The sequence below is a fragment of the Bradyrhizobium sp. LMG 9283 genome (assembly GCF_045571415.1).
Taxonomy (GTDB): domain Bacteria; phylum Pseudomonadota; class Alphaproteobacteria; order Rhizobiales; family Xanthobacteraceae; genus Bradyrhizobium.
The window spans coordinates 2,507,341-2,565,011 of record NZ_CP120691.1 but is presented as its reverse complement, the minus strand read 5'-3'; the positions used below and the strand labels follow the sequence as shown (position 1 = coordinate 2,565,011).

45 protein-coding genes and 4 pseudogenes (2 of these 49 only partly in view) are annotated in these 57,671 nt (G+C 64.0%); 33 read left to right on the top strand and 16 right to left on the bottom strand.

The genetic code is table 11. The features are described 5' to 3' along the window. A protein-coding gene (locus P6U29_RS11900; RefSeq protein ID WP_407117769.1) for a hypothetical protein crosses the window boundary here: on the top strand, positions 1-251 show its end. Its footprint begins 823 nt before the window's first position; the window shows 251 of its 1,074 coding nt (coding positions 824-1,074); its start codon lies beyond the left edge, outside the window; it ends in the stop codon at positions 249-251. A gap of 35 nt (positions 252-286) precedes the next feature. Here the strand turns inward: P6U29_RS11900 and P6U29_RS11895 are convergent, their stop codons facing one another. The 3 genes and pseudogenes from P6U29_RS11895 to P6U29_RS11885 all read right to left on the bottom strand — a co-directional run. Then, the gene (locus tag P6U29_RS11895; RefSeq protein ID WP_407117768.1) at positions 287-1,630 is read right to left on the bottom strand and encodes a cytochrome-c peroxidase; all 1,344 of its coding nucleotides are present in this window, start codon (positions 1,628-1,630) and stop codon (positions 287-289) included. 16 nt (positions 1,631-1,646) lie between these two features. Next, the gene (locus P6U29_RS11890) at positions 1,647-3,371 is read right to left on the bottom strand and encodes a phospholipase C (RefSeq protein WP_407117767.1); all 1,725 of its coding nucleotides are present in this window, start codon (positions 3,369-3,371) and stop codon (positions 1,647-1,649) included. 185 nt (positions 3,372-3,556) lie between these two features. Further along, positions 3,557-3,715 (bottom strand): annotated as a pseudogene (locus tag P6U29_RS11885) (amino acid ABC transporter substrate-binding protein); the annotation flags it as partial. Positions 3,716-3,954: 239 nt separating this feature from the next. Here P6U29_RS11885 and P6U29_RS11880 point away from each other — a divergent pair. Continuing rightward, positions 3,955-5,148: an efflux RND transporter periplasmic adaptor subunit gene (locus P6U29_RS11880; protein WP_407117766.1), complete on the top strand. Its 1,194-nt coding sequence runs from the start codon at positions 3,955-3,957 to the stop codon at positions 5,146-5,148. Positions 5,149-5,157: 9 nt separating this feature from the next. Further along, a complete protein-coding gene (locus P6U29_RS11875; protein ID WP_407117765.1) occupies positions 5,158-8,316 on the top strand; it encodes an efflux RND transporter permease subunit in 3,159 nt (1,052 codons plus the stop codon). A 185-nt stretch (positions 8,317-8,501) separates the two neighbouring features. On the opposite strand, the gene P6U29_RS11870 is transcribed toward P6U29_RS11875, so the two are convergent. Both P6U29_RS11870 and P6U29_RS11865 read right to left on the bottom strand, forming a co-directional pair. Beyond that, positions 8,502-10,751 (bottom strand): cation:proton antiporter, encoded by a 2,250-nt coding sequence (locus P6U29_RS11870; protein ID WP_407117764.1) that lies wholly within the window; start codon positions 10,749-10,751, stop codon positions 8,502-8,504. A 532-nt stretch (positions 10,752-11,283) separates the two neighbouring features. Beyond that, complete coding sequence (locus P6U29_RS11865; protein ID WP_407117763.1) at positions 11,284-12,456, bottom strand: MFS transporter; 1,173 nt, start codon at positions 12,454-12,456, stop codon at positions 11,284-11,286. A 62-nt stretch (positions 12,457-12,518) separates the two neighbouring features. Here P6U29_RS11865 and P6U29_RS11860 point away from each other — a divergent pair, with 62 nt between their 5' ends. The 6 genes and pseudogenes from P6U29_RS11860 (at position 12,519) to P6U29_RS11835 (ending at position 19,217) form a co-directional block, all read left to right on the top strand. Then, positions 12,519-13,370: an AraC family transcriptional regulator gene (locus P6U29_RS11860; protein ID WP_407117762.1), complete on the top strand. Its 852-nt coding sequence runs from the start codon at positions 12,519-12,521 to the stop codon at positions 13,368-13,370. Between the two features lie 288 nt (positions 13,371-13,658). Then, complete coding sequence (locus tag P6U29_RS11855) at positions 13,659-15,011, top strand: malonyl-CoA decarboxylase (protein ID WP_407117761.1); 1,353 nt, start codon at positions 13,659-13,661, stop codon at positions 15,009-15,011. Between the two features lie 286 nt (positions 15,012-15,297). Further along, a pseudogene (locus tag P6U29_RS11850) lies at positions 15,298-16,461 on the top strand (IS110 family transposase). A 622-nt stretch (positions 16,462-17,083) separates the two neighbouring features. Next, positions 17,084-18,484, top strand: a complete 1,401-nt coding sequence (locus P6U29_RS11845; RefSeq protein WP_407117760.1) for an amidase family protein — start codon at positions 17,084-17,086, stop codon at positions 18,482-18,484. Between the two features lie 2 nt (positions 18,485-18,486). After that, the gene (locus P6U29_RS11840; protein WP_407117759.1) at positions 18,487-18,963 is read left to right on the top strand and encodes a glutathione peroxidase; all 477 of its coding nucleotides are present in this window, start codon (positions 18,487-18,489) and stop codon (positions 18,961-18,963) included. An 11-nt stretch (positions 18,964-18,974) separates the two neighbouring features. Then, on the top strand, positions 18,975-19,217 hold the full coding sequence (locus tag P6U29_RS11835) for a DUF3297 family protein (RefSeq protein ID WP_197962788.1): 243 nt from the start codon (positions 18,975-18,977) through the stop codon (positions 19,215-19,217). Positions 19,218-19,797: 580 nt separating this feature from the next. Here the strand turns inward: P6U29_RS11835 and P6U29_RS11830 are convergent. Continuing rightward, positions 19,798-20,962 (bottom strand): annotated as a pseudogene (locus P6U29_RS11830) (IS110 family transposase). Between the two features lie 120 nt (positions 20,963-21,082). Between P6U29_RS11830 and tarD the strand changes: the two are divergent. Next, positions 21,083-22,252 carry a D(-)-tartrate dehydratase gene (gene tarD / locus P6U29_RS11825; protein ID WP_407117758.1) on the top strand — a complete coding sequence of 390 codons (1,170 nt, stop codon included), beginning with the start codon at positions 21,083-21,085 and terminating at the stop codon, positions 22,250-22,252. A 334-nt stretch (positions 22,253-22,586) separates the two neighbouring features. Continuing rightward, positions 22,587-22,874 carry a GIY-YIG nuclease family protein gene (locus tag P6U29_RS11820; protein ID WP_407117757.1) on the top strand — a complete coding sequence of 96 codons (288 nt, stop codon included), beginning with the start codon at positions 22,587-22,589 and terminating at the stop codon, positions 22,872-22,874. Between the two features lie 562 nt (positions 22,875-23,436). On the opposite strand, the pseudogene P6U29_RS11815 reads toward P6U29_RS11820, so the two are convergent. Then, positions 23,437-24,601, bottom strand: a pseudogene (locus P6U29_RS11815) (IS110 family transposase). A 118-nt stretch (positions 24,602-24,719) separates the two neighbouring features. Then, positions 24,720-24,977, bottom strand: coding sequence for a DUF6894 family protein (locus P6U29_RS11810; RefSeq protein WP_407117756.1), 258 nt, complete (start codon positions 24,975-24,977; stop codon positions 24,720-24,722). Between the two features lie 273 nt (positions 24,978-25,250). On the opposite strand from P6U29_RS11810, the gene pqqA reads away from it, so the two are divergent. The 10 genes from pqqA to P6U29_RS11760 all read left to right on the top strand — a co-directional run bounded on the left by pqqA (position 25,251) and on the right by P6U29_RS11760 (position 35,239). After that, on the top strand, positions 25,251-25,331 hold the full coding sequence (gene pqqA, locus P6U29_RS11805) for a pyrroloquinoline quinone precursor peptide PqqA (protein WP_045002119.1): 81 nt from the start codon (positions 25,251-25,253) through the stop codon (positions 25,329-25,331). Positions 25,332-25,450: 119 nt separating this feature from the next. Continuing rightward, positions 25,451-26,380, top strand: a complete 930-nt coding sequence (gene pqqB, locus P6U29_RS11800) for a pyrroloquinoline quinone biosynthesis protein PqqB (RefSeq protein ID WP_407117755.1) — start codon at positions 25,451-25,453, stop codon at positions 26,378-26,380. Next, on the top strand, positions 26,377-27,156 hold the full coding sequence (pqqC, locus tag P6U29_RS11795; RefSeq protein ID WP_407117754.1) for a pyrroloquinoline-quinone synthase PqqC: 780 nt from the start codon (positions 26,377-26,379) through the stop codon (positions 27,154-27,156). The genes pqqB and pqqC overlap by 4 nt, the downstream gene beginning before the upstream one ends. A gap of 12 nt (positions 27,157-27,168) precedes the next feature. Next, on the top strand, positions 27,169-27,480 hold the full coding sequence (pqqD, locus tag P6U29_RS11790) for a pyrroloquinoline quinone biosynthesis peptide chaperone PqqD (RefSeq protein ID WP_145635171.1): 312 nt from the start codon (positions 27,169-27,171) through the stop codon (positions 27,478-27,480). Further along, positions 27,477-28,670 carry a pyrroloquinoline quinone biosynthesis protein PqqE gene (gene pqqE, locus P6U29_RS11785; protein WP_407117753.1) on the top strand — a complete coding sequence of 398 codons (1,194 nt, stop codon included), beginning with the start codon at positions 27,477-27,479 and terminating at the stop codon, positions 28,668-28,670. The genes pqqD and pqqE overlap by 4 nt, the downstream gene beginning before the upstream one ends. Next, positions 28,660-29,646, top strand: a complete 987-nt coding sequence (gene pip, locus P6U29_RS11780; RefSeq protein WP_407117752.1) for a prolyl aminopeptidase — start codon at positions 28,660-28,662, stop codon at positions 29,644-29,646. The genes pqqE and pip overlap by 11 nt, the downstream gene beginning before the upstream one ends. A 10-nt stretch (positions 29,647-29,656) precedes the next feature. Beyond that, entirely contained in the window at positions 29,657-30,334 is a 678-nt protein-coding gene (locus tag P6U29_RS11775) for a hypothetical protein (RefSeq protein ID WP_407117751.1), read from the top strand. 236 nt (positions 30,335-30,570) lie between these two features. Then, positions 30,571-32,370 carry an FAD-dependent oxidoreductase gene (locus P6U29_RS11770; RefSeq protein WP_407117750.1) on the top strand — a complete coding sequence of 600 codons (1,800 nt, stop codon included), beginning with the start codon at positions 30,571-30,573 and terminating at the stop codon, positions 32,368-32,370. After that, positions 32,340-34,187, top strand: coding sequence for a 2-oxoacid:acceptor oxidoreductase subunit alpha (locus P6U29_RS11765; RefSeq protein ID WP_407117749.1), 1,848 nt, complete (start codon positions 32,340-32,342; stop codon positions 34,185-34,187). The genes P6U29_RS11770 and P6U29_RS11765 overlap by 31 nt, the downstream gene beginning before the upstream one ends. Then, positions 34,184-35,239 (top strand): 2-oxoacid:ferredoxin oxidoreductase subunit beta, encoded by a 1,056-nt coding sequence (locus tag P6U29_RS11760; RefSeq protein ID WP_407117748.1) that lies wholly within the window; start codon positions 34,184-34,186, stop codon positions 35,237-35,239. Before P6U29_RS11765 ends, P6U29_RS11760 begins: the two co-directional genes overlap by 4 nt. Here P6U29_RS11760 and P6U29_RS11755 read toward each other — a convergent pair whose 3' ends face one another. Both P6U29_RS11755 and P6U29_RS11750 read right to left on the bottom strand, forming a co-directional pair. Further along, positions 35,240-35,704 carry a DUF4399 domain-containing protein gene (locus tag P6U29_RS11755; RefSeq protein ID WP_407119299.1) on the bottom strand — a complete coding sequence of 155 codons (465 nt, stop codon included), beginning with the start codon at positions 35,702-35,704 and terminating at the stop codon, positions 35,240-35,242. A gap of 15 nt (positions 35,705-35,719) precedes the next feature. Continuing rightward, a complete protein-coding gene (locus P6U29_RS11750; RefSeq protein WP_407117747.1) occupies positions 35,720-37,243 on the bottom strand; it encodes an SUMF1/EgtB/PvdO family nonheme iron enzyme in 1,524 nt (507 codons plus the stop codon). A 310-nt stretch (positions 37,244-37,553) separates the two neighbouring features. Here P6U29_RS11750 and P6U29_RS11745 point away from each other — a divergent pair, with 310 nt between their 5' ends. From P6U29_RS11745 to P6U29_RS11720, 6 genes are all read left to right on the top strand, one after another. Continuing rightward, positions 37,554-38,177, top strand: coding sequence for a hypothetical protein (locus P6U29_RS11745; protein WP_407117746.1), 624 nt, complete (start codon positions 37,554-37,556; stop codon positions 38,175-38,177). A gap of 39 nt (positions 38,178-38,216) precedes the next feature. Further along, on the top strand, positions 38,217-38,666 hold the full coding sequence (locus P6U29_RS11740; protein ID WP_407117745.1) for a DsrE family protein: 450 nt from the start codon (positions 38,217-38,219) through the stop codon (positions 38,664-38,666). Positions 38,667-38,928: 262 nt separating this feature from the next. Next, positions 38,929-39,252, top strand: a complete 324-nt coding sequence (locus P6U29_RS11735; RefSeq protein WP_407117744.1) for an ArsR/SmtB family transcription factor — start codon at positions 38,929-38,931, stop codon at positions 39,250-39,252. Next, on the top strand, positions 39,249-39,677 hold the full coding sequence (locus tag P6U29_RS11730) for an SRPBCC domain-containing protein (RefSeq protein WP_407117743.1): 429 nt from the start codon (positions 39,249-39,251) through the stop codon (positions 39,675-39,677). The genes P6U29_RS11735 and P6U29_RS11730 overlap by 4 nt, the downstream gene beginning before the upstream one ends. 42 nt (positions 39,678-39,719) lie before the next feature. Next, positions 39,720-39,935, top strand: a complete 216-nt coding sequence (locus P6U29_RS11725) for a hypothetical protein (RefSeq protein ID WP_407117742.1) — start codon at positions 39,720-39,722, stop codon at positions 39,933-39,935. Continuing rightward, on the top strand, positions 39,935-40,378 hold the full coding sequence (locus P6U29_RS11720; protein ID WP_407119298.1) for a DUF1801 domain-containing protein: 444 nt from the start codon (positions 39,935-39,937) through the stop codon (positions 40,376-40,378). Before P6U29_RS11725 ends, P6U29_RS11720 begins: the two co-directional genes overlap by 1 nt. A gap of 216 nt (positions 40,379-40,594) precedes the next feature. Here P6U29_RS11720 and P6U29_RS11715 read toward each other — a convergent pair whose 3' ends face one another. The 4 genes from P6U29_RS11715 to P6U29_RS11700 all read right to left on the bottom strand — a co-directional run bounded on the left by P6U29_RS11715 (position 40,595) and on the right by P6U29_RS11700 (position 46,302). Then, positions 40,595-42,133 carry a SpoVR family protein gene (locus P6U29_RS11715; RefSeq protein WP_407117741.1) on the bottom strand — a complete coding sequence of 513 codons (1,539 nt, stop codon included), beginning with the start codon at positions 42,131-42,133 and terminating at the stop codon, positions 40,595-40,597. Then, positions 42,130-43,407 (bottom strand): YeaH/YhbH family protein, encoded by a 1,278-nt coding sequence (locus P6U29_RS11710; protein WP_407119297.1) that lies wholly within the window; start codon positions 43,405-43,407, stop codon positions 42,130-42,132. The genes P6U29_RS11715 and P6U29_RS11710 overlap by 4 nt, the downstream gene beginning before the upstream one ends. Before the next feature lie 30 nt (positions 43,408-43,437). After that, entirely contained in the window at positions 43,438-45,381 is a 1,944-nt protein-coding gene (locus P6U29_RS11705) for a PrkA family serine protein kinase (protein ID WP_407117740.1), read from the bottom strand. Between the two features lie 297 nt (positions 45,382-45,678). Beyond that, positions 45,679-46,302 carry an STM3941 family protein gene (locus P6U29_RS11700; RefSeq protein ID WP_407119296.1) on the bottom strand — a complete coding sequence of 208 codons (624 nt, stop codon included), beginning with the start codon at positions 46,300-46,302 and terminating at the stop codon, positions 45,679-45,681. 330 nt (positions 46,303-46,632) lie between these two features. Here P6U29_RS11700 and P6U29_RS11695 point away from each other — a divergent pair, with 330 nt between their 5' ends. Genes P6U29_RS11695 through P6U29_RS11670 form a run of 6 tightly spaced genes read left to right on the top strand, consistent with a single transcriptional unit; the run spans position 46,633 to position 54,143 of the window. Further along, complete coding sequence (locus tag P6U29_RS11695; RefSeq protein ID WP_407117739.1) at positions 46,633-49,482, top strand: bifunctional transaldolase/phosoglucose isomerase; 2,850 nt, start codon at positions 46,633-46,635, stop codon at positions 49,480-49,482. 13 nt (positions 49,483-49,495) lie between these two features. Next, on the top strand, positions 49,496-50,494 hold the full coding sequence (gene gnd, locus P6U29_RS11690) for a phosphogluconate dehydrogenase (NAD(+)-dependent, decarboxylating) (protein ID WP_407119295.1): 999 nt from the start codon (positions 49,496-49,498) through the stop codon (positions 50,492-50,494). A 28-nt stretch (positions 50,495-50,522) separates the two neighbouring features. Next, positions 50,523-52,034 carry a glucose-6-phosphate dehydrogenase gene (zwf, locus tag P6U29_RS11685; protein ID WP_407117738.1) on the top strand — a complete coding sequence of 504 codons (1,512 nt, stop codon included), beginning with the start codon at positions 50,523-50,525 and terminating at the stop codon, positions 52,032-52,034. Then, entirely contained in the window at positions 52,031-52,780 is a 750-nt protein-coding gene (gene pgl, locus P6U29_RS11680) for a 6-phosphogluconolactonase (protein WP_407117737.1), read from the top strand. The genes zwf and pgl overlap by 4 nt, the downstream gene beginning before the upstream one ends. After that, on the top strand, positions 52,767-53,297 hold the full coding sequence (locus P6U29_RS11675) for a gluconokinase (protein ID WP_407117736.1): 531 nt from the start codon (positions 52,767-52,769) through the stop codon (positions 53,295-53,297). Before pgl ends, P6U29_RS11675 begins: the two co-directional genes overlap by 14 nt. A gap of 33 nt (positions 53,298-53,330) precedes the next feature. After that, on the top strand, positions 53,331-54,143 hold the full coding sequence (locus P6U29_RS11670) for an HAD family hydrolase (RefSeq protein WP_407117735.1): 813 nt from the start codon (positions 53,331-53,333) through the stop codon (positions 54,141-54,143). 186 nt (positions 54,144-54,329) lie between these two features. On the opposite strand, the gene P6U29_RS11665 is transcribed toward P6U29_RS11670, so the two are convergent. Then, positions 54,330-56,129 carry a glycoside hydrolase family 15 protein gene (locus P6U29_RS11665; protein ID WP_407117734.1) on the bottom strand — a complete coding sequence of 600 codons (1,800 nt, stop codon included), beginning with the start codon at positions 56,127-56,129 and terminating at the stop codon, positions 54,330-54,332. 28 nt (positions 56,130-56,157) lie between these two features. Beyond that, a protein-coding gene (gene malQ / locus P6U29_RS11660; RefSeq protein WP_407117733.1) for a 4-alpha-glucanotransferase crosses the window boundary here: on the bottom strand, positions 56,158-57,671 show its 3' portion. It continues 448 nt past the right edge of the window; only the last 1,514 of its 1,962 coding nucleotides appear in the window; the start codon falls outside the window, past its right edge; the stop codon is at positions 56,158-56,160.

The window sequence follows — 57,671 nt, the reverse complement described above, 5'->3', positions numbered from 1 at the left end:
AGCTGTTCGAGTTGATTCAGATCGTGCCCACGCCGACGCGGGCTGCGCTCAAGTCCGGCGATCTCCTGAATTACAGGGTGTCCAGTCCCACGATCATGAAGCACCTGCGCAACAACAGCATTTTTGCTTTCGGGCAGGCCGACCGGGCGCGCAAGTCAGCAAGCTACCGCGAGATCCTCGCTGCGATGTGGCTGTTCAACCGGAAGTTCGAGCGCGCGATGGCGAAATACGCGGAGATCAGGGCGCACTAAACAGTCTCAGGTGAGCTCTGGCCCGGCCAGACCAGTCAGTTCTCCGGCTTGTAGCCATCCGTCAGCGTCTTCAGGAACGCGATGATGTCGGCTTCGTCCTGCTCCGTCATCGCCGGCTTATCGCCAGCGTGGCGATCGAACGGCGGATCGGTGACGTCGACATTGGCGTGATATCTCAGCGGCAGGTCGTCGTATTTCCGCACCATGCCGTCGGCCGCGCGCGGAAATACTCTCTCCGGGTTGGTGTCGCGGAAATTGTAGAAATCGAGCACCTGCTCGAGGGTGCTGAAGACGCCATTGTGGAAGAAGGCGTGGCGCGTCGCACTGTTGCGCAGCGTCGGCGTCAGGAACATGCCGCAATACTGCGTCTGCTCCGTGAGGTCGGCGCGATGCGGGCCGCAGACCCCGAGATCGAAATGGTCGGGATCGCGATTATTGGCGAGCGCGGCATTGCGGGGCGCGCCGAGTGCCTCGTATTGGTGATCGGTGAACAGGGGCGGCAGGCCGTCGCGGGTGGGCGCCGAGGTGTGGCACCCTGCGCAATTGGCCTTGTCGGGATCGTTGAACAATTGCAGGCCGCGCAATTCGTTCTCGGACAGCCGGGCCTTGCCCTCGAGCCAATCGTCGTACTTGCTGGTATAGGGATGGAAGCTCGGCTCCTCCACCTGGTAGCGCGCGACGGCGAACATCGCTTCGGCAATCAGCAGCCGCCGATTGTTGAGCACGCCGGCACCGAACAGCTCGACGAAACGCTGAGCGTAAGGCGCGCGGTGTAGCTTGTCCGCGACAATCTCGGCGCTGCCGCCGTCCATCTCGTTGGGATCGAGCAGCGGAAACAGCGCCTGGTCCTGCAACGTGTCGGCGCGGCCGTCCCAGAACAGCCCGCCCTGCGGCACGATGTTCGCCGACGCGCCACTGCCGCCCGCGGTTTTCGTGCTGCGCGCCGCCTGCTGGCCGAGCGCGGCCATCTGCGCGAGATCGATGACGTTGTCGTCATCGCCCTTGTCGGGACCGATGCTGAAATTCGGGTGACGATCGAGATAGGTCAGCGACGGCACCGCGCGAGCGCCTTGCCGCGACAGCGTCGCGCCGCCGAGCATCACCGGCCCGTCATTGGGCGGGCCGTAAGCGTGATCCGGGCTGTGACAGGACGCACAGGACAGCGCGCCGGACGACGACAGCGAGGCGTCGTAGAAGATCTGCTTGCCGAGTTGCGCCATCGCAGACAACGGCGCGATGGGCGGGCGCATGAGACGAACCGGGTTCGGATTCGCCCCCGCCTGTCCCGTCTGGGGAACTCCTGGCGTCTCCGCCGCAAGGACGGCGCCGGCCAGAGCAAGAAGGCCGGCGCCGAGGAACCACATGGTGCGGCTGATCATGAAGCGTCCCGCTGGACTAGGGGTGGTGGTGCTCGTCCGGTGGGCTGGTGATCACCGTGCCGGAGGTCGGATCGAGGAACAGCGCATCCGTCCGGAAATCATGGCTGTGATCCTGATCGAAGTCGAACAGGTCGATGATCGATCCGGCGCTGGCATCGAACGAGCCGCCACCAATGCGCTTGCCCCGCAGCCAGTTGTCCTCGATGAACCGCACCACGGAGGCCTGCGAGATGAAGGTGTGGCTGACGAAGTTGGTCCTGGCGTAGGGCGAAACCACGATAAAGGGAATGCGCGTGCCCGGACCGCAGCGACCGTTCACCGGCTTGCCGCCCAGACCCTTCGGCGCCGGCTGCTTCTGCGCACCCAGGCCGCACAGGCCCGGACCGTTGACCTGATCGGCGGTCGGATCATAGGAGGCACTCTTCGGTGCAACGTATTGATGGTCGTACCAGCCGTCGGAGTCGTCATAGGTGATGATGACGGCAGTCTCGCGCCACTCTGGCTGCTTCTGGAGGAAGTTGATCAGCTCGACATTGCCGACCTGCTCGTCGAGCGGATCGGAGTTGCCGGCATGACCGTCCTGGAAGGCGGGCATCTTGATGTAGGAGACGGCCGGGAAATTGCCGGCCTTCACCGCGGCGTAGAAGTCCTCAAGATCATAGCCGTGGTTGGCCGGATCGACTTTGCCGTCCAGCGCATAGGTGTGGCCGATCGCATGGACCGAGCTCGGCCGCGCATGGGTCGGATTCGCGGTCGACTTGTAGTATTGGAACCAAGCGTGGTGCGGAATGTAGTCCACGATGGTGCCGTTGACGTTGCTGGAGAAGGTGCTGCGCCCGCAGCCCGTGGTGCCGTTGGCATTCTTCAGCGTCAGGTCGAAGCCGCCCATGAAGCTGCCCCAGCTGATGTGCTCTTCGTTGAGCAGATCGCCGATGTTCTTGCCGTCCATCAGGATCGTGCTCGTCGTGCTCGAGCAGGAATCGTTGCCTGGATCGGTATCGCCGATCAGCGTCAGGCCGCCCTGGCCGTCGGCGATCGACGACGACGTGCCGACGATGTTCTGCACGCCGTTGGTCTGGCCGGAGATCACCTCGAGCATGCCCGGCGTCGACGGACCGAAGGTATCGGTCCAGGCATTGTCGCTCATGGAAAAGTGCTGCGCATAATTCCAAAGAGCGGTGACAGTGTTGCCGTCGAAATAGCCCATCACCTGCCCGTTGGTGCCGAACGCGCCAGCGCCGCCCGCGGTGCCGCGGCCCGTGAACTTCGGGAACAGGTCTTCCTTGCCATTGTCGACGGCCTGCTGCTCGGGCGTGTAACTGTGGTTCTGCGAGCGCGTATTGGCCTGGGTGCGGTCGAGGCGGAACGGGTCCGTCGCGCCGCTGCCGTTGGCCGGATTGTCGTTGGGGTTGTCGACCAGCAGGTTGGCCGTGACGAGATTATTGACCTTCGGCGTATGCGGCTTCGGCACGAAGGGAAGCGAACCCGACGGATTGGCCGCATTCGGATAAGTCGCGAAGTAATGATCGAACGAGCGGTTCTCGTTGAAGACGATCACGAGATGCTTGATCGGCGTCTCGGTGTGGATGTCATGCGGATGACGGTGATGATCGCGGCCTTGACCTTGGCCCTGGTCGTGACCGCGGTCCCGACCGAAATCGTCCGCGAGGACTGGAATGCTGCACGCAAGTGCCGTCGCGGCCGCGAAAAACGCAGCCGTCGTCAGAAGTCTGGATGTCATTGTTGTGTTGCCCCGAAAGATTGACGCCGACCCTCGGGACCATAGCGGCGCGCGATGACAGCGCTGTGTCAGTTTGACGCATGGCAATTTGCGCAGTTGCTCGGACGGAATTTGTCATCACGGCAAAGCCGAACGGGACCGCACCGCTCCACCATGAGATGGTGCGAGCCGAGGATTCCATGACGCTACTCCGTCCGGGGCGCGTCCTTCAGGCCGCTATTGTCATAGGCCTTGCGCAACGTGCCGTTCGTCCTCGCGTCCGTCATGAACGCCGCGACGAACGACAGCGCCTAGCTGTGACCGAGCGAGACGGCGACCACCGTGACTGTCTTCTTGAAGGTCTCGGCATGTCATGCCTCCTCACCGTTTCTTCTGTCCACCAACTTCGTTTCGATCGCATCGCCTTGGCACAATTCTTGTCGATCGTGCGCCCGATGAAAAAGCGCTTTGTCGTGATAAATCTCTCAAACGCCACGCCGCCGTTTGCAGCGCAAGGCCGGCGACTGCCATGGCTATGGTGTTCCACGGCCAGTCATTTGTTGCTAGCCTGCCGCACCGACAAACAGCAATCGGGGACCTCCGAATGACCTGCGCGAATCCCGCATCTCCCGCACGACTTAAGCAAGCGTGGAGACATGTCGGACGGGCTTTGGCAACGGCAACCGCCGTGATCGCGCTCGCCGGCTGCGAGGACAAGAACACGTTTGTGGCGCCGCCGCCGCCCAAGGTGGACGTCGCGACGCCGGTGCAGCGCGCAGTGACGCGCTATATCGAGTCCACCGGCAACACCGCGCCGATCAAGAGCGTCGATCTGGTCGCGCGCGTGCAGGGCTTCCTGCAATCGATCGATTACCAGGACGGCACCTTCGTCAAGCAGGGCACCCAGCTGTTCACGATCGAGCCGGAGACCTACAAGCTCAAGCTCGAGCAGGCGCAGGCGGCCGAGGCCGGCGCGCAGGCCTCGCTCCGTCAGGCCGAAGCCGACTATAAGCGGCAGGCCGAGCTGGTGCAGCGCCAGGCCGTCTCGCAGGCTACCCTCGACACCTCGACCTCGAACCGCGACAACGCCCAGGCCAATCTCCAGCAGGCCCAGGCCAACACCAAGCTCGCCGAGGTCAATTACGGCTACACCAAGGTCACGGCGCCGTTCGACGGCATCGTCAGCGCGCATATGGTCTCGATCGGCGAGCTCGTCGGTGTTTCCTCGCCGACCCAGCTCGCCACCATCGTCGCGATGGACCCGATCTACGTGAACTTTACCGTCAATGAGCAGGACGTGCTGCGCATCCGGGCCGAAGCGGCGCGCCGCGGACTGACAGCGGCCGACCTCAAGCAATTCCCGATCGAGATCGGGCTCCAGACCGAGACCGGCTACCCGCATCAGGGGCATCTCGATTATGTGTCGCCGACGCTCAACCAATCGACCGGCACCCTGGCGGTGCGCGGCCTCGTTCCCAACGACAAGCGGGTGCTGCTGCCCGGCTATTTCGTCCGCGTCCGCGTCCCCTTCGATCAGGAGAAGAGCGCCCTGCTCGTCCCCGATACCGCGCTCGGCAGCGACCAGGGCGGCCGCTATCTCCTCGTCGTCAACGGCGACAACGTCATCGAGCAGCGCAACGTGCAGATCGGCCCCGTCGATAATGGCCTTCGCGTGATCGAGAGCGGCCTCAAGCCGGAGGATCGCGTGGTGATCGCTGGGCTCCTGCGGGTGATCCCGGGCCAGAAGATCGACCCGCAGGTGACGAAGATCGAGCAGCCGCAGGCCTCTGCCAAGTAGGAGCCCGCCATGATCTCAAAATTCTTCATCGAGCGGCCGGTCCTCTCGAACGTCATCGCGCTCCTGATGATCCTCATCGGCGGCGTAGCGCTGTTCAACCTCGCCGTTGCGCAATATCCCGACGTGGTGCCGCCGACGGTGCAGGTGACCACGCGCTATCCCGGCGCCAGCGCCAAGACCGTGATCGACACCGTGGCGCTGCCGATCGAGCAGCAGGTCAACGGCGTCGAGGACATGCTCTACATGCAGTCCTACAGCGGCTCGGACGGCACCTACACGCTGACCGTGACCTTCAAGATCGGTACCGATCTCAATTTCGCGCAGGTGCTGGTGCAGAACCGCGTCTCCAGCGCGCTCTCGCAGCTGCCGCAGTCGGTGCAGAACCAGGGCGTGACCGTGCAGAAGCGGTCGACCTCGATCCTCTTGTTCGTGACGCTGACCTCGCCGGAGGCGAGGTACGACAGCCTGTACCTAAGCAACTACGCCACCATCAACATTCGTGACGAGCTCTCCCGCCTACCGGGCGTCGGCAACGTCACCGTGTTCGGCGCCGGCCAGTACTCGATGCGGATCTGGCTCGATCCCAACAAGCTGCAAGTCCGTGGCCTGGTGCCGCAGGACGTGATCCAGGCGATCCAGCAGCAGAGCCAGCAGGTCTCGGCGGGCCAGGTCGGCGCGCCGCCGACGCCGCCGGGGCAGGCGTTCCAGTACACGCTCAACGTCAACGGACGGCTCGACGACGCCAGCCAGTTCGAGAACATCATCGTCAAGTCAGGCACCAGCGGCGATGTCACGCGGGTGCGCGACGTCGGCTGGGTCGAGCTCGGCGCGCAGACCTACAGCCAGATCTTCTCGCTCAACAAGCAGCCGGCGGTCGGCATCGGTGTGTTCCAGTCGCCCGGCGCCAACGCGCTGCAGGTCGAGCAGGCCGTCGAGAAGAAGATGGCGGAGCTCGCCAGGCGCTTCCCCGAAGGCATCAAGTACGACACGCCATTCGACACCACCAAGTTCGTGGAAGCCTCGGTGCACGAGGTCTACATGACCCTGATCGAGGCCGGCCTTCTGGTGCTGGTCGTGATCCTCGTGTTCCTGCAGGACTGGCGCGCGATGCTGGTGCCGGCGACGACGGTGCCTGTCACCATCATCGGCGCGTTCGCCGCGATGGCGGCGCTCGGCTTCACCATCAACATGTCGACGCTGTTCGCGATCGTGCTCGCGATCGGCATCGTCGTCGACGACGCCATCGTGGTGGTCGAAGGTGCCGCCCACAACATCGAGCAGGGCATGAACGGCCACGACGCCGCGATCAGGGCGATGGACCAGCTGTTCGCGCCGATCGTCGGCATTACCCTGGTGCTGATCTCGGTGTTTTTGCCGGCCTCGTTCCTTGCCGGCCTCACCGGGCGCATCTACTCGCAATTCGCGCTGGTGATCGCGGCGACCGCGCTGCTCTCCGCGATCAACGCGGCGACGTTGAAGCCGACGCAGTGTGCGCTTTGGCTGCGGCCGGCGGTGCCGCCGGAGCAGCGCAACTTCTTCTACCGCGGTTTCAACGCCGTCTATGACCGCGTCGAGCGCGGTTACACCAGGCTGATCACGTTCCTGGTGAAGCACGCCACCATCTCGGTCGCATTCGCGCTATTGGTCATCGGCGCCAGCGGCTATGGCCTGTCGCGGGTGCCGACCGGCTTCCTGCCGATCGAGGACCAGGGCTACCTGATCGCCGCCGTGCAGCTGCCCGATGGCGCCGCGCTGGAGCGGACGCAAGCCGTGCTCGACAGAGCGAGCGGGCTGATCAAGGACACCCCGGGCGTGGCGCAAGTCATCACCATCGCCGGCATCTCCGCGCTCGACAACAGCGCCAGCCTTGCCAATGCCGGCGTCGCCTACATCATCCTGAAGGATTGGAACGCGCGCAAAGGACCCGGCGAGGATCTGCGCTCGCTGGTCATTGGGCTGAACGACAAGCTCGCGACCATCATGGAAGCGCGCACCATCGTGCTGCCGCCGCCGCCGATCCAGGGCATCGGCAACGCCGCCGGCTTCTCGATGCAGGTCGAGCTGCGCGACGGCAACAGCGACTTCGCCAAGCTGCAGGCCATCACCGGTGCGATGGTCAGCAACGCGCAGAGCCAGAGCGCGCTGCAGCGCGTGCAGTCCTCGTTCCGCTCGTCGGTGCCGCAATTCAACGTCGAGATCGATCGCGTCAAGACCCAGACCCTGCACGTTACCACCGATCAGGTGTTCTCGGCGCTGTCGACCTATCTCGGCTCGTCCTATGTCAACCAGTTCAACAAGTTCGGCCGCGTGTTCCAGGTCTACACCCAGGCCGATCCGGCCTTCCGCGTCACCGAGCGCGACATCGCCAACATGCAGGTGCGCAACTCCAACGGCGACATGATCCCGATCGGCACCGTCGCCAAAATCACGCCGGCAACCGGACCATCGCTGATCAGCCTCTACAACCTCTATCCCTCCTCGACCGTGATCGGCTTGCCGGCACAGGGCTATTCATCGGGCCAGTCGCTGAAGCTGATGGAGGAGATCGCGGACAAAACGCTGCCGCCGGGCACCGGCTACGAATGGACCGCGATGTCGTATCAGGAGAAAGCCGTCTCGAACCAGATCTACTGGGTGTTCGGCCTTGCCATGCTGCTGGTCTATCTCGTGCTCGCCGGCCAGTATGAGAGCTGGTACGCGCCGATCTCGGTGATCCTCGCAGTGCCGCTGTCGCTGCTCGGGCCGATGCTGATCCTCTCCGGGCTCAAGATCGACAACAACCTCTATTGCCAGATCGGCCTTATCCTGCTGATCGCGCTGTCGGCCAAGAACGCGATCCTGATCGTCGAGGTCGGGCTCGAGCTGCACGGCCGCGACGGCAAGCCGATCCTGGAGTCGGCGATCGAGGCAGCCCGCGCCCGCTTCCGCCCGATCCTGATGACCTCGTTCGCCTTCATCCTCGGGGTGGTGCCGCTGGTGCTCGCGACCGGCGCCGGCGCCAGCGCCCGCAAGTCGATCGGCATCACCGTGTTCTCGGGGATGTTGGCCTCGACCTGCCTTGCGGTGCTGTTCGTGCCGGCCTTCTTCGTGGTGGTGCAGCGCTTCGAGAACTGGCGTGCGTCGAAGAAGGCGGTGAAGAAGTCGACAGTGGCAGAGGTGAAGACTTAAGGTTGGTTTGGATCAGCGACGCCGCGCGCTGACTTCACCTCTCCCGTTTGCGGGAGAGGTCGGCGCGAAGCGCCGGGTGAGGGTTCTCTCCTCTTGGGGAGTCTCTCTGCGGAGACAGCCCTCTCCCCGCCCCTCTCCCCCAAAGCGGGAGAGGGGCGCACCGTCCGCGCAGACACAGCCGAGATCTAAGCCTTCTCCGCCGGCGCCTGCCGCGCCTCGCCGCTCGACACCAGCAGCACCGAGACCTTCGATTGCCTGAGCACCGCGTCGGCGACGCCGCCGAAGGAGAGATGGTCGGCCTGGATGCGGTCGACGCCCATGACGACGAGGTCGACGTCAGTGGTGTCGATCTCGCGGAGGATCGCAGCCTCCGGGGCCCGGTTCACCCGCAGCGTGGTGGTGATCTCGACGTCGTAGCGGGCGGCGAGATCGCTGGTGTCCTTGAGGATGCCCGTCTCCTGGCTCAGTCCGCGCGAAGTGCCGCGCTGCGCGCCCTTGTCGCGCGTCGTCGCCACATAGATCACCCGGAGCGAGCCTGAGCCGGCCAGCGCCACCGCGACCTCCGCACCGCGCTTGGAAACGACGCTGCCGGAAACGGGAACGAGGATGTTGAGCGCGTCGGGCATTGGCTGCTTCAGATGCTTGCCCTTGCCCACGACGATCGCGAGCGGTCCTTCGAACTGCGCAGCGATGTCCTCGATCTCGCGATCGAAACGGTCCTTGGCGGCGGCCACCTTGGCAATGCCGACGACCAGGAGATCGAACCCCTTGCGCGCCTCGTCGGCAATGGTCTCGCCGAGCTCCGCGCGCCTGGTGCGGGTGACGACGTCGACGCTGCCAGCGTCGCCAATGGCGGAGACGGTTTCGGCAGCCTTCTTGACCACGGCTTCGTGACTCTCATGGGGGCCCTTCTCCTGCTCCTCGGCGCGCTTGCCTATATGCAGTACCGTGATCGGCAGACCGCGCATGCCGGCGATCAGGCCGGCAACGTGGGCGGCGAAGGTGGCGTTGGGACTTTCGTCCACCGCCAGCAGGGGACGCTCGAGATTGGCGATGAAGCCGCGCCTCTCGAATTCTTCCCGCTCCAGCCGCTCCTTCTCCTCCTCGTTCATCGGCAGCTTGGCCAGCGCCGCACGCAGCATCGGCGGCATCGCCATCGTCGTCACGATCGCCATGGTCACGATCATCGTGAACAGGTTCTGGCTGAGCACGCCGATGGAGAGGCCGATGGTTGCGATGATCACCTCGGTCGAGCCGCGCGCGTTCATGCCGCTGGCGAGCGCCAGCGACTCGCTGGCATTCAGCCCGCCCGCGGTGCCCCCGACGAAGGCGCCGCCGAACTTGCCGACGCTGGCGATCACGACGAGGAGGCCGGTGAGCATCAGGAGGTTGGGATCGCGCAGCACCGAGAGATCGGCGCTGAGCCCGGCGAGGCCGAAGAACACCGGCATGAAGAAGCTCGAGATCAGCCCGCGCAGGCGCTCGTCGATCTGCCGCGTCAGGATCGGGGACTCGCCGACGAGAATGCCGGCGACGAAGGCACCTAGCACGGTGTGGACGCCGATCAGGTGCGTGATCAGCGCCATGACGCCCATCAACAGCAGGATCACCGTGATGACCGCCGCGGCGCTGACCAGATTGTCGTTGGCCCAGCGGATCAGCCGGAACACCAGGCGGCGGCCAATGGTGAAGCTGACGGCGAGGAAGGCGAGCGTTCCCAGCACGGCTTTCGCCACCGAGGCGACATCGAGCGTGCCGTGCGAGGCCAGACTGAAGATGACGGCGATGATGATCCAGCCGATGGTGTCATCGATGACGGCGGTCGCGACGATGATCTGCCCGACATTGCGTCGCATGAAATTCATCTCGCGCACCACCACGGCGACGATCTTCACCGAGGAGATCGACAGCGCCGTGCCCATGAACAACGACGCCACCAGGCGCTCCTGCGGATTGGGCAGCAGCGCATCCGGCAGGAACTCGCCGAGTGTGAAGCCGCAGGCGAAGGGCACCAGGATGCCGGCAATCGAGATCGCGATCGCGGCCCTGCCGACCTTCCGGACCAGCTTGAGATCGGTCTCCATACCGGTCAGCAAGAGCAGCAGCAGAATGCCCACCTGCGCGATGCCGTCGATCATCGCCTTCTGCTCGGGCGTCTTGGGGAAGATCGCGTGCTGCGCCTCGGGCCAGATCCAGCCGAACAGCGACGGCCCCAGGATGATGCCGGCGAGCAGCTCGCCCATGACCGAGGGTTGGCCGATCCGCTGCATGATCTCGCCGAGGCCGCGGCCGACCGCCAGCAGCAGCGCGATCTGCAGGATCAGGAGGGACTCGGAGGGTCCGGCCGATTTGCCGGCTTCGGCGCCGGCCGCAATGGTGGTGAGGACAAGCGCCGCGGGGACAAGGCCGACCGGTCGGAGCAGGCGCCATGGCATGCAGGTATCTTTCCCCCTTCATCTGCCCCGGTGTCGGGGCCACAGGGGATAGAACCCGCGGAAGGCGGAGCGGGTTCCGCCGCACGCGGCGGTTCAGGGGGCGAAAACAAAAAGTGCGAAAACAACCCCATGCACAGTAGAGAGGGGATTGAAAAAGCTCGAGAAATTTCGGGCTTGCCGAAGCGACTTGCTCCGTCGGGCAAAACACTGGCAGAATGGCATGATTGGTGGCATGGGCAGGGTGCCTCCTCATCTTCCGTCATTGCGAGCGCAGCGAAGCAATCCAGAGTCCCTCCGCGGAAAGATTCTGGATTGCTTCGTCGCTAGGCTCCTCGCAATGACGAGCGGGAGAGAGTCCCAACCTTACGCCGCGCTCGTGCCCCGGACGCAGCGCAGCGCTATCCCGGCGATGCTAAGCATGGTCCGGTTCGGCGATGCGCTGCAGAGCCGGGGCCCATGCGGCAGAGAGTTCGCGGCCTCTGGGTCCCGGATCGGCGCGCGCTTGAGGCGCGCTTGTCCGGGACACGAAACCTCACACCGGCTGCGGCGTCCTGATCTCGCGCGGCAGGATCAGCGCGGCGGCGATCGCGAGCAGGCAGAGCGCGGCGAAGGCGTGCAGCATGGTGACGAAGCCGCCCTGCTCGTAGAGCCAGGCGACAAGGCCGACGGACGCGCCGGCCGCGGTGAAGCCGACGAAATAGCGCACGGCATAGGCGCGCGAGCGCCACTCCTCCGTGGTGTACTTGCCGACCATGGCGTCGTTCACCGTGACCTGGCCGAACGCGCCCATGACGATACCGATCGAGACCACGATCAGCGGCAGGTTGGAGAGGCTCGCGGCGAGATACAGGAACGGCGCCAGCATGAAGGACAGCGGCAGCGCCACCGTCTTCAGCGAGTAGCGGTCGAGCAGCCGGCCGATCGTGTACTGCGTCATCGCGCCGAACACGTAGACGCCGGCGGCAATGAGCCCTAACAGCGCCGGGCTTTTGGTGAGATCAGCGAGCCGCTCGGCGAACAGCTTTGGCAGCGCGACCGTGACGGCGTTGAAGGTCGTCGAGATCGCGATCACCACGATCAGAAGCGACAGCACCACGCGCCACATGTCCTGCTTAGCCACCCGCGCCTGGGCCGCTGCCTGCTTCGAGCCCTTGCGGTCCTCGTGCACGACGCTCATCGCGAAACCGATGCCGATCAGGACCGTGACCACGCCGGGAACGATGAACGCAAAGCGCCAGCCGAGATACTGGCCGATCACGCCAGTCACCAGCGCGGACGAAGCGACGCCAAGATTGCCCCAGACGCCGTTGATGCCCATCTCGCGGCCGAGCCGGTCGGCATAGGACACGATCATGGCAGTGCCGACGGGATGATAGATCGAGGCGAAGATGCCGATCGCGAGCAGCGCGGCGCCGAGCTGCACGGGGGTCTGCACGAAGCCGACCGCGATCATGGAGGCGCCGATGCCGACGAAGAAGATCAGCATCATGTGGCGGCGGCTCCAGCGGTCGCCGAGCCAGCCGGTGAGCAGCGAGCCCGCGCCGAAGGCAACGAAGCCAGGCGTCGCGTAAGGCAGGAGTTCCGAATAGGCCATGCCGAGCGCCGGCCCCATGATGATGACGGCGGCGGCGAAGATCAGCATCGAATAATGGTCGATGAAATGGCCTGCATTGACGAAACTGATGACCCGACTGGGGCTGTTCATTTCCCGAATCCTCTCCTGCTCCGAAATCGGTTATATGTCGTGCGAATGACGGGATGCTGCCAATGAGTGTCGTCGAAACGCCAATCCTGCGGGAGGTCCGGAGCAACCACCGCTCGCCCGCGGGCGTGCACCTGGTCGCCCGCGATTATCCCAAGGGGATGCGGATCGAGCCGCACCTGCACCGCGAGGCGCAGCTGATCTATGCGACCAGGGGCACGATGCAGGTGACGACGCCCGGCGGACGCTGGCTGGTGCCGCCGGACCGGGCGGTCTGGGTGCCGGCCGGGCTCGAGCACGCCATCGACCTGCTCGCCGACATCGAGATGCGTACGCTGTATTTCGACCTGTCCTGGCTGAAGCGCGAGCAGCGCCATGATGGCCTGAGCAGAGAATTCGTGGTGCGGGTGTCGCCGCTGCTCAATCAGGCGATCCTCGCGTTATTCGACGCGCGCAACACCGAGGAGCGCACCGAATTGCTGGTGCGCCTGGTGATGCTGGAATTGCACCAGGCCGAGGATTCCACGACCTTAGTGCCGCTGCCGCGCGAAGTGCGCTGCCGCCGCGCCGCGATGATCGTGCTCGACGATCCCACCGGCCTGCACGACATCGACACCTTGGCGCGCGAGGTTGGAACCTCGGCGCGCACACTGTCGCGGTTGTTTTCGAGCGAGACGCAGCTGAGCTTCAAGAGCTGGTGCCAGCGCGCGCGCATCGCCTCCGCGATCCAGCGGCTGTCGACGGATGCCAATGTCTCGGTGAAGCAGCTCGCGACGCAGCTGGGTTATGCCAGCGTGCCGGCGTTCTCGGCGGCGTTCCGACAGGTGACGGGACGGACCCCGACGGAATTTGCCACTCACTCAGTCTCATCGCCCGGCGTGGCCGGGCGATCCAGTACGCCGAGACGGCGCGGCTAGAACCGAGAAGCCGCGGCCTACTGGATGCCCCGGTCCCGGCTCCGCTAGGCTACGCCGGGCCTGCAAGGGCGCTCGGCCGGCGAAGCTTCAGCGAAGACGGCGAGCCGGGGCATGACAGCGCGCTTTGGAGTGAGTACTGCCTGCCACATCAATCTCCCCCGGCATGACAGCATTCGCCAGACGCACGCTCCAACTAAAGATGCCGCATTCCCCTGCTTGATTGTGATCGGCTTCCACCCAAATCCCATGTAAGCTTCCGCCACGCACAAACCTGAATCGAAAGCTCAGATGGCCAACGCCTTCTTCTCCGACCTGCTCGCCACCATCTCCGAGCGCGGTCGCACGCTGCTTCGCCGCGGCGACGCCTCGAACACCAAACGGGATGCCGATGGACTGCTCGAGCTTTGCGGCGCGCTGCTGTCCGGCCGGGGCGAAGCCTCCGGCACCGCCATGGCGCGCGAGGTGCTCGACCTCTATCAGGAGCTGGATGCGGCGGGACGGCGCGCCTTCTTCGAAGGATTGGTGCGCTTTTTCGGCCCCGACCGGGAACGACTTTCCAGGGCGATCGAACAATGGCGCGCCAAGCCGAGCGACGAGGATGCCAGCGCCCTGCACTTCGCCTCCGAGCCGCGGCGGCAGGAGCTGATCCGACGCCTCAACCGCGCGCCGGGTGGTACCGGCGATCTCGTCAAGATGCGCGCCGATCTGCTCGGCATGATGAACGGTCACACCGATCTCGCCGCGCTCGACCGCGACGTCTCGCATCTTCTCTCTTCATGGTTCAACAGGGGGTTTCTCGTGCTGCGCAGGATCGACTGGTCGACCCCGGCCAACATCCTCGAAAAGATCATCCGTTACGAAGCCGTGCATGAGATCTCCGACTGGGATGATCTGCGCCGCCGCATCGACCCGGTCGATCGCCGCTGCTACGCCTTCTTCCATCCTGCGATGGTGGACGAGCCCCTGATCTTCGTCGAGGTGGCGCTGACGGAGACAATCCCGGGCGCGATCGCGCCGCTGCTCGCGGTCGACCGCCAGCACCTTCCCATCGAGAAGGCGCGCACCGCCGTGTTCTATTCCATCTCCAACACCCAGCGCGGTCTTGGCGGCATCTCCTTCGGCAGCTTCCTGATCAAGCAGGTCGTGGAGGAGCTGCGCCGCGAACTCCCGAAGCTCGACAGCTTCGTGACGCTGTCGCCGGTGCCCGGCTTCATGCAATGGGTGAAACAGGACAAGGACCTGCCGCTGTCGGACGAGGACCGCGAGGTGCTGAAGCGCCTCGACGATCCCAAATGGTTCGAAAGCCCCGAAACGGCGGCACTGCTCCGCGGCGTGCTGGAGCCGCTCGCGGCGCATTATTTCCTGAGGGCGCGCACGCCGAAGGGCCGGCTGATCGATTCCGTCGCCCGCTTCCATCTCGGCAACGGCGCGCGGCTGGAGCGCATCAACTGGATGGGCGACCTCTCGCCCAAAGGTGTGCGGGAGTCCGCCGGCGTGATGGTCAACTACCTCTATCGCCTCGACGACATCGAGAAGAACCACGAGGCCTACGCGAACGACGGCGAGGTGGTGGCGTCGAGCGCGGTGAAGAAGCTGCTGAAGGGCGAGGGGCGAAGGCTGCTGGATATGCGGTTGTCGTAAAGAGGCCGCCCGGCTCGCGTCACAGCGTCATTGCGAGCACAGCGGAGCAATCCAGACTGCCTCCGCGGAAAGACTCTGGATTGCTTCGCTACGCTCGCAATGACGGAGTGTGGGGCGGCGCCTCAGACTATTCCAGGAGTCCGCCGCGGACCAGACGCCCGCGAGCGGCACCGCTCTCTCCGCCGTCATTGCGAGGAGCTCTTGCGACGAAGATTCCATGGGGAGTGGATAGCGACCGGGTCTGAGGCCAGACTGAGGTTGCTGAAGCACTCAACCTGGGACAACGATGTTGCTCGATCATCTTTCCGACGGACTGGCCGCTATCCGGACGCAGATTGGCGCAATTTTTGTGTCATTGGAACTGAGCCGTTCGACATGGCTGGTTACATCGCTGTCGCCCGGCAAGGGCGAGAAGATGTCCAAACACAGCGTGAAGGCCGGCGCTATTGCGGAGCTCTTGAAGCTCTTTGCAGCGCTGAAGCGTAAGGCACAGGCGCGAACGGGCGAGTTATCCGATCATCACCATCCAGGAGGCGGGGCTGGATGGGTTCTGGCTTCACCGCACTCTGCAGTCGGAGGGCGTCGAGAGCTACGTGGTCGATCCGGCCTCGATCGCGACGCCGCGCCGGCGCAGGCGGGCCAAGACGGACCGGTTGGACGGCGAGACGCTGTTGCGGTCGCTTCTGGCCTACAAGCGCGGCGAGCCACGGGTCTGCGCGATGGTCGTTGCCCCCTCTCCGGAAGAAGAGGACCGCCGCAGGCTTTGCCGGGAGCGGCGGACCTTGATCGCGGAGCGGATCGTGCATGTGAACCGGATCAAGGGTGTTCTGTTTGCGCAAGGGATATTCGACTACGTGCCGCTGCGGCGCGATCGACGGACGCGGCTCGAGGCCTTGCGCACGGGGACGGGCGGCTGCTGCCGGCGCATTTGAAGGCGCAGATCAGCCGCGAGCTCGACCGGCTCGAACTTCTGCTTGACCAGATCGCGGCGGTAGAGCGCGAGCAGGATGCATTGCTGGCTGCAAGCCGACCAGCAGGCGAGAAGGCTGCATCGAACCCGGTCGCGATGCTGCTCGACTTGAAGGGCCTGGGCCCGAACTTTGCTGCCATTCTCTGGTCGGAGGCCTTCCACCGTCAGTTCACCAACCGCCGCCAGGTTGCGTCCTATGCCGGTCTTGCGGCCACGCCATGGCGCAGTGGCGGCATTGAGCGTGAGCAGGGCGTGTCGAAGGCCGGCAATCCGCGCCTGAGAACCACGATGATCCAGCTCGCCTGGTTGTGGATACGTCACCAGCCTCAATCGGCTCTGACCCAGTGGTTCAAGGCCAACAGCCAGCGCGGCCGCAAGCGCACAATCGTGGCGCTGGCGCGCAAGCTGCTCGTGGCCCTGTGGAAATACGTGACCGCCGGCGTTGTGATCGAGGGAGCCGTGGTGAAGCCCGGCGCCTGACACCACGCCTCTCAGCCTCAAAACCAATCCGCCGAGGTTGATCAGCCTCGGCCGATCCGGGTGGACGAACCGATGGATTGCATGGCTTCAAACGCCGTAACGAAGAAGGGTCTCGTCCTCTCGAGCCTGCCCGCCGCAAGCGGAATGTTGGTGCAGTCGCCACCGCGCAACGACCGAATGTGAGTTTGATCTGGCATGCAAACCAGATTGCCAAAACCGGCTCGACCCTTGGATCGCCAACCATAGGAGTAGTTCACGCCGCACTTCCCGACCTAACGAGCCTGAAGGCGTGCTCGCTCAGGTCAAGACCAAGCCGCTTCGCGGCGGCCCTCACGGGCCGGTCTTGACCTGATCTGCGCGCGCCATCCGAAAAGTTCCGCGGTCGGGACGAAGAGCTGGCCTGCAATCGAACAAAGAGCTGACCATCAATCTTGACACATCAAATCCCCATGTGAGCAATCCAGAATCTCTCCCCGGAGGCAGTGTGGATTTGCTTCGCTGCGCTCGCAATGACGGAGAATGAGCCACCTACCGGCACCAAACCCGCCCTTCACCCCCGCGAAATCCGCATGGCTTTGCCGCGTTGCCGGCGCTAAAAGACGCCGGTTACACGGAGCAAGCCATGCAAGACCTCTGGCGCCTGTCGGCCGCCGACCTCGCCACCCTCGTCAAGTCCAGGAAAGTCTCCGCCAGGGAGGCCGCGCAGGCTGGCCTCGCCCGGCTCGATGCGGTCAATCCCCAGTTGAACGCCGTGATCGACCACCGGCCGGAGGACGTGCTCAAGCAGGCCGATGCCGTCGATGCCACCATCGCGCGGGGCGAGGACCCCGGTGTGCTCGCCGGCGTGCCCGTCACCATCAAGGCCAATGTCGACCAGGAAGGCTTTGCCACCACCAACGGCCTGCAGCTCCAGCGCGACGTGATCGCCCGCGAGGACAATCCGGTGGTTGCCAATTTCCGCAAAGCCGGCGCCGTCCTGCTCGGCCGCACCAATTGTCCGGCCTTCTCCTACCGCTGGTTCACCACCAATCTGATCCATGGCGACACCAAGAATCCTCGCGACGCTTCGCTGACCCCGGGCGGCTCCTCCGGCGGCGCCGGCTCGGCGGTCGCGGCCGGCATCGGCCACATCGCCCATGGCACCGACATCGCCGGCTCGATCCGCTATCCCGCCTATGCCTGCGGCGTGCACGGTCTGCGCCCGACGCTCGGCCGCATTCCCGCCTTCAACCCGGCACTGCCGGAGCGCCCGATCGGGCCGCAGATCATGGCGGTGTCAGGCCCTCTGGCGCGCACGGTCAGCGACTTGCGCATCTCGCTCGAAGCGATGTCTGCCCGTGACGTCCGCGACCCCTGGTTCGTGCCGGTGCCGCTGCAAGGACCCGCACGGGAAAAGCGTGCCGCGCTCTGCCTCAATCCGGGCGGCCTTGCCACCACGCCGGAGGTGAAGGCGGCGGTGAGCGATGCCGGCAAGCGCCTCGAACGCGCCGGCTGGACCGTCGACATCATCGCGGACACGCCGCCAATACGCGAGGCGGTCGAGTGGCAAATAAAACTCTGGCTCGGCGACGGTTATGAGGCGCAGCTGGAGATGGCCGAGCGCGAGGGCGATCCCGGCGCGCTGGCCTGTCTGCGCGGCAACCGCGCAAGGGTCACGCCGATGGACCAGGCCAATTACGCCAAGGCGCTGACCCGGAGAGCCACGCTGACGCGCGAATGGATGCTGTTCTTCGAACAATATGCGGTGCTGCTGACGCCGGTCTCCGGCGAATTGCCGTTCCCCGATCATCTCGACCGTAAGGACGACGAATCCTTCAAGCGCGTCTGGGAAGCGCAGCTGCCGCAGATCGCCATTCCCTTCATGGGATTGCCGGGCCTCGTGGTCTCCACCGGTCTCGTCGGCAAGGCGCCGGTCGGCGTGCACATCGTGTCGGGTCGTTATCGCGAGGACCTGTGCCTGCTGGCAGGCGAAGCGATCGAGGCCGGCGGCGTGCCGCCGTCGCCGATCGATCCCGTGGGCTAGTGATGACCGCCATCTACGACTTCAAGGCCAACTCGCTTGCCGGCGAGGAGGTGCCGATGCGCCGGTTCGAGGGGCAGGTGCTCTTGATCGTCAACACCGCGAGCAAATGCGGTTTCACGCCGCAATATCGCGGCCTCGAGGATCTCTATCGCGATCTCTCCCCGCGCGGCTTCTCGGTGCTCGGCTTTCCCTGCAACCAGTTCGGCGCGCAGGAGCCGGGGCAGGCGAGCGAGATCCAGGAGTTCTGCTCGACCCATTACGACGTCACCTTCCCGCTGTTCGAGAAGATCGACGTCAACGGGCCGAAGGCGCACCCTCTGTATGAGTACCTGAAACGTCAGCAATCCGGCCTCTTGGGCGCCTCCATCAAATGGAATTTCACCAAATTCCTGGTGGACCGTGCCGGCAAGGTGGTCGCGCGATACGCGCCGACCGCACGACCCGAAGGATTGCGGCAGCAAATCGAAACACTGTTGTGAGCGAGACAATCATGAGCGACGAATTTCCGGACCGCCTGTCGGTCGATCCGAACAGCCCCTATTACAATGCTGAGATCCTGGCGCGCGATGTCGGCATCCGCTTCAAGGGCATCGAGAAGACCAATGTCGAGGAGTACTGCATCAGCGAAGGCTGGGTCCGCGTCACCGCCGGCAACGCCAAGGACCGCTACGGCAACCCGCTGACCATCAAGGTGCACGGGCCGGTCGAGCCGTATTTCAGGGATAAGAAATAGTTTGAGCCGAGCGCGAGCCGCTCTCTCCACGTCATTGCGAGGGGCGCACTCTTTCTCCTCGTCATTGCGAGGAGCCCTTGCGACGAAGCAATCCAGAATCTTTCCGCAGTGACAGCCTGGATTGCTCACATGGGGATTTGATGTGTCAAGATTTATGGTCAGCTCTTTGTTCGATTGCAGGCCAGCTCTTCGTCCCGACCGCGGAACTTTTCGGATGGCGCGCGCAGATCAGGTCAAGACCGGCCCGTGAGGGCCGCCGCGAAGCGGCTTGGTCTTGACCTGAGCGAGCACGCCTTCAGGCTCGTTAGGTCGGGAAGTGCGGCGTGAACTACTCCTATGGTTGGCGATCCAAGGGTCGAGCCGGTTTTGGCAATCTGGTTTGCATGCCAGATCAAACTCACATTCGGTCGTTGCGCGGTGGCAACTGCACCAACATTCCGCTTGCGGCGGGCAGGCTCGAGAGGACGAGACCCTTCTTCGTTACGGCGTTTGAAGCCATGCAATCCATCGGTTCGTCCACCCGGATCGGCCGAGGCTGATCAACCTCGGCGGATTGGTTTTGAGGCTGAGAGGCGTGGTGTCAGGCGCCGGGCTTCACCACGGCTCCCTCGATCACGACGCCGGCGGTCACGTATTTCCACAGGGCCACGAGCAGCTTGCGCGCCAGCGCCACGATTGTGCGCTTGCGGCCGCGCTGGCTGTTGGCCTTGAACCACTGGGTCAGAGCCGATTGAGGCTGATGACGTATCCACAGCCAGGCGAGCTGGATCATCGTGGTTCTCAGGCGCGGATTGCCGGCCTTCGACACGCCCTGCTCACGCTCAATGCCGCCACTGCGCCATGGCGTGGCCGCAAGACCGGCATAGGACGCAACCTGGCGGCGGTTGGTGAACTGACGGTGGAAGGCCTCCGACCAGAGAATGGCAGCAAAGTTCGGGCCCAGGCCCTTCAAGTCGAGCAGCATCGCGACCGGGTTCGATGCAGCCTTCTCGCCTGCTGGTCGGCTTGCAGCCAGCAATGCATCCTGCTCGCGCTCTACCGCCGCGATCTGGTCGAGCAGAAGTTCGAGCCGGTCGAGCTCGCGGCTGATCTGCGCCTTCAAATGCGCCGGCAGCAGCCGCCCGTCCCCGTGCGCAAGGCCTCAAGCCGCGTCCGTCGATCGCGCCGCAGCGGCACGTAGTCGAATATCCCTTGCGCAAACAGAACACCCTTGATCCGGTTCACATGCACGATCCGCTCCGCGATCAAGGTCCGCCGCTCCCGGCAAAGCCTGCGGCGGTCCTCTTCTTCCGGAGAGGGGCAACGACCATCGCGCAGACCCGTGGCTCGCCGCGCTTGTAGGCCAGAAGCGACCGCAACAGCGTCTCGCCGTCCAACCGGTCCGTCTTGGCCCGCCGGCGCCGGCGCGGCGTCGCGATCGAGGCCGGATCGACCACGTAGCTCTCGACGCCCTCCGACTGCAGAGTGCGGTGAAGCCAGAACCCATCCAGCCCCGCCTCCTGGATGGTGATGATCGGATAACTCTCGCCCGTTCGCGCCTGGGCCTTACGCTTCAGCGCTGCAAAGAGCTTCAAAAGCTCCGCAATAGCGCCGGCCTTCACGCTGTGTTTGGACATCTTCTCGCCCTTGCCGGGCGACAGCGATGTAACCAGCCAGGTCGAACGGCTCAGTTCCAATGACACAAAAATTGCGCCAATCTGCGTCCGGATAGCGGCTAGTCCGTTGGAAAGATGATCGAGCAACATCGTTGTCTCCAGGTTGAGTGCTTCAGCAACCTCAGTCTGGCCTCAGACCCGGTCGCTATCCACTCCCCATGGAATCTTCGCTCTGCTCGCAATGACGACAATAACCAGCAAAGGCCGCCCATGTCTGTCCGCATCATCGACGTCCGCGAGATCACCAAACCGATCTCGTCCCCGATCCGCAACGCCTATATCGACTTCACCAAGATGACGACGAGCTTAGTTGCCGTCGTCACCGACGTCGTGCGCGAGGGAAAACGCGTCGTCGGCTACGGCTTCAACTCCAACGGTCGCTACGGCCAGGGCGGCCTCATCCGCGAGCGCTTTGCCGCTCGTATTCTCGAAGCCGATCCGAAGTCGCTGCTGAATGCTTCCGGCGACAATCTCGACCCTGACAAGGTCTGGGCCGCGATGATGACCAACGAGAAGCCCGGCGGCCATGGCGAGCGTTCGGTCGCGGTCGGCACCATCGATATGGCGGTGTGGGATGCGGTGGCGAAGATCGCCCGCAAGCCGCTGTTCCGCCTGCTCGCCGAGCGCCACGGCCTCACCGCCAATCCGCGCGTCTTCGTCTACGCCGCCGGCGGCTACTATTATCCCGGCAAGGATCTCTCGATGCTGCGTGGTGAGATGCGCGGCTATCTCGACCGCGGCTACAACGTCGTGAAGATGAAGATCGGCGGCGCGCCGATCGAAGAAGACCGCACGCGCATCGAGGCGGTACTGAAGGAGATCGGCAAGGACGCGCAGCTCGCGGTCGACGCCAACGGCCGCTTCGATCTGGAGACCGCGATCGCCTACGCAAAAATGCTCCGCGACTATCCCTTGTTCTGGTACGAGGAGGCCGGCGATCCCCTTGACTACGCGCTGCAGGCCGCGCTCGCCGAATTCTATCCGGGCCCGATGGCGACCGGCGAGAACCTGTTCAGCCATCAGGATGCTCGCAACCTGATCCGCTACGGCGGCATGCGCCCCGACCGCGACTGGCTGCAATTCGACTGCGCGCTGTCCTATGGCCTGTGCGAATACCAGCGCACGCTGGAGGTGCTGAAGACCCATGGCTGGTCGCCGAGCCGCTGCATCCCCCACGGCGGCCACCAGATGTCCCTCAACATCGCCGCCGGCCTCGGCCTCGGCGGCAACGAGAGCTACCCCGATCTGTTCCAGCCCTACGGCGGCTTCCCGGACGGCGTCCGCGTCGAGAACGGCCACATCACCATGCCCGAGCTTGCAGGCATCGGCTTCGAAGGCAAGTCAGATCTCTACAAGGAGATGAAGGCGCTGGCGGAGTAGGGGGACTGTGGCGACACACTCGTCATTGCGAGCGCAGCGAAGCAATCCAGAGTCTTTCTGCAGAAGCAGCCTGGATTGCTTCGTCGCAAGAGCTCCTCGCAATGACGAAGGAGAGAGGGGCATACCGGTACTTCACGCGTAGATGGCAGCCGGAGATTGTCTCGGTCGTTTCCACGCACTCCGTCATTGCGAGCGCAGCGAAGCAATCCAGAATCTCTCCGGCGGAGGCAGTCTAGATTGCTTCGTCGGAAGTGCTCTCGCACGATGTGGCGAAAGTCTCGCAATCACCTCCTGGTTGTGCTATCGTAGCGGCTGTCCTCAGCCGAGTACGATTATGAAGCAGCCCTGCGTGTACATGTTCGCCAATCGCCGCAACGGAACGATCTACACGGGCGTCACCTCCAATCCGCCGCGCCGCGCGTTCGAGCATCGCGAGGGATTGGTAAAGGGCTTTTCGTCGAAGTACGGCTGCAAGCTTCTTGTTTGGTATGAGCTGCATGCGACCATGACGGACGCGATTGCGCGCGAGAAGCAGATCAAGGGCGGCAGCCGGGCAAAAAAGCTTGCGCTCATCAAGAGCCTCAATCCGGAGTGGATGGATTTGTACGAGACGCTGATCTGAACGCGCGTCAAGCTTGGACAGTCCTCGCAGGGTAGTCGCCACACACTCCGTGATTGCGAGCGTAGCGAAGCAATCCAGAATCTCTCCGCGGAAAGACCCTGGATTGCTCACATGGGGATTTGATGTGTCAAGATTTATGGTCAGCTCTTTGTTCGATTGCAGGCCAGCTCTTCGTCCCGACCGCGGAACTTTTCGGATGGCGCGCGCAGATCAGGTCAAGACCGGCCCGTGAGGGCCGCCGCGAAGCGGCTTGGTCTTGACCTGAGCGAGCACGCCTTCAGGCTCGTTAGGTCGGGAAGTGCGGCGTGAACTACTCCTATGGTTGGCGATCCAAGGGTCGAGCCGGTTTTGGCAATCTGGTTTGCATGCCAGATCAAACTCACATTCGGTCGTTGCGCGGTGGCGACTGCACCAACATTCCGCTTGCGGCGGGCAGGCTCGAGAGGACGAGACCCTTCTTCGTTACGGCGTTTGAAGCCATGCAATCCATCGGTTCGTCCACCCGGATCGGCCGAGGCTGATCAACCTCGGCGGATTGGTTTTGAGGCTGAGAGGCGTGGTGTCAGGCGCCGGGCTTCACCACGGCTCCCTCGATCACGACGCCGGCGGTCACGTATTTCCACAGGGCCACGAGCAGCTTGCGCGCCAGCGCCACGATTGTGCGCTTGCGGCCGCGCTGGCTGTTGGCCTTGAACCACTGGGTCAGAGCCGATTGAGGCTGGTGACGTATCCACAACCAGGCGAGCTGGATCATCGTGGTTCTCAGGCGCGGATTGCCGGCCTTCGACACGCCCTGCTCACGCTCAATGCCGCCACTGCGCCATGGCGTGGCCGCAAGACCGGCATAGGACGCAACCTGGCGGCGGTTGGTGAACTGACGGTGGAAGGCCTCCGACCAGAGAATGGCAGCAAAGTTCGGGCCCAGACCCTTCAAGTCGAGCAGCATCGCGACCGGGTTCGATGCAGCCTTCTCGCCTGCTGGTCGGCTTGCAGCCAGCAATGCATCCTGCTCGCGCTCTACCGCCGCGATCTGGTCAAGCAGAAGTTCGAGCCGGTCGAGCTCGCGGCTGATCTGCGCCTTCAAATGCGCCGGCAGCAGCCGCCCGTCCCCGTGCGCAAGGCCTCGAGCCGCGTCCGTCGATCGCGCCGCAGCGGCACGTAGTCGAATATCCCTTGCGCAAACAGAACACCCTTGATCCGGTTCACATGCACGATCCGCTCCGCGATCAAGGTCCGCCGCTCTCGGCAAAGCCTGCGGCGGTCCTCTTCTTCCGGAGAGGGGCAACGACCATCGCGCAGACCCGTGGCTCGCCGCGCTTGTAGGCCAGAAGCGACCGCAACAGCGTCTCGCCGTCCAACCGGTCCGTCTTGGCCCGCCGGCGCCGGCGCGGCGTCGCGATCGAGGCCGGATCGACCACGTAGCTCTCGACGCCCTCCGACTGCAGAGTGCGGTGAAGCCAGAACCCATCCAGCCCCGCCTCCTGGATGGTGATGATCGGATAACTCTCGCCCGTTCGCGCCTGTGCCTTACGCTTCAGCGCTGCAAAGAGCTTCAAGAGCTCCGCAATAGCGCCGGCCTTCACGCTGTGTTTGGACATCTTCTCGCCCTTGCCGGGCGACAGCGATGTAACCAGCCATGTCGAACGGCTCAGTTCCAATGACACAAAAATTGCGCCAATCTGCGTCCGGATAGCGGCCAGTCCGTCGGAAAGATGATCGAGCAACATCGTTGTCCCAGGTTGAGTGCTTCAGCAACCTCAGTCTGGCCTCAGACCCGGTCGCTATCCACTCCCCATGGAATCTTCGTCGCAAGGGCTCCTCGCAATGACGGGGAGAAAGCTGGGCTCAATGCCTTGTCGCCGATTGGTCCGGCATATCCAGCAGGGCCTCGGTGAAGGGAAACTCCAGCACGATCTCCCCGTCGGCGTCGGTCACCTCGATCACCGCGTCCAGCAGGGCCCGTTGGGTGCCTTCCGACTTCACCACCTCAAGGATCATCTGGCGCGCGACCTCCCAGGCGCGATCGGGGTTGCGCAGGTCCTCGCCGTCAGGATCCACGATCAATTCGTCGCCGATACGGGTGTTGAAGAAATATCTGGGCATGCCTGATCCAATGGGGTCGCCTGTAGTCGAATAGAAGCCGTTAGGAGCCGTTCCATACTCACAACTCGTTTATCCCGACAGGGATCACGACCTATCGGCGATTTTGCGGACGGCATTCGCTCATCTTTACGGCCGCAATGCGCTCACTTTGCAGTGCAACAATTCCGCTGGCCTACTACCTAGGTCGGGAAAATTTCACTGGCGAACTTTTCCGCCAGCATTAGTTTAACGGGCGGGCAGATACGTCCCGAATTCGCAAGATGGAGAGCCGAAATGGCCTGGAAAACCCCGAAGATCGTCGAAGTGCCCTGCGGCATGGAAATCAACATGTATGTGAGCGCCACCCGCAAGTAAGCGGTTGGTGAGATTGCGTTCTGCGCAGGTGGATCTTTTCGGTCACGATGCATTCCCGGAAGACGGGATTTGTGTCGGCCTGAGATTCACCTCGCGAATTTGCCTCCAGGAGACGGATCATGCTTCGCGTCGTCGTCCTGGGCGCCGGGGCCGGCGGCGGAGTTCCGCAATGGAATTGCGGCTGCGAGGGCTGCCGAGCGGCCCGCAGCGGCGGCCACGAGCTTCAAAGGACCCAAGCCTCGGTCGCCTTCAGCGGCGACGGCGAGCACTGGTTCCTGATCAACGCCTCCCCCGACCTGCGGCAGCAATTGAATGCCACGCCCCAACTGCACCCCAAGCTGGGCGCGCTGCGTCACACGCCGATTGCGGGCGTGATTTTGACCAATAGCGAAGTCGATGCGGTGGCGGGGCTGCTGTCGATGCGCGAGGGCTCGCCGTTTACGGTGTATGCGCATGAGAAGGTGCTGGCGATCCTTGCCAGCAACAGCATCTTCAACGTGCTGAACGAGAAGAACGTGCGGCGCCAGCCGATCGGTGTCAGTGAGCCATTCGAGCCCCGGCTGCCGGATGGTGCGCGCTCCGGCCTGGAGGTGCTACCCTTCGCGGTGCCGGGCAAGTCGGCCTGGTATCTGGAAGGCAAGGTGCATCCGGGCGGCGAGAGCGGCGACGGCGACACACTGGGCCTGAAGATCACGGACAAGGCCACGGGCAAGTTCTTCTACTTCATCGCGGCCTGCGCCGAAGTCACCGACGCGCTCAAGGCCGAGATCGACGGCGCGGCGCTGGTGTTCTTCGACGGCACGGTCTGGCGCGACGACGAGATGATCAGGGCCGGCCTCGGTCACAAGACCGGCAAGAGCATGGGACATGTCGCCATGTCCGGCGAAGACGGCGCGATCGCGCGGCTGGCCGACCTCAATATCGACAGGAAGCTGTTTCTGCATATCAATAACTCGAATCCGGCGCTGCTGCCCGGCTCGCCCGAGCGCAAAGCCGCTGAGCAGGCGGGCTGGCAGATACCTGCGGATGGAACGGAGATCGTGCTGTGAATGCCGCGTCACTGACTGGAATGACCGCGCTCTCGATCGGCAAGGATTTGAGGCTCAACTCGGCCGAGGAGCTCGAGGCGACGCTGCGCCATATCGGGGCGACGCGCTATCACAGCCTGCATCCGTTCCATAAGCTCTTGCATGGCGGCAAGCTGAACAAGGGCCAGGTGCAGGCCTGGGCGCTGAACCGCTACTATTACCAGAGCACGATCCCGATCAAGGACGCGGTGGTGATCTCGCGCTTCCGCGACCGCACCACGCGCGTGGAATGGCGCCACCGTATCGAGGACCACGACGGCGATGTCGGCTCCGAGGGCGGCATCGAGCGCTGGCTCAAGCTGACCGAAGGGCTCGGGCTCGACACGGCTTACGTGGAATCGACCGAGGGCATTTTGCCGGCGACGCGTTTCGCCGTGGAGGCTTACGTCCACTTCTGCCGCGAAAAAAGCCCGCTCGAGGCGATCGCCTCCTCGCTCACCGAGCTGTTCGCGCCGAACCTGCACGAAGAGCGCATCTCGGGCATGCTGGAGCATTACGACTTCGTCAATCCTGAGATCATGAGCTACTTCAAGCGCCGCCTGGCCCAGGCGCCGCGCGATGCCGGCTTCGCGCTCGACTATGTCAAGGCGCATGCGAGGACGCCGGAGGAGCGCGCATCGGTCTGCAATGCGCTGATCTTCAAGACCAACGTGCTGTGGGCGCAGCTCGATGCGCTCTATCACGCCTATGTCGAGGGCCACATTCCGCCGGGCGCATTCGTGCCCAAAGCGAGCTGAAGAGGAGGATCGATGGCTGGGCCGCGGAACATCAGCGTCAGCGAGGCAAGCCGCCCCGTGCTGCCGCGGCATGCCAAGCTGAAGTATGACGAGACGCGAAAGGTCTGGGTGATCCTGGCGCCGGAGCGGGTGCTGGCGCCTGATGAGATCGCGGTCGAGGTCTTGCAGCTCTGCAATGGCGAGCGCAATGTCGGCGACGTCGCCGATCAGCTCGCGGCAAAATACGCAGCTCCACGTGAGGCGATCCTGGCCGACGTCATCGTCATGCTGCAGGATCTCGCCGACAAGGGCTTTCTCACCGAGATCAGGGAGAAGACGTCATGAGCGAGGTGCTCGGCAACATCCCGCCCGAGACCAGCGACAGCCTTGCGGTGCTGGAGAAGCAGCGCTCGACGGCGGAGGCGTTTGGCATTCCGCTCGCAGTGCTGCTCGAGATCACGCATCGTTGCCCGCTGCAATGCCCCTACTGCTCCAACCCGGTCGAGCTCGACCGCGCGGGTAAGGAGCTGACCACCGAGGAGTGGAAGAAGGTGCTGAGCGAGCTCGCCGAGATCGGCGTGCTGCAGGTGCATTTCTCCGGCGGCGAGCCGACAGCGCGGAAGGACCTGGTCGAGCTGGTCAAGCATGCCAGCGACGCTGGCCTCTACACCAACCTCATCACCTCGGCCGTGCTGCTGACGCGCGAGAAGCTCAGCGAGCTCGCGGACGCCGGGCTCTGCCATGTCCAGATCAGCTTCCAGGGCGTCGAGCAAGGCCTTGCCGATCGCGTCGCAGGCTACAAGAACGCTCACCGCAAGAAGCTCGAAGTGGCGAAATGGACGCGCGAGCTCGACCTGCCGCTCACCGTGAACGCGGTGATGCACCGGCAGAATTTGCACCAGCTCCCCGAGATCATCCAGATGGCCCTCGATCTCGACGCCGACCGGCTCGAGGTCGCCAATGTCCAGTATTACGGCTGGGCGCTGAAGAACCGCGCCGCCTTGATGCCGACCGTGGCGCAGCTGGACGAATGCACCCGCCTCGTCGAGGAGGCGCGCGAACGGCTGAAGGGCCGGCTAACCATCGACTATGTCGTGCCGGATTATTACGCGTTGCGGCCGAAGAAGTGCATGGGCGGTTGGGGCCGGCAGTTCTTCAACATCTCGCCCGCCGGCAAGGTGTTGCCTTGCCACGCCGCCGAGAGCATCACCGGGCTCGAGTTCGAATCGGTGCGCTCCAACCATTCGATCGCCTGGATCTGGCAGAACTCGGAGGCCTTCAACCGCTATCGCGGCACCGGCTGGATGAAGGAGCCGTGCAAGTCTTGCGAATTCCGCGAAATCGATTTCGGCGGCTGCCGCTGCCAGGCCTTTGCGCTGACGGGCGATGCCGCCAACACCGACCCGGCCTGCGCGCTGTCGCCGCTGCACGAGACCATCTTCAAGCAGGCCGAGCGCGAGGCCGAGGGCGAGACCAACCGCTTCCTCTACCGCAACTTCGCCGGCGGCACTCTGGAATCCGAGAATGACGCCTGACGCCGACGCAGCCAGCTCGGTGAGGCGCGCCGATCCTTTTGCGCCGCTGACCTCGGACATGCTCGACGTCGGCGACGGCCATGAGCTCTATATCGAGAGCGTCGGGCGCGCGGACGGAATCCCTGCGATCTATCTGCATGGCGGGCCCGGCAGCGGCTGCCAGCCCGATCATCGCCGGCTGTTCGATCCCGACCGCTTCTGCGCCATCTTGTTCGACCAGCGCGGCTGCGGCCGCAGCCGTCCCAAGGGATCGCGCGAGCATAACACCACGGCGCATCTGATCGCGGACATGGAGAAGATCCGCGAAAAGTTCGGCATCTCACGCTGGATCGTGGTCGGCGGCTCCTGGGGTGCGACGCTGGCGCTGGCGTATGCAGAGGCGCATCCCGAGCGCGTCTCCGGTATCGCGCTGCGCGCGACGTTTCTCGGCACGCGGGCCGAGGTCGAGACGGCCTTCACCTCGCGCCTGTCGCAATTCCATCCCGCGCTGTACGAGGATTTCCTCAGCGTGCTGCCTCGGGAAGAACGGGAACGGCCGGTGGAGGCGTATTGGCGCCGCATCCTCGATGCCGACCCAAGCGTGCATGGCCCGGCGGCGAAGGCCTGGCACGACACCGAGCGGACACTCTCCGAGCACAAGCCCGCAAAGACACGGCTGGACCTGGCCTCGCTGAACGTGTGGCGGACGCTGCCGGCGACGCCGTTCATGGAGGCGCATTATTTGGTCAACGACAGCTTCATGAGCGAGAACCAGCTGCTGCGAAACGCGGGCCGGCTCGAAGGCATTCCCGGCATCATCGTGCAGGGGCGCTACGACCTGTTGTGCCCGCCCGCGACATCCCAGGCCCTTGCGAAAGTCTGGTCCGGTTCCGAGCTTCGCATCGTGGAAGAAGCCGGACATTCGCTCTATGATGGCGGCGTGAGGGACGCGGTGATGAAGTCGATTGCGGACCTCGCGTCGAAGATCGGGCGATGAGAGGACAAGAATGCCGCTCGCCGGGAAAGGCATGCTGCTGACGTCGATGAACATCGACGTTTCAGACGAAGCCGACTTCAACCGCTGGTACGATCGCGAGCATCTGGAAGAGCGCGTCGCGATCGACGGCTTCCTCGAAGCGCGGCGCTATGTCGCGCATGCCGCCAATCCGAAATATCTCTGCCTGTATTCGACCGCGACGCTCGACGTGCTCGACAGTCCCGCCTACCAGGCGCGCCTCGCCAATCCGACCGATTGGTCGCGGCAGACCATGGCGCGCTTCAAGGACATGCTCCGTGTCGTCGCGCGCATCACCATCAGCAAGGGCACCGGACGCGGGGCTGCGCTCGGCGTGGTACGGCTGCGGCCGACGCCCGACAATGCCGCGTCCTGGCGTGATGCACTGCAAGAGAGGCTGACGCCGGATGAGCAAGACGGCATCGTCTCGATGCATCTGCTCGAAAGCGAGCCGGAATTGTCGGGCGCAACGGCGGAAATACCGGCTGTGCGCAGCGAGGGCGCGCGCGACTGGTTCGTACTGATCGACGGCACGCATATCGGCGCGGTCTCCGCCGTCATCGCCGAGCGCTTCACCGGCCCGGCCGCTGCGCCCTTCCCGCTTCCCATCTCCGTCGGCATCTACTGCCTGATGTGGGACCTCGCGAAGAGCGACATCACGCGCAGCTGAACAGCATCCGCATCGCAGCATGTTGCACCGCACGCAGACTGGCGTGCGGCATTGATGCTGCTTGCGCGTAGCTCCCATGAAAGAGGGGAAGCGTCCAAATTTGCCGTTGTACTTCGGAACGGTTCTAATAAGCTAACCCAATGACGTCATTCAGAAACCAGATCGAGACGCGTTAAGCGTCCGCCAAGCTAAAGAAAAGGCCGCGGGGTCTTTGGGCCTGCGCGGACAGGGTAGGAATGAAACCGACCGATATCGCGGCCCCCGACTACTTTCACAAGGTGGTCGATTGCCAGTGGGCCTGTCCTGCGCACACCCCGGTTCCCGAATACATCCGACTGATCGCACAAGGCCGCTACAGCGACGCCTACATGATCAATTGGAAATCGAACGTGTTCCCTGGAATCCTGGGACGCACCTGCGATCGTCCCTGCGAGCCGGCGTGCCGCCGCGGACGCGTCGAGGAGAATCCGGTGGCGATCTGCCGCCTGAAGCGCGTCGCGGCCGACTTCAAGGACGACATCAGGCAGCGACTGCCGAAGCCCGTGCCGAAGAACGGCAAGCGCGTTGCGCTGGTTGGCGGTGGCCCCGCCTCGCTGACGGTGGCGCGTGATCTTGCGCCGCTCGGCTATCACTGCACCGTGTTCGATGCCGATCCGGAAGCCGGCGGCATGATGCGCACGCAGATTCCGAAATTCCGCCTGCCCAACTCCGTCATCGACGAGGAGACCGGCTACATCTTGAACCTCGGCGTCGAGTTCAAGGGCGGCCATCGCATCGACAGCATGAAGGCGCTGCTTGCGGAGAAGTACGACGCGATCTTCGTCGGCTCCGGCGCGCCGCGCGGCCGCGAGCTCGACATTCCCGGCCGCAAGGAAGCCGCCGCGAACATCCATATCGGCATCGAGTGGCTGGCCAATGTGTCGTTCGGCCATGTCGACAAGATCGGAAAGCGCGTCATCGTGCTCGGCGGCGGCAACACCGCGATGGACTGCTGCCGCACCGCACGCCGTCTCGGCGGCGAGAAAGTCACGGTGGTCGTGCGTTCCGGCTTCGAGGAGATGAAGGCCTCGCCCTGGGAGAAGGAAGACGCGATCCACGAGGATATTCCGATCCTCAACTACATGGTGCCGGTGGCATTCAAGCATGTCGCCGGCAAGCTGATCGGCGTCACCTTCCAGCACGTCAAAGCAGAATACGATGCAAAAGGCCGCCGCAATCTGGTGCCTTCGGGCGATCCCGATCAGACCATTCCCTGCGACGACGTGCTTGTCGCGGTCGGCCAGGAGAACGCCTTCCCCTGGATAGAGCAGGATTGCGGCATCGAGTTCGACAAATGGCACATGCCGAAGGTCGATCCCAAGACCTTCGCCTCGACCAACCCGAAAGTGTTCTTCGGCGGCGACGCCGCATTCGGGCCGAAGAACATCATCTGGGCGGTCGCGCACGGCCATGACGCCGCGCTGTCGATCCACAAGATGCTCTCGGGCGAGGACATCACCGAGCGCCCGCTGCCGGAGGTGCAAATCTCCTCGCAGAAGATGGGCATCCACGAATGGAGCTATGACAACGACATCTCCAACGACAAGCGCTTCAAGGTGCCGCATCGCGACAAGGTCATCGCGCTGAAGGACATCCGCGCCGAGGTCGAGCTGGGCTACGACGTCAAGCTCGCACTGGGCGAAGCCGAGCGCTGCCTGAACTGCGACGTCCAGACGGTGTTCTCGACCTCGCTGTGCATCGAGTGCGACGCCTGCGCCGACATCTGCCCGATGGACTGCATCACCTTCACTGACAATGGAGAGGAAGACGATCTGCGCCAGCGCCTGAAGGCGCCCTCGCCGCGTCCGGACCAGGACCTCTACGTGTCCAGCGACCTCAAGACCGGGCGCGTGATGGTGAAGGACGAGGATGTCTGCCTGCATTGCGGGTTGTGCGCCGAGCGTTGTCCCACCGGAGCCTGGGACATGCAGAAATATTTCATCGATATGACCCACGCAGGTTCGACATGTCCGACAAAAAGCCGATCAGCAGCGTAAACGACTTCGTCGTCCGCTTCGCCAACGTCAACGGCTCGGGCTCGGCCAGCGCCAACGAAATGTTCGCGCGCGCGATCCTGCGCCATGGCGTGCCGGTGTCCCCGCGCAACATCTTCCCCTCCAACATCCAGGGCCTGCCGACCTGGTACGAGGTGCGCGTGACCGAAGCCGGTCATCTCGGCGCCCGCGGCGGCGTCGACATGATGGTGGCGATGAACCCGCAGACCTGGGACAAGGACGTCGTCGGCATCGAGCCCGGCGGCTATCTGTTCTACGATTCCACCAAGCCGATGCCGTCGACAAAATTCCGCGACGACATCACCGTGATCGGCGTGCCGCTGACCGCGATCACCAACTCGACCTACACCGATCCGCGCCAGCGCCAGCTGTTCAAGAACATCATCTATCTGGGCAGCCTCTCGGCGCTGCTCGACATGGACCCCAAGCTGATCGAGCAGCTGATCGGCGAGCAGTACAAGGGCAAGGAGAAGCTGCTCTCCTCCAACGTCCACGCGCTCCATCTCGGCCGCGACTGGGCGCTGCAGAACTTGAAATGCCCGATCGGGCTCAGGGTCAAGAAGTCCGACAAGGTCGGTGACCGCATCTTCATCGAGGGCAACAGCGCCGCCGCGCTCGGCGCCGTCTATGGCGGCGCCACGGTGTGCGCCTGGTATCCGATCACGCCGTCCTCGTCGGTGGCGGAGGCCTTCACCGCCCATTGCAAGAAGTACCGGCACGATCCTGTGACCGGCAAGGCGAAATACGCCATCGTGCAGGGCGAGGACGAGCTCGCCTCGATCGGCATCGTCATCGGCGCGTCCTGGAACGGCGCCCGCGCCTTCACCGCGACCTCCGGTCCCGGCATCTCGCTGATGACGGAGTTCATCGGCCTCTCCTACTTCGCCGAGATTCCGGCGGTGATCATGAACATCCAACGCGCCGGCCCCTCCACGGGCATGCCGACGCGCACCCAGCAATGCGACATCATCGCCTGTGCCTATGCTTCGCACGGCGACACCAAGCATGTGCTGCTGTTCCCGGAAGATCCGGCCGAAGCATTCGAGTTCGCGGCCGCGGCCTTCGATCTCGCCGAGCGGCTGCAGACCACGATCTTCCTGATGCTCGACCTCGACATCGGCATGAACCACCGGCTCTGCCGTCCGCTGAAGTGGGACGATGCGCGGCAATATGACCGCGGCAAGATCATGACGGCGGAGATGCTGGAGGAGGGCCGCGATTTCGGGCGCTATCTCGATGTCGATGGCGACGGCATTCCGTACCGCACCTATCCCGGCACGCATCCGACCAAGGGCTCCTATTTCACCCGCGGCACCTCGCGTGATCGCTATGCCCGCTATTCCGAGGAAGGCACGGTTTATGCCGACAATATGCAGCGCCTGGTGCGCAAGTTCGAGACCGCGCAGGACCTCGTGCCGCGGCCGCTGCAGGCCAATTCGGAGCGGCCGACCAAATATGGCGTGATCTATTTCGGCTCGACCTCGCCGGCGATGGACGAGGCGATCGGGCTATTGGAAGCGCGCGGGCATCAGCTCGACCGCCTGCGCATCCGCGCCTTCCCGTTCCATTCGAGCGTTGCGAGCTTCCTCGCCGAGCACGACTTCGTCTATGTGGTCGAGCAGAACCGCGACAGCCAGCTGCGCCAGCTCATCGTCAACGAGAACGGCATCGATCCCGTCCGTCTGGTGCCCATCGTGCACTACGACGGCACCCCGATCACCGCCCGTTTCATCGCAAAAGCCGTTGGCGACCACCAGGACCACCTCAAGGTGACCCCGCTCCGCAAGGCCGTGTCATGACCTACATTGCAAAGCCGAAATTCCATCATCCGGGGCTGAAGAAAAACGCGCTCGGCTACACGCATCGCGATTACGAAGGCAAGATCTCGACGCTGTGCGCCGGCTGCGGCCACGATTCGATCACGGCCTCGATCATCGAGGCCTGCTATGAGCTGTCGATCGAGCCGCACCGGGTGGCAAAAATCTCCGGCATCGGCTGCTCGTCGAAGACTCCGGACTATTTCCTCGGCAATTCGCACGGCTTCAATTCCGTGCACGGCCGCATGCCATCCGTGCTCACCGGCGCCAATCTCGCCAACCGCGACCTGATCTATCTCGGCGTCTCCGGCGACGGCGATTCCGCCTCGATCGGTTTCGGCCAGTTCGCGCATTCGATCCGGCGCGGCGTCAACATGACCTATATCGTCGAGAACAACGGCGTCTACGGCCTGACCAAGGGCCAGTTCTCGGCCACCGCCGACCGCGGCTCGAAGAGCAAGAAGGGCGTCACCAACACCGACAACGCCATCGACCTCGTTGCGATCGCGCTGCAGTTGGGGGCCACCTTCGTGGCGCGCTCGTTTTCCGGCGACAAGAGCCAGCTGGTGCCGCTGATCGCCGCCGCGATCGGCCACAAGGGCGCATCCTTCATCGACGTGATCAGCCCCTGCATCGCCTTCAACAACCACGCCGGCTCGACCAAGAGCTTCGACTATGTCCGCGAACACAATGATGCCGTGAACCGGCTCGACGTGCTGGTCGGCCGCGATCCGATCGCCGTCGATTACGCGCCGGGCACGGTGCAGGTGGTCGAGCAGCACGACGGCAGCAAGATCGCGCTGCGCAAGATCGACGCGGATTACGATCCGCATGACCGGCTGGGCGCCCAGACCTTCCTCGCGCGGCACGCCGCCAAGGGCCAGATCGTCACCGGCCTTCTGTACGTCGATCCCGAGGCCGAAGACCTGCACGAGCATCTCAACACCGTCGAGACCCCGCTCAACACGCTGGAAGCGGATGCGCTGTGCCCGGGCTCGGCAGTGCTGGACAAGATCAACGCCAGCCTGCGGTGATCAACGGCGCGGCACTGGACCGGGCTGCCTGACGCGTACGGTGATCTTCTCAGATGCGACGGGCGGATCGAAGGGATAGTGCTTCGCATCGCCCAGCACCAGCTGCAGCGTGTGCGTGCCGGGCGGAAGCTCGAGAAACGTTTCGGTTTGCCCGGCTCCGAAATGCAGATGGGACTTGTCCTGCGGGATCGGTTCCTTGGTATCGATGGGATCGTTGACGTCGACCAACAAATGGTGATGCCCGGCGTTCTGGTAGTCATCGCCAGCATGCGTCACGCCCATGTTGCGCAGACCGAACCGGACCCAGAACCCGCCCCGGATCTTCTGCCCGTCCTGCGGAGTGATGAAATAGAGCTTTGCGCCTTTGGGAGCGGCCTTGCCCTGAGAGTAAGCAGCGCCTGGCAGCAAAACAATTGGCAGCAATGCGAGCGCCGCCGCCAGCGCGGCGCAGTAAATGATTTTCATCAAACTACTCCAGCCTTAAGGACTGAGCGCGACACGGAATCCATGCGTCGGGTAACGAACATTGGTATCATAGCCATCGCGGTTGGACGGCCGCACGTATCTCGAATCGTTCTTCCAGGAGCCAGAGCGCAGGACGTGCGATGAGCAGTCGCCGCCGGTCCATGCCGAGCCGTCGACGGGCGCGCCCTGATAATTCTTGTGCCAGCAATCCTCGACCCACTGGTCGACGCCGCCGCCCATGTCGTGGAGTCCGAATGGATTGGGCTTGAAGCTGCCGACCTTCGCCGGCTGCTCAGCCGCGAGGTCGCCGCAATCCTTGCACCCGGCCATGCCCGGCTGGAGCTTGTCGCCCCACCAATACTTCGTTTGCGTTCCGCCGCGGGCTGCGTATTCCCATTCGGCCTCGCTCGGGAGCCGGTACTGCTTTTTCGTCGCCTGCGACAGAAAGGCGGCATATTGCTGCGCGTCAGTCCAGCTCACATTGCTGACCGGCGCATCGTCCTTGCCGGTCGCGGTGAAACCACACGCGTTGGCGGCCGCGCATTCGTTCCACTCTCGCACCGTCACGGGGTACTTTCCGATCGAGAACGGCTTGATCGTGACCTGGTGGACGGGACGCTCGGTCGGATCGTCGTTGCTTCCCATCGCGAAACTGCCGCCGCGAATGGCGATCATTTCGGGCTCGCGCACCGCGGACGGGCTTGGCGCCGGCGCGGGCGATGGAGGCGCCGAAGCCAATGAGGGAGACGGTTGCGGCGCCTGCGTTGCGGCTTCGCGCGGCGGAGCTTGCGGGACCGGGGATGGCGCCGGAGAAACGGCGGGCGCTGCGACCTGTTCGCCCACCCTGCCCTGCGGCTGTGCCAGCAGATACCAGAGTGCGCCGGCGGCAATGACGAGCAGCGTGATGGCCAGGAAAAAGATCAGCGCGTTCTCGCGCCGGCTTCTTGTCCTGCCGACGGCATCTGCATCCGGCAGCACGCGATAGACGCGCACGGGATCGGTGATGTTCTTGACCTTGCGGTCGCCGAGCGACTCATAGCCGCACACGATCTTGTGCTTGATCTGCTCGTAGATCGCGCCGGAGATGTAGACCTGCCCCGGCTCCGCGATGCCCTCGATGCGCGTGGCGATGTTGACGCCGTCACCATAGATGTCGTCCGGCTCCACGATGACGTCGCCGAGATTGACGCCAATCCGATATTCGAGCCGGGAATGCTTGGGAACCGAAGCGTTGCGACCGACGAGATTTTGCTGGATGACGATGCTGCATCGAACGGCCTCCACGGGACTGTCGAAAATGGCGATGAAGCCGTCGCCGGTCGTCTTCACCAAGCTTCCATGGTGTTCGATGATGCTGGGCTGGATGAGATCTCGCTCGATCCGCTTGACGCGAACATGCGTGCCTTCCTCGTCGGCCTGCATCAACCGGCTGTAGGAGGCGATGTCGCCGACGATGATTGCGGCGAGACGACGAGGCATCGCGCCGTGCGGCGGCGGCTCATCCTGATTTCCGGATCTGAAGTTGCGAATTTCGCCCATGCGGGGGACTCCACAAACTTGGAAGGCAGCCCCAGCCTACGACTGCCAAAGGCGGTCGTCTGTGAAGGCTACCACATTGACGAACCGAGACAATGTCGCAGCAATCGCCGGCATCGGGTTCCGGAAAATCAAGGCGTCACACCCATTGAACCTTCCTGATCGCAGCAGTGACTAAGGCCCGGCGAGAGGCCGTTGGCCCGCATCCTCTGCACGATGGTCACACGAGCGACGTGCGATGGTTGAACGCGGTGCACTTCGCCCGCGTCTAACAGACAGCAGTACGTTGTGCTGCGGTACGCCCGAGGCCCTCATGAAGCTCTCCGTCATTGCCGCCCTAACTTTCGATGCGCTGACCGGCGCCGCCCATGCCGACGAGGCTGACAAGGTCCGCGAGACCACAAAGGCCGAAGCCGACGCCTTCAATGCACGGCTTTATGCAGGAGCGCCCGCCGACAAGTCCTATGCCTGCTTCGTCCGTCGCTACGATGCCGAGCACCTGGCGCGGCATCCCAAGCAGAAGGTGGCTTCCATGAAGCTGCTGGTCTCGGCGGAAACCGACAAGGAGGACAAGCAGCTGCACAATTCCTTCCGCCTGGGCTTCCGCTATCGGCATCGCTCCGGCGATTTCGACTCCAGCGGCTCGTGCGGCAGCCATGCGGTGCTGCTCAGCCAGGGCGACGAGGTCCGCATGGGCTGCGGCGTCGACTGCGAGGGCGGCGGCATCGAAGTGGCGCTGTCCAAGGACAACAAGTCCGCGATCATCCGCCTTGTGCAGATCAGGATCTGGCAGAACAACAAGCCGGACGACGAGGCCGAGCGATCGCTGGTCGCGGGCGTCGACGACAAGATTTTCCGCCTCGACCGCACCGACACCAGCGAATGCGCTTCGCTGGTGACCGACCGCAAGGAACTCGCCGCACTGCGCCACAAGTGATATCTGTCGCGCGAGCTCAGTCCGTCGAAGGAGATCGCCATGAACCGGCGGAACATCTTGTGGAGTGCCGTCTCGGCCCTGGGCGCGACGCTTGGCGCCTCCAGTGCGAAAGCCGCGACCGATGCCGGCGCGAGCAACAAGCTGAAGGTCGTCTATCATCTCAGCGATGCCGAGAAGGTCAATTTCGTGCTCGGCAATATCCAGAACCACATCGACGGCGTCGGCGGCCCCGAGCATGTGACGATCGCGCTGGTGATCCACGGCCCGGCGCTGAAGGCATTCCATTCGGCGCAGGCCAACCCCGATGTCAGCAGGCGCGTCGGCGACTTCTCCAAGGACGGCGTCGAGCTCGCCGCCTGCGGCAACACGATGAAGGCGCAGAACGTCACGCTCAACGAGCTGTTGCCGGGCTTCGTCAACGCGGAGAAAGGCGGCGTGGTGCGTTTGGCCGAGCTGCAGTCGCAGGGGTATTTGTATTTGCGGCCGTGAGGGCTGCGTGCATCCGCGGACTCGGAGCGCTCCCTCCCCCGCCTGCGGGGAGGGTCGGGGAGAGGGTGTCTCGGCGATGAAGAACCCCAAGAGGAGAGCCCTCACCCGGCGCTGCGCGCCGACCTCTCCCGCAAGCGGGAGAGGTAAGATGAGCCCGCGGCTGCCTTCCGGCTTCAAATCTGCCGCCGCCGCAATCTCGCTTGACTTACCCATAACTCCACGGTTATGGATTGACCCATAACTTCCTGGTTATGGATCTCCCATGTCCGCCGCGCACGATCTCCTGTTCAGGACGCTTGCCGACCCGACCCGGAGGGCGATCTTCGAGCGGCTGTGCCGCGAGGGCGAGCAGACGGTCGGGGCACTGACAGCGCGATCCGGCGTGTCCCAGCCGGCGGTCTCGAAACATCTCGGCGCCTTGAAGCAGGCGGGCCTGGTGCGAGACCGGCATGAGGGACGCCAGACTCATTACAGCGCGCAGCCCGATGCGCTCAATCCGCTGATCGACTGGACCAGCCAGATGGCCGGGTTCTGGCAGAGGCGGCTCGACGCACTCGACGATCTCCTCAAGAGGATGGACCAATGAACGAACCTGCCGAGACACGCACCGTCGTCCTCGAGCGCGAATTTGCCTTTCCGGCTGAGCGGCTGTGGCGCGCGCTGACGCAGCCACATCTGATCGAGGAATGGCTGATGCAGAACGACTTCAAGCCGGTCGTCGGTCATCGCTTCAACCTGCGCGGCGAATGGGGCGGCGTGCTGGACTGCGAGGTGCTCACCATCGAGCCGCAGAAGACGCTCGCCTACACCTGGAATTTCTCGCATGAGGACGCCGCCTTCGATCTCAAGAGCGTGGTGACCTTCACGCTGACGCCGACGAGCGCGGGCACGCGTCTGCGCGTCGAGCAGGCGGGCTTCAGCCCGACGCAGAAGCAGGCCTTTGGCGGCGCGCATGCCGGCTGGAAGCAGTTTTTGGCCAAGCTCGACGAAGTATTGGCGCGGACAGGCTAGCTCCGCCGGCGTCCATTTCGATCAATCTCGGAGGAGGTCTCAATGAGCACCCAAATGTGGATTCGGCAGATTCATCGCTGGCTGTCGATGGCGTTCACGCTTGCGGTCATCGCCAACATCGTGGCGATGACCATGCAGCTCCAGGCCGTGTGGGTCGGCTTCTTGGCGCTCGTCCCGCTCATCCCGCTGCTCGCGACCGGGCTATATTTGTTCGCGCTGCCCCATGTCAGCCGCAGCAACGCGAACGAGGCGAGATGATGAAGAAGGCCGTGACGGCGAAAAAGGCGAGCGTGAAAGAAGCGAACGAACCTTCGCCCTCGAAACTGATCGACGGCAGGATTAAGGAGCTCGGCGACTGGCGCGGCGAGATGCTCGCGCGGATTCGCGGCCTGATCAAGCAGGCGGACCCCGACGTCGTCGAGGAGTGGAAATGGCGCGGCGTTCCCGTTTGGGAGCACGACGGCATCATCTGCACCGGCGAGACCTACAAGGACGTGGTGAAGCTGACCTTCGCGAAGGGCGCGGCGCTGGACGATCCCGCGGGCCTGTTCAATTCCAGTCTCGATGGCAACGTGCGCCGCGCGATCGACATCCGCGAGGGCGAGAAGATTGACGAGAAGGCGTTGAAGGCGCTGATCCGGGCGGCGGTGCAGCTGAATGCGTCGAAGGCCAAGAAGAAGCCGGCCAAGCGATCGGCTTAAACAGCCGTAGTGCAGCCACGAGTGCCTTCCTTCTCCCCTTGTTGTGGGAGAAGGTGGCGCGAAGCGCCGGATGAGGGGTCTCTATCGGCAGGGGAAGGTGTGGAGAGATACCCCTCACCCCAATGAGCTTGCATCTGCCGGCGTCGCTGCCCTCTTCCACAAGGGGCGAGGGCACATCAACGCGCATTTCGCCTTATTGCCGCATAGTAGGCCGCCTCAGGCCACCGCGGCCGGGATCGGGCGCGGGCTCACGACATATTCGCGCAGGACCTTGTCGTTGGCATCAACCTCGATCAGCGCGACGTCGTAGGTCCAGAGGTCGGCGAGATGCTGGAGCACCCGCTTGGCATCGGTCTCGTTGAGCTGCGAGCCCTTGATGACGTGGTGATGCAGGATCAGCCGGCGGTCGCCGGAGAGATCGACGTCGACCACCTCGATATTGGCATCGATGAAGCCGACATCGTGCTGCCGCGCCAGCTCGCGGCGGACGCGGCGGAAGCCGCGCTCGTCATGGATGGCATCGACCCGGATGCCGGCGCGCTCCTCGGGATCGTCGTGCAGATGGAACATGCGGAAGTGCCGCATCAATCTGGGGCTCAGGAACTGGCCGATGAAGCTCTCGTCGCGGTAGTTGGCCCAGACGTCGCGCAGCACGCCCATGACGTCGCCCTTGCCGGCGATGTCAGGGAACCACTCGCGGTCCTCGTCTTCCGGCTTGGTGACGATACGCTCGATGTCCTGCATCACGGCAAAGCCGAGCGCATAAGGGTTGAAGCCGGAGAAGCGGGGGTCGTCGAATTCGGGTTGGAACACGACGTTGGTGTGCGATCCCAGGAATTCGAGGAAATTGCCGTCGCTGATGCGGCCCTGCTCGTGCAGCTTGGTCATGATGCGATAGTGGACGTAGGTCGCCGTCCCCTCGTTCATCACCTTGGTCTGGCTCTGCGGATAGAAATATTGCGCGATGTGGCGGACGATGCGCAGCAACTCGCGCTGCCAGGGCGCCAGCCGCGGCGCGCTCTTCTCCAGGAAATAGAGCAAATTCTCCTGCGGCAGGCCGAGTAGCTTGCGGCGGCGCTCGATGCTGAGCGTGGACCGGCTCTTGGTCGCGCCCTTAGGGACCGTGCGCCAGAGATCGTTGAAGATCTCCTCCTCGTGCTGACGGCGGCGCCCTGCCCGCTTCTCCTCGGCGCGTAGATCGAGCTTCTTCTTGCCGGGATAGCGGTCGATGCCGTGCGACATCAGCGCATGCGCGGCATCGAGCGTGCGCTCGACCTCGACGCGGCCGTAGCGATCCTCGCATTGCATGACGTAGTTCTTGGCGAAGTCGAGGTAGTCCAGGATGCCGTCGGCATCGGTCCACTGCTTGAACAGATAATTGTTCTTGAAGAAGTGGTTGTGGCCGAAGGCAGCGTGCGCGATCACCAGCGTCTGCATCGTCGCCGTGTTCTCCTCCATCAGATAGGAGATGCAGGGCGAGGAGTTGATCACGATCTCATAGGCGAGCCCCATCAGGCCCTTGCGATAGGACGCCTCGTGGAACGCAAAGTGCTTGCCGAACGACCAGTGCTTGTAGAACAAGGGCATGCCGACCGACGAATAGGCGTCCAGCATCTGCTCGGCGGTGATGACCTCGACCTGGTTCGGATAGACGTCGAGCCCGAGATCCTTCAACGCCACCTCCTCGCAGGCATCGGTGATGCGCTGCAAGGTGTGGAAATCCCAATCGGCGCCTTCGAACAAACGTTCCATCATGGAGCGGTCTTCTCCTGGGCAGTTTCGCGGCGCTGGAACAGATCGTGGAACACCGGAAAGATCTCGCTGCGCTCCGAGACCTTGCGCATCGAGAGCGGCGCACCGCTGTTGCGCAGGCGCTCATAGAGCGTCCAGAGCGAGGAGTCGGAGAGATCGAAGGCGCTACCGCCGGATTCCCCAACCTCGAGATAGGCGAAGAACTGGCAGACCGGCAGGATCTTGTCGGTCAGCAGCAGCCCCGTGAGCTCGCCGTCGGAATAGGAATTATCGCCGTCGGACGCTTGCGCGGCGTAGATGTTCCAGTCCGACGGATTGAAGCGCTCGCGCACGATCTCGTGCATCGCCTGCAGCGCGCTGGAGACCAGCGTGCCGCCCGAGGCCGGACCGTAGAAGAAGGTCTGCTCGTCCACCTCCTCGGCGCGGTCGGTGTGCCGGATGAAGACGATCTCGACATGCTTGTAGCGCCGCTTCAGGAACACGTAGAGCAGCATGTAGAAGCGTTTTGCCAGGTCCTTCATGTGCTCGGACATCGAGCCGGAGACGTCCATCAGGCAGAACATGACGGCCTGCGCGACGGGCTTCGGCACCGTCTCGAAGCGCCGGTAGCGGATGTCGAGCGGATCGATGAAGGGGATGCGCTTGGACTTGGCCTTCAGCTTTTCAAGCTCGGCGACCAGCTCTGCCCGTTCATCCCCGTCGGTGCAGGCAGCGATCGCCGCCTCCAGCTCTTCGATCTCCTCCTTGCGGGGACGCTTGAGCGCGATGCGGCGCGCCAGCGCGAGCTTCACCGTCCGGCTCACCGAGATGTTGGCGGGCGAGCCCGACGTGGTGTAGCCGGCGCGCTGGATGCCTTCGCTCTCGGTCTGCGCGATCTTGCGCTTGGCGAGATCCGGCAGCTCGAGATCGTCGAGGAAAAGATCGACGAACTCGTCACGGCTCAGGACGAAGCGGAAGGCGTCCTCGCTGTCGCCTTCGCCGGGGCCGGAATCCTTGGCGCTGCCCTGGCCCTGGCGCTGGAGATAGTCGCCTTCGACGAACTTCTTGTTTCCGGGCAGCACCATGTCGCGCGTTCCGCCTTCACGGCGGAAGCGCGGCTCATGCATGCCGTCGAGCGGGATCGTGACCTCACCACCCTCCAGGACGTCCTTGATGTCGCGTTCCTGCGAGGTCTTCTTGACGGCGCCCTGCACCAGGGATTTAGCCCGACGCAAGAACCGCTGGCGGTTCTCAAGACTCTTGCCGCCTGGATTCAGGCGCCTGTCAATGATGTGGATGGGCACTTTTCCATTCGCCTCCCACGCGCCTCAACCGGCCTGCTTCACGCGCATGTACCATTCGACGAGGCGGCGAACCTGACGCTCGGTGTAGCCGCGCTCCACCATGCGTGCGACGAACTCGCCGTGCTTCTTCTCCGTCTCGCCGTCCTTCTTCGATCCGAAGGAGATGACCGGAAGCAGGTCCTCGACCTGGGAGAATATCCGCTTTTCGATCACATCGCGAATCTTCTCATAGGAGGTCCAGGTCGGATTCTTGCCGCCGTTCTGGGCCCGCGACCGTAACGAGAATTTGACGACCTCGTTGCGGAAGTCCTTGGGGTTGGCGATGCCTGCGGGCTTCTCGATCTTGGTCAGCTCCTGGTTCAAAAGCTCGCGATCGAGCAGCTGGCCGGTGTCGGGATCCTTGAAGTCCTGGTCCTCGATCCAGGCGTCGGCATAGTCGACGTAGCGATCGAACAGGTTCTGGCCATAATCCGAGTAGGATTCCAGATAGGCCTTCTGGATCTCGTTGCCGATGAACTCGGCGTAGCGCGGCGCCAGCTCCGCCTTGATGAATTCGAGATAGCGTTTCTCGGTTTCCTCCGGCAGCTGCTCGCGGCGGATCGCCTGTTCCAGCGCGTACATCAGGTGCACGGCGTCGGCGGCGACCTCCTGCGGATCGTGGTTGAAGGTCGCAGCCAGGACCTTGAAGGCGAAGCGGGTGGAGGCACCGTCCATGCCCTCGTCGACGCCCGCGGCGTCGCGATATTCCTGGACGCTGCGCGCCTTCGGATCGGATTCCTTCAGGCTCTCGCCGTCATAGACCCGCATCTTGGCGAACAGGGTGGAGTTCTCGTGCTTGCGCAGGCGCGACATCACCGAGAACCGCGCCAGTGTCTCCAGTGTCGAAGGCGCGCAAGGAGCCGAGGCGAGCTCGGAGCCCTGGATCAGCTTCTCGTAGATCTTCTGCTCCTCGGCGACCCTGAGGCAGTAGGGCACCTTGATCACGCAGATGCGGTCGATGAACGCTTCATTGTTCTTGTTGGCCTTGAAGCTCGCCCACTCGGCTTCGTTCGAGTGCGCCAGGATGATCCCGGTGAACGGGATCGCGCCGATATTCTCGGTACCGATATAGTTGCCTTCCTGCGTCGCGGTCAGCAACGGATGCAGCATCTTGATCGGCGCCTTGAACATCTCGACGAATTCGAGGATGCCCTGGTTGGCGCGATTGAGGCCGCCCGAATAGCTGTAGGCGTCGGGATCGTTCTGCGCGTAGGTCTCGAGCTTGCGGATGTCGACCTTGCCGACCAGCGAGGAGATGTCCTGGTTGTTCTCGTCACCAGGCTCGGTCTTGGAGACCGCGATCTGGCGCAGCCGCGACGGCTGGATCTTGGCGACGCGGAATTGCGAGATGTCGCCGCCGAAGGCCTCGAGCCGCTTGTAGCACCACGGGCTCATCAGGCCGGTGAGACGGCGGCGAGGAATGCCGTATTTCTCCTCCAGCATCGGCCCGAGATGATCGGGATCGAACAGGCTGAGCGGGCTTTCGAACACGGGCGAGAGTTCATCGCCGGCCTTGAGCACGTAGATCGGCTGCACTTCCATCAGCGACTTGAGCCGCTCGGCGAGCGAGGATTTGCCGCCGCCAACGGGCCCGAGCAGATAGAGTATCTGCTTGCGCTCTTCGAGGCCCTGCGCCGCGTGGCGGAAGAAACCGACGATGCGCTCGATGGTTTCTTCCATGCCGTAGAAGCCGGCGAAGGCCGGATAGGTGCGGATCGTTCGGTTCAAAAAAATACGGCCAAGGCGTGGGTCCTTGGCCGTGTCGATCGTCTGGGGCTCACCGATCGCCGCTAGCAGTCGCTCGGCCGCGTTCGCGTATTTCATGGGATCGCTTCGACACGATTCCAGATATTCCGCCATCGACATGTCGTGCTGGCTTCTCGCCTCGAACGACCGAGCGAAAGCGTTGAATAGAGAATCGTTGTACATGATCCCTCTCCGCGTGAGTTCCGCTATAAGCTGAAACGAAAGCAGTTACCGGACCGTTCCTCAGGCCGTTTCGAATCAGCGTGAGCACATGGCGATCATTGGACACCCGGGTGCCAACACGACGCAACGCACAACGTAGGCACTCTATGAGTTACGAACAGGCACATGCCTGTAATTTGTGCGAATCTCGGTCTATATTGGCTCATTTCCAGAAAATGTCACTTGGTCGCAACATCCGGGCGTTCCCGGGGATGTGCCGATCCGGCAATGCAACATAGCGATCCGGGAGCGGCGATCTTATGACACTTGTACGGCGAAGCTTTGGGGGCCGTGTTCATCTTCCTGCTGCAATGCGGTGCGCGCGCTGCTGGCAGCGTGGCGGTCGCGACAGGCGCGCAGCAGCGTCTCAAAATCGATCGCCAGGCCCTCCGCGCGGATGACGATGCGACCATCCTGCGCGCAACGGGCCAGGGTCGGGATGGCGCACAGCTGGCGCCGCAATGCCGGCGAGGGCGTCAGCACGATCGCTTTGTGGCCGCGGCTTTCTTCAGCCGAAATCTCCGCGATCGACTCCCACAGCAGAAATTCATTGCCGATGCGGAGATCGCGGATGCCGTAGGGGGTGAGGACCACCACCGCTCCTCGCTCGGCGGGAAGCATCCAGATCAGCCAGCTGGTCACCAGGCTGAACACCACGACGCCGGCATAGCCGACTGTCGTGTCATAATTGCCGAGACCGTCCCATAGGTCGAAGGCAAGGCTTGCGCTGAGCAGGGTCATGGCAAAGCCCGCCGCGACCAGCAGCCGCAGCTGCATCACGCATCGATTGATTTCGAGATCGCGGGATGCATCGATGCTCACCGTCGACGCAACCGGCTGCTGGCTCTCGGCGACCACCGAACCTTCATGATGGGCGTGCATGCTTTTCCCCCCAGCATGGCCATTCGCGGCCAAGCCACGACGCAATCGCGGATCACATCCGCCGATGGCACTCCACGCAACTATTGGCTGACAAGGCGAGACAGCTGACGCTACGCAAGGAGACTTCGGCCGCGTCCTCCGGCCAACGACTTCCACGCAACACAGCAACTGCCCGCCTAGATCGCCATGATCGCGACGGAGTTACACTGGAGAGTATGACTCCCATACTCTTGATTGGTTCCCTCCCGGGAGCATGTAAGCTAGAGGATAGCGCGTCAGGACCGGCGCGAAAACCCCCTCCGTCCGCACGCTTGGAGAGAAATAAGCATCATGAATCCCGTCAAAGAACTGGAAAAGCACGGCCAAGCGGTCTGGCTGGACTTCCTGGCCCGTGGCTTCATCGCCAAGGGCGACCTGAAGCGACTGATCGACACCGATGGCGTCAAGGGCGTCACCTCCAATCCGTCGATCTTCGAGAAGGCGATCGGCAGCTCCGACGAATATGACGCCTCGATCGGCAAGGCACTGAAGCACGGCGACCGGACCGTGGCCGACCTGTTCGAGACCGTGGCGGTCGAGGACATCCAGAGCGCCGCCGACGTGCTGCGGCCAGTCTATGACCGCCTCAAAGGCGGCGATGGCTATGTCAGCCTGGAGGTCTCGCCGTATTTGGCCATGGACACCGCCGGCACAATCGCCGAGGCGCGGCGGCTCTGGAAGGACGTCGGCCGCAAGAACCTGATGGTGAAGGTGCCGGCGACGCAGGAGGGCCTCCCTGCGATCGAACAGCTGATCAGCGAAGGCATCAGCATCAACATCACGCTGCTTTTCTCGAAAGCGGTTTATCTCCAGGTGGCCGAAGCCTACATCGCCGGCCTCGAAAAATACGTCGCCGGCGGCGGCGATCCCTCACATGTCGCAAGCGTGGCGAGCTTCTTCGTCAGCCGGATCGACACCATGGTTGACAAGCAGCTCGACGAGAAGATCGCGCGCGCCAACGATCCATCGGAGAAGGAGCGGCTGGCCGCGCTGAAGGGCAAGGTCGCGATCGCCAATGCCAAGCTCGCCTACCAGGATTACAAGCGCCTGTTCGAAGGTCCGCGCTGGGAGAAGCTCGCCGCCAAGGGCGCCAAGCCGCAGCGTATGCTGTGGGCCTCCACCGGCACCAAGAACAAGGACTACAGCGACGTCCTCTATGTCGAGGAACTGATCGGCTCCGACACCATCAACACCATGCCGCCGGCGACGCTGGACGCGTTCCGCGACCACGGCAAGCCGCGCGACAGCCTGGAAGAGAACATCGATGACGCCAGGCGCGTGCTGGAGGAGCTGGAGCGCTCCGGCATCTCGCTCGATGCGATCACCGAGGAACTGGTCAAGGACGGTGTCAAGTTGTTCGCCGACTCAGCCGACAAGCTCTACGGCGCCGTCGCCCACAAGCGTGCCACCGTGCTCGGGCCCGCGCTCGACCGCCAACAGCTCTCGTTCAGCGACGGGCTCGGCAAGGCCGTGGTCAAGAGCACCGAGGAATGGCGAGCCTCCGCAAAAATCCGCCGGCTGTGGCAGCGCGACAAGTCGGTCTGGACCGGCACCGACGAAGACAAATGGCTGGGCTGGCTCGACAGCCCGGCCAAAGCCGACATTGCCGATTACGAGGACTATGCGGGCCGCGTGAAGGGCCAGAAATTCTCCGACGCCGTCGTGCTCGGCATGGGCGGATCGAGCCTGGGCCCCGAAGTGTTGGCCGAGACCTTTGGCAAGAAGCCCGGTTTCCCGAAGCTGCATGTGCTTGACTCCACCGACCCGGCGCAGGTGCGGGCGATGGAGGCGAAGATCGACATCGCCAACACCGTCTTCATCGTCTCCAGCAAGTCCGGCGGAACCACCGAGCCGAACGCGATGAAGGATTATTTCCATGACCAGGTCGCCAAGGCGGTCGGGACCAAGGTGAAGACCGGCCATCGCTTCATCGCGGTGACCGATCCCGGCTCGTCGCTGGAGAAGGCGGCAAAGAAGCTGAACTACGCCCGCATCTTCCACGGCGAGCCCTCGATCGGCGGACGCTATTCAGTGCTCTCACCCTTCGGTCTGGTGCCGGCGGCGACCGCGGGCATCGACGTCAAGACCTTCGTCAAGCATGCGCTCGCGATGGCCCGCTCCTGCGGGCCGGACGTGCCGCCATCCGAGAACCCGGGCGTGCAGCTCGGGCTTGCCATGGGCCTCGCCGGGCTCGAAGGCCGCGACAAGGTGACGATCCTGGCGTCAAAGAAGATCGCCGATTTCGGCGCCTGGGCCGAGCAGCTCATCGCGGAATCGACCGGTAAGGAGGGCAAGGGCCTGATCCCGATCGAGGGCGAGCCGCTGGGCGATCCCTCGGTCTACGGCAATGATCGCTTCTTCATCGACATCCGCATCGAGGGCGAAGCGGACGCAGCCCATGACTCCAAGCTCGCCGCCATCGAAGCGGCCGGCCATCCCGTGGTGCGCATCGTCATGAAGTCGATCGAGCATCTCGGCCAGGAGTTCTTCCGCTTCGAGATGGCGACGGCGGTTGCAGGCTCGATCCTCGGCATCAACCCGTTCGACCAGCCGGACGTGGAAGCGGCCAAGATCAAGACCCGCGAGCTCACCGCCGCATTCGAGAAGACCGGCGCGTTGCCGGAAGAGCAGCCGGTGGTCAGCACGGATGAGGCCGATCTCTACACCGACGAGGCCAACGCGGCGGCGCTGCGCGCGGCCGGTGCCAACGGCGATCTCAGCTCCTGGCTGAGGGCGCATCTCTCCCGCTCGAACCATGGCGACTATGTCGCCCTGCTCGGCTACATCGCGCGTGACAAGGCGACGATCGACGCGCTGCAGGCCATGCGGTCAGAGGTGCGCGAGAAGCGGCACGTTGCGACCTGCGCCGAGTTCGGACCGCGCTTCCTGCACTCGACGGGACAGGCCTACAAGGGCGGACCCGACAGCGGCGTATTCCTCCAGATCACGGCCGACGATGCCAAGGATCTGCCGGTGCCGGGCCAGAAAGCCAGCTTTGGCGTCATCAAGGCGGCGCAGGCGCGGGGCGACTTCGACGTGCTCACCGAGCGTGGTCGGCGTGCGCTGCGCGTGCACCTGAAGGGCGGGCTCAAGAAGGGTCTCGCGGCCCTAAACACGGCGCTGAACGACGCGCTGAACTAAGGGAACGATGCAGATGCAACTCGGCATGATCGGCCTCGGCCGAATGGGCGGCAACATCGTTCGCCGCCTGATGCGCCACGGACATTCGACCGTGGTCTACGACAAGGACGCCAAGGCCGTCGCCGGCCTTACCGCAGACGGCGCGGTCGGCTCGGCGACGCTGGAAGAATTCGTCGCGAAGCTGGAGCGGCCACGCACGGCCTGGGTGATGCTGCCGGCAGGACGCATCACCGAGACCACGATCGAGACGATCGCCGGCGTAATGCAGGCCGGCGACGTCATCATCGACGGCGGCAACACCTTCTGGCAGGACGACGTCCGCCGCGGCAAGGCGCTGAAGGAGCGCGGCATCCATTATGTCGACGTCGGCACCTCCGGCGGCGTCTGGGGCCTCGACCGCGGCTATTGCATGATGATCGGCGGCGAGAAGCAGGTGGTCGACCGGCTCGATCCGATCTTTGCCGCGCTCGCGCCCGGCGCCGGCGACATTCCGCGAACGCCCGGCCGCGAGGGCCGCGATCCCCGCATCGAGCAGGGCTACATCCATGCCGGCCCCGTGGGCGCCGGCCATTTCGTCAAGATGATTCACAACGGCATCGAATACGGCCTGATGCAGGCCTATGCCGAGGGTTTCGACATTCTCAAGAATGCCAACATTGAGGCTTTGCCGGCAGATCACCGCTACGATTTCGATCTCGCCGATATCGCCGAAGTGTGGCGGCGCGGCAGCGTGATCCCGTCCTGGCTGCTCGACCTCACCTCGACCGCACTCGCCGACAGCCCGCAGCTGTCGGAATATTCCGGCTTCGTCGAGGATTCCGGCGAAGGACGCTGGACCGTGAATGCGGCGATCGACGAGGCGGTGCCGGCCGAAGTCTTGACCGCCGCGCTCTACACGCGTTTCCGTTCCCGCAAGGAACACACCTTCGCCGAAAAAATGCTCTCTGCAATGCGCGCCGGTTTCGGCGGCCACAAGGAGCCGAAGCAGCCGGGCGCTTCGAAACCAAAGTAGCAAGTAACAAAACGAAGGCCGACAATTCGTGACAAAAGACCCGCAAGCCAAGCGCAAGCCGGAAAATTGCGCCTTCGTTATCTTCGGTGTCACCGGCGACCTTACCCATCGCCTGGTGATGCCATCGCTCTACAATCTGGCGGCTGAGCACCTGTTGCCCGAAAAATTCTGCGTCGTCGGCGTGGCCCGCAGGGGCCAATCGGATGACGAGCTGCGCGACAGCCTGATGCAAGGCCTGCGCGAGTTCGCGACCCGGCCTGTGGACGACGACATCGCCAAGAAGCTGCTGGAATGCGTGACCTTCGTCGAGGCCGACGCAAAGGATCCGCCCTCCTTCGACCGCCTGCGCGAGCATCTGGATTCGCTGGAATGCGCGCACGAGACCGGCGGCAACCGGCTGTTCTATCTGGCCACCCCGCCCGCCGCCTTCGCGCCGACCGCGCGCGAGCTCGGCCGCACCGGCATGTTGATGGAGAACGGCGCGTGGCGGCGGCTGGTCGTCGAAAAACCGTTCGGCACCGACCTCGCCTCGGCCCGTGCGCTGAACGCCGAGCTGCTGAAGATCATGGACGAGCACCAGATCTACCGGATCGACCACTATCTCGGCAAGGAGACGGTGCAGAACATCCTGGTGCTGCGCTTTGCCAACGGCATGTTCGAGCCGATCTGGAATCGCAACCACATCGACCACATCCAGATCACCGTCGAGGAGAAGCTCGGCGTCGGCCACCGCGGCGGCTTCTATGACGCGACCGGCGCATTGCGCGATATGGTGCCGAACCATCTGTTCCAGCTGATGTCGCTGGTGGCCATGGAGCCGCCGAGCCGTTTCGACGCCCATTCGGTGCGTTCCGAGAAGGCCGAGGTGCTCACCGCCATCCAGCGGCCGAGCCTGGAGGAAGCACTGAAGAGCTCGGTGCGCGCGCAATATCTCGCAGGACGCATCGGCGACGACAACATCCCGGACTATCGCAAGACCGCGGACGTCAAGCCCGGCAGCACCACCGAGACCTATGTCGCGCTGAAGCTGATGATCGACAATTGGCGCTGGGCCGGCGTGCCGTTCTATTTGCGCACCGGCAAGGCGCTGGCGCACAAGCGCACAGAGGTGGCGATCAAGTTCAAGCAGGCGCCGCTGTCCATGTTCTCGGGCACGGCGGTCGATCGCCTGTCGCAGAACTTCCTCACCATCGGCATCGCGCCGACCGAAACCATCGAGCTTCAGTTCAACGCCAAGATCCCAGGGCCAAGCGTCACCATCGACGGCGTCGAGATGAAGTTTCGTTACGGCGACTATTTCCGCGCCGATCCCTCGACCGGCTACGAGACGCTGATCTACGACTGCATGATCGGCGACAATATCCTGTTCCAGCGCGCCGACGGCGTCGAAGCCGGCTGGCAGGCGGTGCAACCGTTCCTGGACGCCTGGAAACAGGCCGGCACCAACGGCATCGAGACCTATGAAGCCGGCAGCGAGGGCCCGAAATGCGCCGACGAGTTGCTCCGGCGCGACGGGCGAAGCTGGCGGAAATACTCGTGACTGCGGCCGCCCAGCCGAAGCTGATCGTCGAAGCCGACGCCGAAGCGCTTGCCCGCACCGCGGCCGAACGGGTGCTGGCGCGGATCGCGGCCAATCCCGGACGGATCGCCATCTGCCTCACCGGCGGCTCCGGCCCGAAGAAGCTCTATCAATTGCTCGGCAGCGAGGCCTGGCGCGGCAGGATTCCATGGGGCCGCGTGCACTGGTTCATCGGCGACGAGCGGTTCGTGCCTGAAAGCGACCCTCTCAACAACATGGCGGTCGCGCGGGCGACATTTCTCGATCGCAATGCGCCTCCCGGCTATATCCACCCGATTCTCACCGCGGCTGGGAATCCCGATGCCGGCGCTGAAGCCTATGCACGCGAGCTGCAGGCCTTCTATGGCGCAGATCAGCTGGATCCGGCGCGGCCGCTGTTCGACCTCGTCCTGATGGGCGCAGGCCCTGACGGCCACACCGCATCGCTGTTTCCCGGTTATCCCGAGATCGAGGAGACCCGACGCTGGGTCGTCGGCGTCGCCAAAGCCAATGTCGCGCCATTCGTGCCGCGGGTCTCGCTCACCCTGCCCGTTCTGGCTTCCTGCCGCGAGATGCTGTTCGAGATTGCCGGGCACGACAAGCGGCCGATCTTGACGCGCCTCCTCAATGGCGAGAATCTGCCGGCCTTACGCGCGCGCTCAAATGGTGAGACCGTCTGGCTGGTCGATAGGGCCGCGCTTCCGGAGGAAATTCGTGGGCCGCGCTGAAGCACCTTGTGCATTGATCGTGATGGGCGTGTCGGGTTCGGGCAAGAGCACGGTTGCGAAGGCACTCGGCGAGCGGCTCGGCTGGCGTTTCGAGGACGGCGACAGCTTTCATGCCGCCAGCAATGTCGAGAAAATGCGGGCCGGCCATCCGCTCACCGACGAAGACCGCTGGCCCTGGCTCAATGCCATCGCCGACGAGATCGCGCTCGTCTGCGGACGCGGCGAGCACGTCATCATCGCCTGCTCGGCGCTGAAGCACGCCTATCGCGACGTGCTGCTGCGTGGTCGCGACGACGTTCGCTTCGTCTTCCTGAAGGGCACCAAGGAGCTGATCGCCGAGCGGCTCGCACGCCGCAAGGGCCATTTCATGCCGCCCGAGCTGCTGACGAGCCAATTCAATACGCTGGAGCCGCCGGAGCCGGGCGAGCACGTGGTCACGGTCTCGATCGATGAGACCGTCGAGGCGATCGTGGACGGCATCGTGCGGCAGCTGAAGCTGGGCGGCGCGAAACGCTGAGGCAAGAAACCTGATGAATTCCAAGGTCCTGCCATGACCCCCATCTCACTCGTGGTCTCCGACGTCGACGGCACGCTACTGACCAAGGACAAGACGCTGACAGAGCGTGCGCGAAGCGCAGTGCAGCGGCTGCACCGGGCCGGCATCGGCTTCACCATCACCTCCAGCCGCCCCGCGATCGGCATGCGCTTCCTGATCGAGCCGCTGGCGCTGTGGTTGCCGGTCGGCCCCTTCAACGGCTCCTCGATCATCGATCCCGAGATGAGGCCGGTCGAGCAGCACCTGATTCCCGCGAGCGCGGCCGAGCGGTCCTTGCAGATCCTCCGCGACTACGGCGCCGACATCTGGCTGTTCACCACCGACAAATGGCTGATCGACAACCCTCGCGGCAGCTACGTCGCCCACGAGCAGCACACGATCCGCGCCGACCCCACCATCGTGTCCGGTTTCTCGCCGTATCTTTCGAGCGCCTGCAAGATCGTCGGCGCCAGTGCCGATGCGCCGAGGCTCGCGGCTTGCGAGAAAGCGATGCAGGAGGCGCTCGGCCGCAAAGCCACCGCGGTGCGCTCGCAGACCTACTATCTCGACATCACCCCGCCGGGCTTCAACAAGGGCACCTTCGTCGAGGCCATGGCCAAGCGCCTCGGCATCTCGACCGACGCCGTTGCCACCATCGGCGACATGCAGAACGACCTCGCGATGTTCCGCGTCAGCGGCGTCTCGATCGCCATGGGCAACGCCGCCGACAACGTCAAGGACGAGGCGACGCATGTCACTGCGAGCAATGAGCAGGACGGTTTTGCCGAGGCGATGGAGATGATCTTGAAGCGGAATGGGGTTGGTTGAGCGGCGGCTGCTTTACCTCTCCCGCTTGCGGGAGAGGTCGGCGCAAAGCGCCAGGTGAGGGCTTTCTCCTCTTGGGGATTGTCTCATTGCGGAGACACCTCTCCCCAACCCTCTCCGGCAAGCGGGAGAGGGAGCGCACCTCCGTCGTTGCAGCGATCAAACCTCATTTCATCAAGCGCTCGCGCATTACTTCGACCGCTGTATCGCCGGCTTCTCGCTCTTCCGTCTTGCCGCCGAGAGATTATGCGCGGTGTTGATCAGCGCAATGTGGGTCAGCGCCTGCGGGAAATTGCCGGTCTGCCGGCGGGCCACGGAATCGTATTCCTCCGCCAGCAGCCCGACATCGTTCGTAATGCCCACGACGCGATCGAGCAAGGCTTGCGCCTTGTCGAGATCGCCCGACAGCACATAGGCATCGGCGAGCCAGAGGCTGCAGGCCAGGAACGCGCCTTCGAGCGGTGGCTGCCTCGCTGGCAGCTCGCGCGGATCGTGCCGAAGCACGAAGCCGTCGCACATCAGGCATTTCTCGACGGAAGCGATGGTGCCTCGGATGCGCGGATCCGATGGCGGCAGGAAGCCGACGGCCGGCAGCAGCAGCACGCTGGCATCGAGCAGTTTCGAGCCGTAGGATTCGACGAAGGCGTTTTCCTCTGCATCGAAGCCGTTGTTGCAGACGTCGCGATGGATCGCCTCGCGCAGAGTGCGCCAATGCAGCAGCGGCGCCTTGAAGCCGAAGGTCTCGGCACTCTTGATGCCCCGATCGAAGGCGACCCAGGTCATCACCTTGGAGAAGACATAATGCTTGGGCTGTCCGCGCCGCTCCCAGATACCGTGATCGGGCCGGTCCCAGACTTCGGCGAGATGATTGAGCACGGCGCATTCCAGCGCCCAGGTCTGATCGTCGAGCTTGAGCTTGGCCATGCGCGACTGGTGGAAGGCATCGATCAACTCGCCGTACACGTCGAGCTGGAGCTGCGCGTGCGCGGCGTTGCCGACGCGCACGGGCTGCGCGCCCTCGTAGCCGCCGAGCCAGCCCGCCTCCCATTCGAGCAGCCGCCGCTGGCCCCAGATGCCATACATGATCTGCATGTTCGCCGGCGATCCGGCGGCGGCGCGCAGCAGCCAATTGTGCCAGGCCAAGGCTTCCTCGGTGTAGCCCGAGTTCATCAGCGCCAGCAGCGTGAACGTCGCGTCGCGCAGCCAGCAGAAGCGGTAGTCCCAGTTCCTGCTTCCCCCGAGCTTTTCCGGCAGTGACGTCGTCGGTGCCGCGACGATGCCGCCGGTCGGCGCGAAGGTCAGCGCCTTCAGCGTGATCAGTGAACGAATAATCAGATCCTGATAGGCACCGTCGCGGGCGCAGTGCCCGCACCATTCCTGCCAGAATTTTTCGGTTTCCGCGAGCGCGAGCTCCGGGTCGATCGGCCCGGGTGGCGGCAGATGCGAGGGACCATAGGTCAATACGAAGGGGATGGTCGCTCCGGCCGTCACTTCGAAGTCGGAAACCGTGGTCAGATTCTCGCCGCGGGGCTCGACCGGCGTGCGCAGCACGATCATGTCCTGTCCGGCAATTGCCATCAGGGAATGGTCGATCCGCCGCACCCAGGGTATGTCCACGCCGAAGCCGAAGCGGATGACGAGCTCCATCCGCATCTTCACGGTACCGCTGACGCCTCGGACGAGCCGCACGATGTCCGAGGCCTTGCCACGCGGCGGCATGAAGTCGATCAGCGCGACGGTGCCGCTACTCGTCTCAAAACGCGTTTCGAGGACGAGGGTATTGCCGAGATAGCGCCGCGAGATGCGGGTCGCTTGCTCACTCGGCGCGATCAGCCAGCGCCCGTTCTTGTGCGTGCCGAGGATGGCGGCAAAGCAGGCGTCGGAATCGAACGCAGGCCAGCACAGCCAGTCGATCGAGCCGTTGCGCCCGACCAGCGCCGCGGTCTCGCAATCGCCGATCAGCGCATAGTCTTCGATCCTCTGAGCCAATGTGGTGCGAGCCTTGGAATACCGGCTGTCAACTCCCGCCGGGCAAAGAACGTTCCCGCGTCGCGGCCTTCAAAGCCGCGAGATCGATCTTGGACGCGATCTTGTCGAGCGCAACAGGAAGGCGCTGTCGCCAGTTCGGATGCTCGTCGATCGTGCCGGGAATGTTGGGCTGGTCGATCACGCCGAGCAAGTCCTCCATGGACACCGCGAGCAGGCGCGAGGGCGTGCGCGACAGGAAGGCGAGCACCGAATAGAGGTCGTTGGCGCCGATGCCGTTCTGCCGCAGGACCTCGTCGAGCCTGCCGAGCGCATCCCAGCGCGCCTGGTCGTTCTCGCCGGGATCGAGCCCGAGCGAGCGCTTCATCTTGAGATCGCTGAAGGAGCGCCAGCCGGCATAGGTGCACAGGTCGTGCGTGTTCAGCGTCACCAGCGCGTTGGGCCGGTAGTGGTCGACATTGCGGAAATGGCCGGCATCGTCGCGCTCGAACATCATGACGAGGTAGGACCAGATGCCGAAATCCTGCATCGTCTCGCGGAAACCTTCAGGCACGGTGCCGAGGTCCTCGCCGATCACGATGCATTTGTGGACCGCGCTCTCACTTGCCACGGCCGCCAGCAGCGCCTCGAACGGCATCTGCACATAGGCGCCGTTGTCGGGCTTGAAGCCGCGCGGCACCAGATAAAGCCGCTTCAGACCTAGCACATGATCGAGCCTGATGGCACCGGCATGGCGCATCGACGCTGCGAGCATGTCGGCGAACGGCACGAAGGACTGCGCCTCGAGCCCACCGGCGTTGAAGCCGGCGAGACCCCAGTCCTGGCCGATGGTGTTGAGCACGTCGGGCGGCGCGCCGACGGCGAGATGGCGGGAAATCGCCGTCTGCTCGTTCCAGGCATCGAAGCCGTTGGACTGCACGCCGACGGCGACGTCGAGATAGAGCCCGACCCGCATGCCGAGCTGGCTGGCGAGCTCCTTGGCGGCATGCAGCTGGCTATCCGCGGTCCATTGCACGAATTCGACGAACTCGATGTCGCGCTTGCCCGGGCCATTGCGCAGCTCGGTGCATTTGGCCTCGTCCGGCTGTTGCCATTCGGATGGCCATTGCCACCAGGGCGCGGTGAAGCGATGCCGCAGCACCTCGAAACATGCAAAGCGGGACAACAGCGGCGCGCGAGCGGCGCGGAACGCGTCAAACGCCTTGCGGCGCGCCTGGCTCGCGCTCGTCACGAAGCTGTCAAAGGCGGCGCGCAGACCCAGCCATTTCAACGCCGCCATGTCAGCATAGGGGACGCGATCACCTGCGCGCAGACGGGCGGCCGTTGCGGCGGCGTCGGGCACGAGGTCTGCCGAGAATTCGGGAATCGCCTCGACGTCGATATAGAGCGGGTTGAGGAAGAGCCGGCTGTTCGGCGAATAGGGGCTGCAATCGGCCGGGTGGTCGTCGAACAGGACATGCAGCGGATTGAGTCCGACGCCGTCGGCCCCGAGCTGCTTGGCAAGCCGGACCAGACCGGCGAGGTCGGTGAAGTCTCCGATGCCCC

Excerpts from the sequence above, each read along its gene's own strand:
- P6U29_RS11895 (WP_407117768.1), bottom strand. The coding sequence starts at position 1,630 with ATGATCAGCCGCACCATGTGGTTCCTCGGCGCCGGCCTTCTTGCTCTG.
- P6U29_RS11890 (WP_407117767.1), bottom strand. The coding sequence starts at position 3,371 with ATGACATCCAGACTTCTGACGACGGCTGCGTTTTTCGCGGCCGCGACG.
- P6U29_RS11880 (WP_407117766.1), top strand. The coding sequence starts at position 3,955 with ATGACCTGCGCGAATCCCGCATCTCCCGCACGACTTAAGCAAGCGTGG.
- P6U29_RS11875 (WP_407117765.1), top strand. The coding sequence starts at position 5,158 with ATGATCTCAAAATTCTTCATCGAGCGGCCGGTCCTCTCGAACGTCATC.
- P6U29_RS11870 (WP_407117764.1), bottom strand. The coding sequence starts at position 10,751 with ATGCCATGGCGCCTGCTCCGACCGGTCGGCCTTGTCCCCGCGGCGCTT.
- P6U29_RS11865 (WP_407117763.1), bottom strand. The coding sequence starts at position 12,456 with ATGAACAGCCCCAGTCGGGTCATCAGTTTCGTCAATGCAGGCCATTTC.
- P6U29_RS11860 (WP_407117762.1), top strand. The coding sequence starts at position 12,519 with ATGAGTGTCGTCGAAACGCCAATCCTGCGGGAGGTCCGGAGCAACCAC.
- P6U29_RS11855 (WP_407117761.1), top strand. The coding sequence starts at position 13,659 with ATGGCCAACGCCTTCTTCTCCGACCTGCTCGCCACCATCTCCGAGCGC.
- P6U29_RS11845 (WP_407117760.1), top strand. The coding sequence starts at position 17,084 with ATGCAAGACCTCTGGCGCCTGTCGGCCGCCGACCTCGCCACCCTCGTC.
- P6U29_RS11840 (WP_407117759.1), top strand. The coding sequence starts at position 18,487 with ATGACCGCCATCTACGACTTCAAGGCCAACTCGCTTGCCGGCGAGGAG.
- P6U29_RS11835 (WP_197962788.1), top strand. The coding sequence starts at position 18,975 with ATGAGCGACGAATTTCCGGACCGCCTGTCGGTCGATCCGAACAGCCCC.
- tarD (WP_407117758.1), top strand. The coding sequence starts at position 21,083 with ATGTCTGTCCGCATCATCGACGTCCGCGAGATCACCAAACCGATCTCG.
- P6U29_RS11820 (WP_407117757.1), top strand. The coding sequence starts at position 22,587 with ATGAAGCAGCCCTGCGTGTACATGTTCGCCAATCGCCGCAACGGAACG.
- P6U29_RS11810 (WP_407117756.1), bottom strand. The coding sequence starts at position 24,977 with ATGCCCAGATATTTCTTCAACACCCGTATCGGCGACGAATTGATCGTG.
- pqqA (WP_045002119.1), top strand. The coding sequence starts at position 25,251 with ATGGCCTGGAAAACCCCGAAGATCGTCGAAGTGCCCTGCGGCATGGAA.
- pqqB (WP_407117755.1), top strand. The coding sequence starts at position 25,451 with ATGCTTCGCGTCGTCGTCCTGGGCGCCGGGGCCGGCGGCGGAGTTCCG.
- pqqD (WP_145635171.1), top strand. The coding sequence starts at position 27,169 with ATGGCTGGGCCGCGGAACATCAGCGTCAGCGAGGCAAGCCGCCCCGTG.
- pqqE (WP_407117753.1), top strand. The coding sequence starts at position 27,477 with ATGAGCGAGGTGCTCGGCAACATCCCGCCCGAGACCAGCGACAGCCTT.
- pip (WP_407117752.1), top strand. The coding sequence starts at position 28,660 with ATGACGCCTGACGCCGACGCAGCCAGCTCGGTGAGGCGCGCCGATCCT.
- P6U29_RS11775 (WP_407117751.1), top strand. The coding sequence starts at position 29,657 with ATGCCGCTCGCCGGGAAAGGCATGCTGCTGACGTCGATGAACATCGAC.
- P6U29_RS11770 (WP_407117750.1), top strand. The coding sequence starts at position 30,571 with ATGAAACCGACCGATATCGCGGCCCCCGACTACTTTCACAAGGTGGTC.
- P6U29_RS11765 (WP_407117749.1), top strand. The coding sequence starts at position 32,340 with ATGTCCGACAAAAAGCCGATCAGCAGCGTAAACGACTTCGTCGTCCGC.
- P6U29_RS11760 (WP_407117748.1), top strand. The coding sequence starts at position 34,184 with ATGACCTACATTGCAAAGCCGAAATTCCATCATCCGGGGCTGAAGAAA.
- P6U29_RS11755 (WP_407119299.1), bottom strand. The coding sequence starts at position 35,704 with ATGAAAATCATTTACTGCGCCGCGCTGGCGGCGGCGCTCGCATTGCTG.
- P6U29_RS11750 (WP_407117747.1), bottom strand. The coding sequence starts at position 37,243 with ATGGGCGAAATTCGCAACTTCAGATCCGGAAATCAGGATGAGCCGCCG.
- P6U29_RS11745 (WP_407117746.1), top strand. The coding sequence starts at position 37,554 with ATGAAGCTCTCCGTCATTGCCGCCCTAACTTTCGATGCGCTGACCGGC.
- P6U29_RS11740 (WP_407117745.1), top strand. The coding sequence starts at position 38,217 with ATGAACCGGCGGAACATCTTGTGGAGTGCCGTCTCGGCCCTGGGCGCG.
- P6U29_RS11735 (WP_407117744.1), top strand. The coding sequence starts at position 38,929 with ATGTCCGCCGCGCACGATCTCCTGTTCAGGACGCTTGCCGACCCGACC.
- P6U29_RS11730 (WP_407117743.1), top strand. The coding sequence starts at position 39,249 with ATGAACGAACCTGCCGAGACACGCACCGTCGTCCTCGAGCGCGAATTT.
- P6U29_RS11725 (WP_407117742.1), top strand. The coding sequence starts at position 39,720 with ATGAGCACCCAAATGTGGATTCGGCAGATTCATCGCTGGCTGTCGATG.
- P6U29_RS11720 (WP_407119298.1), top strand. The coding sequence starts at position 39,935 with ATGAAGAAGGCCGTGACGGCGAAAAAGGCGAGCGTGAAAGAAGCGAAC.
- P6U29_RS11715 (WP_407117741.1), bottom strand. The coding sequence starts at position 42,133 with ATGATGGAACGTTTGTTCGAAGGCGCCGATTGGGATTTCCACACCTTG.
- P6U29_RS11705 (WP_407117740.1), bottom strand. The coding sequence starts at position 45,381 with ATGTACAACGATTCTCTATTCAACGCTTTCGCTCGGTCGTTCGAGGCG.
- P6U29_RS11700 (WP_407119296.1), bottom strand. The coding sequence starts at position 46,302 with ATGCACGCCCATCATGAAGGTTCGGTGGTCGCCGAGAGCCAGCAGCCG.
- P6U29_RS11695 (WP_407117739.1), top strand. The coding sequence starts at position 46,633 with ATGAATCCCGTCAAAGAACTGGAAAAGCACGGCCAAGCGGTCTGGCTG.
- gnd (WP_407119295.1), top strand. The coding sequence starts at position 49,496 with ATGCAACTCGGCATGATCGGCCTCGGCCGAATGGGCGGCAACATCGTT.
- P6U29_RS11670 (WP_407117735.1), top strand. The coding sequence starts at position 53,331 with ATGACCCCCATCTCACTCGTGGTCTCCGACGTCGACGGCACGCTACTG.